General features: G+C 44.6%; 56 protein-coding genes (1 of these 56 running past the window's edge). 34 read left to right on the top strand and 22 right to left on the bottom strand.

The window, feature by feature from the left end:
• Positions 1-77 precede the first annotated feature (77 nt).
• On the bottom strand, positions 78-401 hold the full coding sequence (locus QQL66_RS09410) for a hypothetical protein (RefSeq protein WP_284380971.1): 324 nt from the start codon (positions 399-401) through the stop codon (positions 78-80).
• Positions 398-1,414: a ComEC/Rec2 family competence protein gene (locus QQL66_RS09405; protein ID WP_284380969.1), complete on the bottom strand. Its 1,017-nt coding sequence runs from the start codon at positions 1,412-1,414 to the stop codon at positions 398-400. Before QQL66_RS09405 ends, QQL66_RS09410 begins: the two co-directional genes overlap by 4 nt.
• A 651-nt stretch (positions 1,415-2,065) precedes the next feature.
• Here QQL66_RS09405 and QQL66_RS09400 point away from each other — a divergent pair.
• A complete protein-coding gene (locus QQL66_RS09400) occupies positions 2,066-2,611 on the top strand; it encodes a DinB family protein (protein WP_284380967.1) in 546 nt (181 codons plus the stop codon).
• Between the two features lie 25 nt (positions 2,612-2,636).
• Here QQL66_RS09400 and QQL66_RS09395 read toward each other — a convergent pair whose 3' ends face one another.
• From QQL66_RS09395 to QQL66_RS09375, 5 genes are all read right to left on the bottom strand, one after another.
• Positions 2,637-3,164 carry a GNAT family N-acetyltransferase gene (locus QQL66_RS09395; RefSeq protein WP_284380965.1) on the bottom strand — a complete coding sequence of 176 codons (528 nt, stop codon included), beginning with the start codon at positions 3,162-3,164 and terminating at the stop codon, positions 2,637-2,639.
• On the bottom strand, positions 3,145-3,441 hold the full coding sequence (locus tag QQL66_RS09390; protein ID WP_284380963.1) for a type II toxin-antitoxin system TacA family antitoxin: 297 nt from the start codon (positions 3,439-3,441) through the stop codon (positions 3,145-3,147). Before QQL66_RS09390 ends, QQL66_RS09395 begins: the two co-directional genes overlap by 20 nt.
• Before the next feature lie 290 nt (positions 3,442-3,731).
• Positions 3,732-4,913, bottom strand: a complete 1,182-nt coding sequence (locus QQL66_RS09385; protein WP_284380962.1) for an AAA family ATPase — start codon at positions 4,911-4,913, stop codon at positions 3,732-3,734.
• Positions 4,910-6,883 carry a RecQ family ATP-dependent DNA helicase gene (locus QQL66_RS09380; RefSeq protein WP_348524840.1) on the bottom strand — a complete coding sequence of 658 codons (1,974 nt, stop codon included), beginning with the start codon at positions 6,881-6,883 and terminating at the stop codon, positions 4,910-4,912. Before QQL66_RS09380 ends, QQL66_RS09385 begins: the two co-directional genes overlap by 4 nt.
• Positions 6,884-7,312: 429 nt before the next feature.
• On the bottom strand, positions 7,313-10,063 hold the full coding sequence (locus QQL66_RS09375) for a peroxidase family protein (RefSeq protein ID WP_284380961.1): 2,751 nt from the start codon (positions 10,061-10,063) through the stop codon (positions 7,313-7,315).
• 547 nt (positions 10,064-10,610) lie between these two features.
• On the opposite strand from QQL66_RS09375, the gene QQL66_RS09370 reads away from it, so the two are divergent.
• The 13 genes from QQL66_RS09370 to QQL66_RS09310 all read left to right on the top strand — a co-directional run bounded on the left by QQL66_RS09370 (position 10,611) and on the right by QQL66_RS09310 (position 19,798).
• Positions 10,611-13,178 carry a winged helix-turn-helix domain-containing protein gene (locus QQL66_RS09370; RefSeq protein WP_284380959.1) on the top strand — a complete coding sequence of 856 codons (2,568 nt, stop codon included), beginning with the start codon at positions 10,611-10,613 and terminating at the stop codon, positions 13,176-13,178.
• Between the two features lie 177 nt (positions 13,179-13,355).
• Positions 13,356-13,682: a hypothetical protein gene (locus QQL66_RS09365; RefSeq protein ID WP_284380958.1), complete on the top strand. Its 327-nt coding sequence runs from the start codon at positions 13,356-13,358 to the stop codon at positions 13,680-13,682.
• Positions 13,683-13,726: 44 nt separating this feature from the next.
• The gene (locus QQL66_RS09360; RefSeq protein ID WP_284380956.1) at positions 13,727-14,101 is read left to right on the top strand and encodes a hypothetical protein; all 375 of its coding nucleotides are present in this window, start codon (positions 13,727-13,729) and stop codon (positions 14,099-14,101) included.
• Positions 14,102-14,154: 53 nt separating this feature from the next.
• On the top strand, positions 14,155-14,595 hold the full coding sequence (locus QQL66_RS09355) for a RebB family R body protein (RefSeq protein WP_284380954.1): 441 nt from the start codon (positions 14,155-14,157) through the stop codon (positions 14,593-14,595).
• A 65-nt stretch (positions 14,596-14,660) separates the two neighbouring features.
• Positions 14,661-15,191: a hypothetical protein gene (locus tag QQL66_RS09350; protein WP_284380952.1), complete on the top strand. Its 531-nt coding sequence runs from the start codon at positions 14,661-14,663 to the stop codon at positions 15,189-15,191.
• Positions 15,192-15,229: 38 nt separating this feature from the next.
• Positions 15,230-15,490 carry a hypothetical protein gene (locus QQL66_RS09345; protein WP_284380951.1) on the top strand — a complete coding sequence of 87 codons (261 nt, stop codon included), beginning with the start codon at positions 15,230-15,232 and terminating at the stop codon, positions 15,488-15,490.
• A 23-nt stretch (positions 15,491-15,513) separates the two neighbouring features.
• Positions 15,514-15,885 (top strand): DUF5329 family protein, encoded by a 372-nt coding sequence (locus tag QQL66_RS09340; protein ID WP_284380950.1) that lies wholly within the window; start codon positions 15,514-15,516, stop codon positions 15,883-15,885.
• A gap of 75 nt (positions 15,886-15,960) precedes the next feature.
• Positions 15,961-16,665, top strand: coding sequence for a tetratricopeptide repeat protein (locus tag QQL66_RS09335; RefSeq protein WP_284380949.1), 705 nt, complete (start codon positions 15,961-15,963; stop codon positions 16,663-16,665).
• 379 nt (positions 16,666-17,044) lie between these two features.
• On the top strand, positions 17,045-17,470 hold the full coding sequence (locus QQL66_RS09330) for an AgmX/PglI C-terminal domain-containing protein (protein WP_284380947.1): 426 nt from the start codon (positions 17,045-17,047) through the stop codon (positions 17,468-17,470).
• Positions 17,471-17,560: 90 nt separating this feature from the next.
• Complete coding sequence (locus QQL66_RS09325) at positions 17,561-18,115, top strand: hypothetical protein (protein WP_284380945.1); 555 nt, start codon at positions 17,561-17,563, stop codon at positions 18,113-18,115.
• 218 nt (positions 18,116-18,333) lie between these two features.
• Positions 18,334-18,897, top strand: coding sequence for a dihydrofolate reductase family protein (locus QQL66_RS09320; RefSeq protein WP_284380943.1), 564 nt, complete (start codon positions 18,334-18,336; stop codon positions 18,895-18,897).
• A 139-nt stretch (positions 18,898-19,036) separates the two neighbouring features.
• Entirely contained in the window at positions 19,037-19,441 is a 405-nt protein-coding gene (locus QQL66_RS09315; RefSeq protein ID WP_284380942.1) for a hypothetical protein, read from the top strand.
• An 18-nt stretch (positions 19,442-19,459) separates the two neighbouring features.
• Complete coding sequence (locus tag QQL66_RS09310; protein WP_284380941.1) at positions 19,460-19,798, top strand: hypothetical protein; 339 nt, start codon at positions 19,460-19,462, stop codon at positions 19,796-19,798.
• A gap of 107 nt (positions 19,799-19,905) precedes the next feature.
• Here QQL66_RS09310 and QQL66_RS09305 read toward each other — a convergent pair whose 3' ends face one another.
• The 3 genes from QQL66_RS09305 to QQL66_RS09295 form a co-directional block, all read right to left on the bottom strand.
• Positions 19,906-20,322 carry a hypothetical protein gene (locus tag QQL66_RS09305; RefSeq protein WP_284380939.1) on the bottom strand — a complete coding sequence of 139 codons (417 nt, stop codon included), beginning with the start codon at positions 20,320-20,322 and terminating at the stop codon, positions 19,906-19,908.
• Positions 20,315-20,884: a hypothetical protein gene (locus QQL66_RS09300; RefSeq protein WP_284380938.1), complete on the bottom strand. Its 570-nt coding sequence runs from the start codon at positions 20,882-20,884 to the stop codon at positions 20,315-20,317. The genes QQL66_RS09305 and QQL66_RS09300 overlap by 8 nt, the downstream gene beginning before the upstream one ends.
• 74 nt (positions 20,885-20,958) lie before the next feature.
• Positions 20,959-22,200, bottom strand: coding sequence for an MFS transporter (locus tag QQL66_RS09295; RefSeq protein ID WP_284380936.1), 1,242 nt, complete (start codon positions 22,198-22,200; stop codon positions 20,959-20,961).
• Positions 22,201-22,428: 228 nt separating this feature from the next.
• On the opposite strand from QQL66_RS09295, the gene QQL66_RS09290 reads away from it, so the two are divergent.
• The 7 genes from QQL66_RS09290 (at position 22,429) to QQL66_RS09260 (ending at position 27,583) form a co-directional block, all read left to right on the top strand.
• Positions 22,429-23,391, top strand: coding sequence for a LysR family transcriptional regulator (locus QQL66_RS09290; protein ID WP_284380934.1), 963 nt, complete (start codon positions 22,429-22,431; stop codon positions 23,389-23,391).
• Between the two features lie 134 nt (positions 23,392-23,525).
• Complete coding sequence (locus QQL66_RS09285) at positions 23,526-24,275, top strand: tetratricopeptide repeat protein (protein WP_284380932.1); 750 nt, start codon at positions 23,526-23,528, stop codon at positions 24,273-24,275.
• A gap of 201 nt (positions 24,276-24,476) precedes the next feature.
• Positions 24,477-24,854 (top strand): nuclear transport factor 2 family protein, encoded by a 378-nt coding sequence (locus tag QQL66_RS09280; protein WP_284380931.1) that lies wholly within the window; start codon positions 24,477-24,479, stop codon positions 24,852-24,854.
• Positions 24,855-24,951: 97 nt separating this feature from the next.
• Complete coding sequence (map, locus tag QQL66_RS09275; protein ID WP_284380930.1) at positions 24,952-25,698, top strand: type I methionyl aminopeptidase; 747 nt, start codon at positions 24,952-24,954, stop codon at positions 25,696-25,698.
• Positions 25,699-25,800: 102 nt separating this feature from the next.
• Positions 25,801-26,250, top strand: coding sequence for a lysozyme inhibitor LprI family protein (locus QQL66_RS09270; protein WP_284380929.1), 450 nt, complete (start codon positions 25,801-25,803; stop codon positions 26,248-26,250).
• A gap of 132 nt (positions 26,251-26,382) precedes the next feature.
• Positions 26,383-27,195 carry a DODA-type extradiol aromatic ring-opening family dioxygenase gene (locus QQL66_RS09265; protein ID WP_284380928.1) on the top strand — a complete coding sequence of 271 codons (813 nt, stop codon included), beginning with the start codon at positions 26,383-26,385 and terminating at the stop codon, positions 27,193-27,195.
• Between the two features lie 61 nt (positions 27,196-27,256).
• On the top strand, positions 27,257-27,583 hold the full coding sequence (locus QQL66_RS09260) for a DUF1801 domain-containing protein (RefSeq protein ID WP_284380926.1): 327 nt from the start codon (positions 27,257-27,259) through the stop codon (positions 27,581-27,583).
• 125 nt (positions 27,584-27,708) lie between these two features.
• On the opposite strand, the gene QQL66_RS09255 is transcribed toward QQL66_RS09260, so the two are convergent.
• Together QQL66_RS09255 and QQL66_RS09250 are read right to left on the bottom strand one after the other, a co-directional pair.
• Entirely contained in the window at positions 27,709-28,884 is a 1,176-nt protein-coding gene (locus QQL66_RS09255; protein WP_284380923.1) for a fumarylacetoacetate hydrolase family protein, read from the bottom strand.
• Between the two features lie 3 nt (positions 28,885-28,887).
• Positions 28,888-29,733, bottom strand: coding sequence for a MipA/OmpV family protein (locus QQL66_RS09250; RefSeq protein WP_284380921.1), 846 nt, complete (start codon positions 29,731-29,733; stop codon positions 28,888-28,890).
• Positions 29,734-29,849: 116 nt separating this feature from the next.
• On the opposite strand from QQL66_RS09250, the gene QQL66_RS09245 reads away from it, so the two are divergent.
• The 3 genes from QQL66_RS09245 to QQL66_RS09235 all read left to right on the top strand — a co-directional run bounded on the left by QQL66_RS09245 (position 29,850) and on the right by QQL66_RS09235 (position 31,722).
• Complete coding sequence (locus tag QQL66_RS09245) at positions 29,850-30,485, top strand: TetR/AcrR family transcriptional regulator (protein ID WP_284380920.1); 636 nt, start codon at positions 29,850-29,852, stop codon at positions 30,483-30,485.
• A gap of 62 nt (positions 30,486-30,547) precedes the next feature.
• Positions 30,548-30,922, top strand: a complete 375-nt coding sequence (locus QQL66_RS09240) for a hypothetical protein (protein ID WP_284380918.1) — start codon at positions 30,548-30,550, stop codon at positions 30,920-30,922.
• 209 nt (positions 30,923-31,131) lie between these two features.
• A complete protein-coding gene (locus QQL66_RS09235) occupies positions 31,132-31,722 on the top strand; it encodes a hypothetical protein (protein ID WP_284380916.1) in 591 nt (196 codons plus the stop codon).
• Positions 31,723-31,791: 69 nt separating this feature from the next.
• Here QQL66_RS09235 and QQL66_RS09230 read toward each other — a convergent pair whose 3' ends face one another.
• A complete protein-coding gene (locus QQL66_RS09230) occupies positions 31,792-32,358 on the bottom strand; it encodes a TetR/AcrR family transcriptional regulator (RefSeq protein WP_284380914.1) in 567 nt (188 codons plus the stop codon).
• A 144-nt stretch (positions 32,359-32,502) separates the two neighbouring features.
• Here QQL66_RS09230 and QQL66_RS09225 point away from each other — a divergent pair, with 144 nt between their 5' ends.
• The 4 genes from QQL66_RS09225 to QQL66_RS09210 all read left to right on the top strand — a co-directional run bounded on the left by QQL66_RS09225 (position 32,503) and on the right by QQL66_RS09210 (position 34,504).
• Entirely contained in the window at positions 32,503-32,955 is a 453-nt protein-coding gene (locus tag QQL66_RS09225) for an HPP family protein (protein WP_284380913.1), read from the top strand.
• A gap of 114 nt (positions 32,956-33,069) precedes the next feature.
• Positions 33,070-33,630, top strand: coding sequence for a hypothetical protein (locus QQL66_RS09220; RefSeq protein WP_284380912.1), 561 nt, complete (start codon positions 33,070-33,072; stop codon positions 33,628-33,630).
• A 77-nt stretch (positions 33,631-33,707) separates the two neighbouring features.
• Positions 33,708-34,028: a hypothetical protein gene (locus QQL66_RS09215; protein ID WP_284380910.1), complete on the top strand. Its 321-nt coding sequence runs from the start codon at positions 33,708-33,710 to the stop codon at positions 34,026-34,028.
• 8 nt (positions 34,029-34,036) lie between these two features.
• The gene (locus tag QQL66_RS09210) at positions 34,037-34,504 is read left to right on the top strand and encodes a hypothetical protein (protein ID WP_489146132.1); all 468 of its coding nucleotides are present in this window, start codon (positions 34,037-34,039) and stop codon (positions 34,502-34,504) included.
• A gap of 16 nt (positions 34,505-34,520) precedes the next feature.
• Here the strand turns inward: QQL66_RS09210 and QQL66_RS09205 are convergent, their stop codons facing one another.
• From QQL66_RS09205 to QQL66_RS09195, 3 genes are all read right to left on the bottom strand, one after another.
• Positions 34,521-34,727 carry a hypothetical protein gene (locus QQL66_RS09205; RefSeq protein ID WP_284380907.1) on the bottom strand — a complete coding sequence of 69 codons (207 nt, stop codon included), beginning with the start codon at positions 34,725-34,727 and terminating at the stop codon, positions 34,521-34,523.
• Positions 34,724-35,239, bottom strand: a complete 516-nt coding sequence (locus QQL66_RS09200) for a type VI secretion system amidase effector protein Tae4 (RefSeq protein ID WP_284380905.1) — start codon at positions 35,237-35,239, stop codon at positions 34,724-34,726. The genes QQL66_RS09205 and QQL66_RS09200 overlap by 4 nt, the downstream gene beginning before the upstream one ends.
• A 190-nt stretch (positions 35,240-35,429) precedes the next feature.
• Positions 35,430-36,332, bottom strand: a complete 903-nt coding sequence (locus QQL66_RS09195; protein WP_284380903.1) for a LysR family transcriptional regulator — start codon at positions 36,330-36,332, stop codon at positions 35,430-35,432.
• A gap of 180 nt (positions 36,333-36,512) precedes the next feature.
• On the opposite strand from QQL66_RS09195, the gene QQL66_RS09190 reads away from it, so the two are divergent.
• Entirely contained in the window at positions 36,513-37,121 is a 609-nt protein-coding gene (locus QQL66_RS09190) for an FMN-dependent NADH-azoreductase (RefSeq protein WP_284380902.1), read from the top strand.
• Between the two features lie 146 nt (positions 37,122-37,267).
• Complete coding sequence (locus QQL66_RS09185; protein WP_284380900.1) at positions 37,268-38,098, top strand: pirin family protein; 831 nt, start codon at positions 37,268-37,270, stop codon at positions 38,096-38,098.
• A 121-nt stretch (positions 38,099-38,219) separates the two neighbouring features.
• On the opposite strand, the gene QQL66_RS09180 is transcribed toward QQL66_RS09185, so the two are convergent.
• The gene (locus tag QQL66_RS09180; protein ID WP_284380899.1) at positions 38,220-39,410 is read right to left on the bottom strand and encodes a GGDEF domain-containing protein; all 1,191 of its coding nucleotides are present in this window, start codon (positions 39,408-39,410) and stop codon (positions 38,220-38,222) included.
• Between the two features lie 165 nt (positions 39,411-39,575).
• On the bottom strand, positions 39,576-39,890 hold the full coding sequence (locus QQL66_RS09175) for a hypothetical protein (RefSeq protein ID WP_284380898.1): 315 nt from the start codon (positions 39,888-39,890) through the stop codon (positions 39,576-39,578).
• A 303-nt stretch (positions 39,891-40,193) separates the two neighbouring features.
• Here QQL66_RS09175 and QQL66_RS09170 point away from each other — a divergent pair, with 303 nt between their 5' ends.
• A complete protein-coding gene (locus tag QQL66_RS09170) occupies positions 40,194-40,946 on the top strand; it encodes a DnaJ domain-containing protein (protein WP_284380897.1) in 753 nt (250 codons plus the stop codon).
• Positions 40,947-41,480: 534 nt separating this feature from the next.
• Here QQL66_RS09170 and QQL66_RS09165 read toward each other — a convergent pair.
• Together QQL66_RS09165 and QQL66_RS09160 are read right to left on the bottom strand one after the other, a co-directional pair.
• Entirely contained in the window at positions 41,481-43,199 is a 1,719-nt protein-coding gene (locus tag QQL66_RS09165) for an isovaleryl-CoA dehydrogenase (protein ID WP_284380896.1), read from the bottom strand.
• Between the two features lie 73 nt (positions 43,200-43,272).
• Positions 43,273-43,887, bottom strand: a complete 615-nt coding sequence (locus QQL66_RS09160; protein WP_284380895.1) for a TetR/AcrR family transcriptional regulator — start codon at positions 43,885-43,887, stop codon at positions 43,273-43,275.
• 162 nt (positions 43,888-44,049) lie between these two features.
• On the opposite strand from QQL66_RS09160, the gene QQL66_RS09155 reads away from it, so the two are divergent.
• Complete coding sequence (locus QQL66_RS09155) at positions 44,050-45,018, top strand: YheT family hydrolase (protein ID WP_284380894.1); 969 nt, start codon at positions 44,050-44,052, stop codon at positions 45,016-45,018.
• A gap of 66 nt (positions 45,019-45,084) precedes the next feature.
• Positions 45,085-45,567, top strand: a complete 483-nt coding sequence (locus QQL66_RS09150; RefSeq protein ID WP_284380893.1) for a CBS domain-containing protein — start codon at positions 45,085-45,087, stop codon at positions 45,565-45,567.
• Here QQL66_RS09150 and QQL66_RS09145 read toward each other — a convergent pair.
• Together QQL66_RS09145 and QQL66_RS09140 are read right to left on the bottom strand one after the other, a co-directional pair.
• Positions 45,564-45,917, bottom strand: coding sequence for a hypothetical protein (locus tag QQL66_RS09145; protein WP_284380891.1), 354 nt, complete (start codon positions 45,915-45,917; stop codon positions 45,564-45,566). The genes QQL66_RS09150 and QQL66_RS09145 overlap by 4 nt on opposite strands.
• A gap of 58 nt (positions 45,918-45,975) precedes the next feature.
• Entirely contained in the window at positions 45,976-46,389 is a 414-nt protein-coding gene (locus tag QQL66_RS09140) for a hypothetical protein (protein WP_284380890.1), read from the bottom strand.
• Positions 46,390-46,471: 82 nt separating this feature from the next.
• Here QQL66_RS09140 and QQL66_RS09135 point away from each other — a divergent pair, with 82 nt between their 5' ends.
• On the top strand, positions 46,472-46,567 hold the beginning of the coding sequence (locus QQL66_RS09135; RefSeq protein ID WP_284380889.1) for a substrate-binding periplasmic protein. 696 nt of this gene lie beyond the right edge of the window; 96 of the gene's 792 nt are visible here — the first part of the coding sequence; the start codon lies at positions 46,472-46,474; its stop codon lies beyond the right edge, outside the window.

The raw sequence follows: 46,567 nt of genomic DNA, 5'->3' as shown, positions 1-46,567 counted from the left end.
CGATCATAGAAAAGAAATTAAACCTGAGGCCCAGAAAGTGTCTTGGGTTTAAGCAGCCGCAGAAGGTCTATGACGAATTAAAAGCTGCGGCTTAGGGCGAGTGTTGCACTTGCGAGTTGAATTCGCGCACCAACTTCAATAGCAACAATGTCATGAGTTTTATATATTTCGAGATCACCTAACTCTCTTATAAAGGTTAATTTTCCAATTTCCTCAGATTCATAGGTTAATGTAGAACTAAGGCCTTCGCTATACTTCTCACACTCTTCCCCAAAAGGAACATGAGCAGCGGTTAAAACATAAAATACGTTCTCAACTTTAACGAGTACAGCACTTCCCAGATAGGTTGATTCTTTGGAAACTTGAACAGTCGTATAAGGCAGAAATGTTAGGTGATTCATGTGATTCTAATCTCATTTTGTTCTATGTAATTTATCTTGTATAAGAGACGTTCTTCAGCACTTAACAAAGGACCATTTCTTGTTTCAATAGCTGAAATAGAGTGATTAAAGTAAAAGTTAATTTCTTCATTACTATTTCTATCAACCAAAGTAGCTAACTTGGCAATAGTTTCAACACTAGGGTGCTTACTTTTCGCTTTTCCACCGTTTGTGCTAATAATAAAGTTATTACAACTAATCATGCTTAATAGCTGTTTTGAGATGCTTTTTGAACTTCCATGATGTGATAACTTAATATAATCAAATGTTGCTTTTTGTTTAGAGCTAAAACCTTGCTTTAGTAGGTAATCTGAAATAACTTCAGGATGGGAATCGGCTAAAAAAAGTATTTTTTTATCTCTAAAATTTAGAATGAAAGCAATAGAGCTAGCATTAGCAATATCATCAGATTTTTTAGGGAATGAATCTGGCTGATTAGCCCACTCGGCAACAGATTTAGTAGCTGAATTTAGGGATATATTTGTCCCCTTAGTATTCTGAGGTACATCGGCAACTTCGGAGTTATATTTCTTGTAATAACTATCTAGCTCAGTTTTAGTAGGGGAGATAATATCTAGTGATAGATTTTTAGAGGCCCTAATCGTCTGCCCTTGCATTAGACCTCCAAATGGTAATTCTTTATCTTGTAGTAAATTAATTAGATCTTTTGCTTGTCGTATAGATATTACGCCATTAGTTCTAGGAACCTGTATAGATTCTGGAGAATTTACGTAAATCTTATTCAAAGTAAATTTCTCGGGATAATCATTAATTAATGGAAAAACGCCATTAATATGATCTTCATCAGAGTGCGTTAAAATGATGAAATCCACTGAGTTTATTCTCTTTTTTATATGGTGTTTGTAGGTGAGTTTGAACCCGCAATCCACCAGAAACCTTATGTTACTATCATGCTCTTCGATAAGAAAAGCATCACCATATTTTGCTTCAAAACTAGTTATGATTAATTCCATAATTTACTCTAACGAATTGTAATACAGTACAGCGCATTTCCCTTCTTATTAATTCTTGTTCCTCAGATAGCACTTTCTGAAAGATACGTTGAATCGCCACTACCTCACTAGATGTTTCTTTGTCTCATAACAATACTGAAGTTCATACTCTACAGGTGACAGCTCATTGTTGGAATCATGTTGCCGAATAACATAAAAGAAATCGAAAAAATCGAGACGTCCATCCTAAGAAAAGGGATCGATAATACTTTTTTAAGAATCAAAGAATCAAAGAATCAAAGAATCAAAGAATCAAAGAATCAAAGAATCAAAGAATCAAAGAATCAAAGAATCAAAGAATCAAAGAATCAAAGAATCAAAGAATCAAAGAATCAAAGAATCAAAGGGTCAGAGTCGTTTGAAACAAGTGTCATTAATGTTTCTGGATGTTCATACTCAGTAAATTCTCTCCTCACCAATTACAGTGTTGCGGTGGAATACCCCAGGATAAAGTAGCTTGTGCTCTCAAAAATCAGTGAAAATCAATGGGGTCAGAGTAAATTGAAATTGGCTTTTGAGTTGATTACAGGTCTTGTCTTTGTTGGTTGTACTTCCTCTGACCCCACTTGATTTAAGAGAGCTTAGAGCTTTTGTAAACCGTCTGGAGCACGCATGGAATACCAATCCCATTTCATATTGATGGCCGATTACAATCTGCGTATGAACGAGCAGTTTTATGAGGCCGCAGGCAAACTCTCGGAAGAGGAAGTCAGTGCTGATAAAGGCGCCTTCTTCGGTTCCATTCTCGGTACGCTCAATCATATGTTGGTGGGTGATCTCATCTGGCTATCACGATTCTCAACGCACTCGACACGCTATCAATCTCTAAGAGCATTGAAAGACTTACCTCAACCAGAGGGCTTGGATCACGTTTTATACCCAAACCTGGAATTGCTTACACCTGTGCGTAAACGGGTAGATGCTTCTATTAGGAATTGGTTGTTAAACGAAGTCGAAGCATCCGATTTCACCAAGACACTGACTTATCAAAACGTGAAAGGCGTGACGAGTGAGAGAAACTTTGGTGAGCTTGTCTCTCACTTCTTTAATCACCAAACCCATCATAGAGGTCAGGCTTCAACACTGTTGAATCAGTTGGGAGTGGATGTTGGTGTGACGGATTTTTTGATTGATATTCCGGATGTGAGGGTGGGGTAAAGTCAGTGGGCGAGTATTGATTAGTTCAAATTAGATGACTAACAACTTCGTAACATGTCCCGATAGGTAACCACATTTCTAGTCGGTCATCGTCTGTAGGATCGGCAGGTATAAAGCCGTATTGCTCATAAAATGGCACTATGTCTGGTGTCATAGGATCAACAAATAAGCCAATGGCCGAGATTTGTTCAGCAGCCAGCACGGTTCTACGAATAGCATCAATCAATAATTTTTCACCTAGACGTAAACCTTGATTGGAATGATCCACTGCTAACCTTGCCAGCTTTACCGCAGGTAATGGGTGAGGATAGTTGATGTAATCTTTATGAGCTGGCGGAGGGCTTACTGCATATCCCGTGAGCGTATAGTAAGCCGCTACACGGTTTGAGTTTTCAAGAGGATTATTGTCCCAGCAGGCAACGTAGGTTTTTGAAACATGCTTTGAAGTCTTCTGTCGAGCCTGTTGTCTTAGAAATTGATTCAGTTCTTCAACGCCACAATCGAACGATTTTCGTTCATGCTGTTTGGAAATTTCACTTATCTTCAGAAGCATTCACAGTGCCTTTATATTCCTTGGCTGCTTTCAATAATTTGGAATTGGCTTTAGGCGGATTTTCCAGCGCCTCAAACAAGGCATCAGCCCCTTGCATGGAAAGTTGTAAAGCCTCTGTTTTTGTAATGATGTCACGTGCTCTCTCCATTGCTGATTCAATGAGAAATTGAGAGATACTTGCTCCTGAATAATCGGCTGCACGCTGGATTATTTCCTGAACTTCTTCTGAAGCTCTAGCGACCAAGCGTGCTTCTTTTCGCTCTGTTGTTGTCGCCATAATAGCCACCTGCTTTTGTACGGTTTATATAGTGCCAGTATGGCATACAAAATATAGGTATGCTAATTGTGTGACAAAATGGCATACGTTTTAGGGCCTGTGCTCATTGTACCTAGCTAACTTAATTGATGTATTTCTCATAAGTGAACACAGCCGAACAAGGGTTCTATATAAACAGGTGGGTATTTGAGAGCATAGTTTCTGAGTATGAAAGTGTGAGCTTAGGCTCGTTAGATGTACTGTAATGGTAGAGGCTTTAGATGTTTTTATTAGTTGAGCCGGTTCCTCTCTCAATCCTGCCAATGCCAAGCCGGCGCATCCAACAATCCCTGATCCACAATAAAGGTTTCTCCTAGGTCTTTGTTTAAGGCTATGGAGTTACATTCACTGTTCGCTTCCAGGCTTGCGATTAAGCGCGGAGCATGCGACACCACCCACACTTGGGTTTGTTCTGCAGCACGAATGATTAAGCGCCCCAACGCCGGGAGTAAGTCAGGGTGCAGGCTGGTTTCCGGCTCGTTTAACACTAACAGTGAAGGTGGTCTGGGGGTGAGTAAGGCCGCGACCAACAGCAAGTAGCGAAGCGTTCCGTCAGACAGTTCTGCTTGGTTGAGTGGTCGTAATAATCCGTGCTGAATGAACTTCAGTGAGAAGCGATTCCCTGCATCCGATTCAAAGCCAATGGTGGCGCCGGGAAAGGCATCTTCTATGGATTCATACATGGCATCCCGATCGCCAATTTCATGGATGGTTCTAAGTGCAGCCACCAAGCTGTGGCCGTCCTGATCAAGAACGGTGGTTCGTGTGCCAATTTGCGGTGTTCTGATGATGGAGTCTGCGTCTGTTCTGAAGGAATCGTAGAATCGCCAATTTCGGATCGTTTGCCTTACTTCATAAATTTCAGGCGCTAACACCGGGTCAGTTATTTCACTCAAGATGCTCTCATAAGTATTGAGGCGAGTGTCATACACTTCCCATTTTCGGCCAGAACGCACTTTGACGATGGGCCCGTTTCGGTCGACCAGACAAGAGCTGGGGCGATAGGCGTTTCCTGCCCAGATGCATTCGCGTTTGATCTCGGGGTCGAACTGAAACATGGACGGATCTTGATACCCGGCAAACCCTTGAGGTGGTGGCATACCTAGAGAAATAGAGTAACCGAAATTCTCGCCGGAAAATCCTAATCGTAATCTAGGTTGCTTCTTACTGGCACTGCCTTGAATGGGCTGAGAACCATCCTTCATGGATTTGCTGAAGGTTTCAGGCCCCGCCCAAAAGGTGTAATCAAGCCCGCCTTCCTGTGCAATGGAAGAGATCAAATTCCCCCTAGCCGTTTCCGACAATAAGCGCAGTGCTTTGTAGAGGTTGGATTTACCGCAGCCATTGGGGCCGGTCACGACATTCAACCCGGATAACGGTGAAACGATGTCCTTAAGGGAGCGGTAGTTAGATACTGAAAAGGCGTTGATCATGTGACGTTTGAATCTCCATATTCCATTAGTTTATCAACCTTCTCCAAAACCTCTCGATATCTCAGGTGTTCACAACTGGCCCAGCCTGACATCTTTCTTAACTGAGTACGTGCAAATACGGGCACTGAAATTCCGGTTAGGAAACGGGTGATCAAAGCAGGGGAGATGTCTTTAGCAGCTAAGCCTTTTTTATCCATCAGATCGGTGGTCATGGCATGGATGTTTTGAATAAGAAACTGATCTTCGGGCCAAACTGCTGCTTGCGAGAATTGCAGCTTGGCAATCTGCCCTCGGCATACCGAGCAATGCCCACAGTGTTGCGGTGCGGCTTGATCGTCAAAGTAACGGGCGAGGTTCCAACTTAAGCAGGAATCCAATTCAAAAAAGCGAACCATCGCGGCGATGCGTTGGATTTCGCTGGTTTCTTTTTCAGCGAAATAGTGGGTGAGATCACTTGCTAGGTTGGTCTGATGAATGACTTCCATGTTCACTTCGTATACTTCGGTCATGCCTTTGGTTTCGAGCTGAATCAGACCTTGTTCATCGAGGTATTCCAAGGCTGCAATCACTCGGTTTCGGTCACTGCCATAGGCGTGGTAGAGGCTATCAAAATTCAGTGTACCCCAGATCTTTTTGAATTGGGTGTGTTCAAAGATTTGATTTAAAAACAGCTGACGGTCTTCGTTGAAACGACCAAGGATAGCGTCTTTGCTTTCGATGAGTTTGATTTTGAATTCAGCGAAGTAACTGTAAACCGGCTTGATGGCCTTCATCACTTCCAGCTGAACCAACAAGGTTTTCAGCGCCAGTTGGCGAATATTGCTGGCGTTGCTCAATGGGATGATCTGGGTTTCCCATTGACCGTTTTGGCTTTCCGTTCGAATGTTATCAATCACCGCTTGAATGCCATTCAGCTCGGGGGTGTCTCCGTAAACGAAGTTTTCGACCGTGTTGATGCCGTCTAGATTGGCGAGCACAAAGCAGTTGGCGTGTTGACCATCCCGCCCCGCACGGCCAATTTCCTGGCTGTAATTTTCGATGGATTTGGGCAGATCGTAATGAATCACATAACGAATGTCGGACTTATCAATGCCCATGCCAAAGGCGATGGTGGCAACCACCACATCGTATTGGCCGGCCATGAATTGATGTTGAATCTGCTTTCGTTGTTCGCTATCAAACCCGGCGTGATAAGCGACAGCGTTTAAACCTGCACGCTGCAGAAACTCGGCAACGGTTTCGGCGGTGTTTTGTAGCGTGACATAGACAATACCGGTGCCTTGTTGCTGCTGGATGATGTTCAACAAGGTTTGGTTTCGTTGTTGATCTGTAATAGGCAAAACAGTGAGATCAAGGTTTGGTCGGTAGAAACCCGTTTGAACCACATGCTCCGGTGCAATGGCGAACTTATTGCTCATGTCCCGTTTCACTTTTTTGGTGGCCGTGGCGGTTAACAGCAGCACCAGCGGGATGTTTAACTCGGCTTTGTATTGCGGAAGTTTCAGGTAATCAGGGCGGAAGTTATGACCCCATTCGGAGATACAATGGGCTTCATCCACCACCAACATCGAAATAGCCACAGAGCCGATGAACTGGCGAAAACGTTCGTTTTTAAAACGCTCGACACTGATCATCAGAATTTTGATTTTGCCTGATCGCACATCGGCCATGACCTGCTGGTTTTCCTCGGCGCTTAAGCTGGAATCAATGCTCGCCGCCGCAATGCCTTTGTTTTGTAAAAACGCCAGTTGGTCTTTCATTAACGCCAGTAGCGGGCTGACCACCAGAGTTAAATGCGGAAGCTGAGTGGCGGTAAATTGATAACAAAGTGACTTACCAGAACCCGTAGGAAAAATCGCCAGGGAACTGAACCCGGATAATAACTGCTGGATGGTTTGCTCTTGCCCCGGACGGAAGTGATCAAAGGAAAAAGTCGATTGTAAGGCTGGGACAAGGTTCATAGGTTGCATGTGATCTCTTTTATGAGGTGCTCTTTTATTAGACAAGGTGACTCTGAGGATGTGTGTAGATCTGATGCAGCATAACAAGCTGTTGCTGGCGAACCAAATTCCAATTTATTGGTCGGTGCGGTTTATTTCGTTTGCTACTCTTCTTGGCTGATTGTTGTACCTGCTGTTCATGAATTGGTTTGGTTATTTCTTTGGCTAACCCAAAAAAATGAGGTGTCGGTTGAGCGCTTAGAGTAAGAAGCTGCCAATAAGACCTTGTTGGCTATACCTTCCGGGGAAGAAACAACAAGTAAGTAATCTTTAAAGATCTTTGCTACTTCCAAATAAGTGAAAAAGGCTCTGAGCGAATACAACTCTCAGAGCCTTTTTGTGTGGTTTACGCTTGTACTTCTAGTTAATCGTGTACTTCAAACTAAGCGCGTTTTAATGCTATTGATCTTCCACGCGCTGATGCCTGAAGAAGACGCCACCATCACCGAAAGCAGAGCTGTTGAATTTCGAGGTGGTTTTAATGGTGCCGACTTTCACAGCGCTGTTTCTGCGTTCAGTCGCGTACTTATTATGGAAGTACGGGATGATCGAAGTTTTGATGGCTTGAGAGGTCGCGTAGACATCATAAATCGGTGTGCCTTCTGGCAGGCTTTGCAGATCGTCACGGAAATCATGCGATGCGTCGTTAAATAGGCCTTGAACTTCCGGGCGAGGTGCAAAGTAAATTTGCGTCGGTGATGTGACCGATGATTCCTGGGTGCCATCCGCTTGTACTTTCGCCATCTTGCTTACTGCCAGCGTAGTCGGTTTGGTTGAAACCAAAGAGAACAGTGCAGTTGTGCCCAGTGTTTCATTGACTTCTTTATCCACGTAGTTGGATAGCTCGTTAGCAAAGAAGTTGTGGTTGTCGCCTTGCCCTGACAGGGTATAAAGAGCCGACACGTTGCGTGAGTTTTTACCATCAACGAACACTTTCCAGGCCAACCCAGGAGCAAAGCCTCTGTCGTTAGGATCACCTGTTACCGATAAACGTAACAGACCACAGTCTGCACCTTTGAAGACGCCGGTGTACGGGTGGTTGGTGGTTGCCTCAAATTCAACGGTGGCCATAGCGCCATGAGCATGGATCGGTTTTTCATAACCTAACGGGGCGACATCGTCTTTGCGATTCACTTTTTCCCAAAGAATAGAATCGATCAGACCACCAATGTCTACCGGCGTCAGGTCAGGGCGCTCGCCTTGATCGTATTCTGTTCTCAGTGCGCCATTGGTCCAAAGCAATGATTCTTTGTCACAGGCCGCCCAGCTCTTATAGTCTTCCGGGATTTTAAGATCCCAAGGCTTAAAAGCATTATCAACGCCAGTCAGACTTAATGACAGGTTAGGGAAATGACGCTTCAATACATCGACCATGGTGTTGCCCTCAACCCAATCGATACCTTCCTGGGTGTAGACTTCCGGAGTATAACTTTCGGTGTAGAAGCGGTCGGTCATCAGACGACGAGACGCATTAAGGATGAAGATCTGGAAGGCGGTTTCACCAAAGGCAAAGCCGTCCGGGCGGATGGTTTCGGCAAGCTGGCCAACGAGCGCATCGATTTGTTCGATGTCGTTATTATAGATGCGTTTCAGCTCGGCGAGAGTCGTTGGATCGGTGGTTAGATCTTCGAACTGGGTAATCGGCGTTAAGCCAATCTGACGACGAAATTCGTTATAACGCGGTACGCCACGTTCACGATCACGAACAATATCCATCGTTGCCAGATCAATATCGCCGATCAGTGGCATGGACAGGTTACGCAAGAATTCAGGGTAGTTGTTCAGCGTTAATGCGCCCGGGTGGGTGATACCGAATGAGTACCAGAGTCTGTCGCCGCCTTCGTCTTCAAGAATGTCTTCTGCATCTCCGTCGCGCGTATCTTGCAAAGGAATGCGGTTGGATACGATATTGGAGCCAATGTCGTAAACATCGACTTCATCCCGTAGGAGTGGGTGCATTCGGTAGACGGCAACGAATTCTTCGGTCAGGGTATAAGGCACGCCGTAGTTATTCGGTTTGGATTGACCAACCAACCCGCCTAAGGCGTGATCTACTGCACCTGGCGTGCTTAGCGCTTCCGCTTTTTCAGGGTCGAACAGCGCAATGGTGTTGATGATCCAGGAATTTGGTCCTTTCAGGTCATCCGTGACTTTTTGAATTAAGTCACGAGTTTCAGCATTTCTTGTGATGCCCCACCAGTTGGATTCCATCGACAACTCCAGAACCGGGTTTTGAAGCAGTGCAGGTGTCCACTCGACGGTGTGAATTTTTGCCATCAATGCAGAGTTAACCAAGCGAGCTTTGTCATAGAGCCATTGGTCCGTTGCATTCGGGTAGGATTGCTTAAACGTGTCGGCAATGGCGTTATGCTCCAGCGTGAAAAGTTGGTGCATCATGCTTAACCCTAACCACCAGTTGTCATTGAAACCGGTGATGGGGACTCCGCTCCAGAAATCCGTTGGCAAAGAGCCATCGCTTTCCACTTTTAACTTACCGTCCACAAAGGATCGAACCTTGTCACTGGTTTCTTTGTTACTGCCGTAGAGTTGTGAGCCATCCCACCAGTGCGTGTTGACGTTTCTGTAGGTAGGAGGAAGATAGGCGTCGTCTTCGGCTGATCGATTAGAATCAGGCGTTGTTCTTTCAATTGAAAGTACGCCATTACCGAGCGGATCATTATCAGGCAGGTTGACTAAAATCGGGTCGTCACTGGTGTTAGGGCCGTGACTTACCCAGTCATGAACCATGAATTGAATCCAGGCGGCCGCAATGAAGTTGATGCTGGTGGCTGGCTTGAAATCGTCCCGAGCCATCAGTGAATTACTCACTTCACGAGGGTTTGGGGTCAGCAGGGTATCCGCTTCGGTTTCTCCCCAGGCTGCTTCAAGTTCCACATTTCGTCCAAAGCGTCGGTGAACAGAACCTTCTGCCGGGTTTTCTAAAATATTACATGTCCCATCTTCTGTTCGAGCCGTTTGGCTTCTCTCGTCACAGACGATTTGATCGTTTATCTGATCTAAGTCTTCTGTGGCAAACATGTTGTTTTTAAGCAGTTCAGTGCGTTCCAGACTTAACGTGAGTGCAGCAGCAGCGACACCCAGTGTTCCGAACTTGACCAACGATGGCCAGGTCACCCATACCGAGTTCATGATGTTCGATCTCCATTAATTTTATTTTTATTGAGTCTTATTTACTGCGGGTTTTTTGTTTTTCTTTTCGTACTTCGAGCTTCTAGAGCGTGTTTCTACAGCACGTATGGCTGTGCAGCGCACTTTGGTCTGGTGTTTATTAAAAGATACAGGTGTTCTTTTTCACCTCTGGGGTCAAAGAGGCTGCGAGAAGATCTTACTGTCGACGTTTGTTTTATTTACACCCGTCCTAAAGAAGGGGGATGAACTTGGAGGGTGGTCGGGTATTGTTAAAAAGGTGCCGAAAACAGTGGGGTTTTATGTCTGGAAGTCAGGAAATATTCTTAGATTTGGAACTGTTTTTTGTTCATCTTGAGAGGTGTTTCATATTTGCTGAATTGTTTAAATAGTAGACAGTGAATTTCTGGCCCAAAATTTTGAGTAACAAGTGTGTGCTGGAAATGACGTACATGAATGTCGCTTTAAAAAAATAAGAATAATAATGATGAGCAACTACATAGTCCGACAAAATCTTATTGATTTATTGTACAGGGGATGTGAGTACTCTTTGATCCTGTCCATTGCGCCTGCCGGATCGGGGAAGAGTATTCTGTTAGAGCAGTTTTCCGACCTCTTAGCCAAAGTGTCTCCGTCTACTCAGGTGCTTATGTTTGATATTTCAGAGCGCCATGATGACAAAGGCGGTAGCTGTTTATTTGCTCAATTGTTTGAAGCGATTAAGCGCATTGCCCCGCTGTGGGATGAACCCTACTTCAATCTCTTCAAAGACGATCGGGAGGTTGAAACAGAGCTACTGATCGACGTCTTTCGTCAGGCGTTGACTCAGTTAGATTTTCCGTTGGTCATTGTCCTTGATGACTTTCATAACTTGAGTTCTGGTCAGGTGCAGCACACGTTGGAGAAGCTAATTTATGCGCTCCCGTCTCACGTCACTGTGGTTATTTCATCACGATATTATCCTGCGTTGTCGTTAACCCGAATGAAGACGGATGGCATTGCTCTGGTGATTGACAGTAATGACTTCAAGTTATCCGAGGATGATCTCGAACGATTGAATAAGGCCATTGGTGCTCCGCAGTTGGATGCATCCCAGGTGGTGGCGGTGTTGCAACAAACCGAAGGTTGGTTTGTGGGGACTAAGTTAGCGTTGCTGGCTCTGGATAAATCCAACGGTACGCCAATGACGGTGTTTAACGGAAGTCGATCAGAGCTACTGGATTACTTAGGCCATGAAGTGATTCACCGATTAAGCCCGGGTTTGAAGACGTTTGTTTTGTTGACCTCGGTGTGTCAGTCGTTCAATCGGGAGTTATGCGAAAACGCGTTTGGTTTGGATTATGGCAGTGCCAAGCTGGAAGAAGTGCGGATGCAGGATTTGTTTCTTGGGGCTGACCCTAATCGACAAGGTTGGTATCGCTATCACCCGTTGCTCAGAGAGTTCTTGTTGAAAATTTTGGAGCAGGAAAACGGTATCGAATACATTCAGCAACTGCATCTTAAAGCCTCTGAGTTTTACCTGAGTATTGGCGATAAGACTGAAGCCATCTATCACGCTCGGTTGTCGGCTGATCAGAACTACTATTTACAGATTCTTACCCAAGTCTGTTCCGACTGGTTTAAAGAAGGCGACTTGGAACCCATCGTTCGCTCGTTAAATGATGTATCCGATGAACTCTTGAATACCCATACCTCGCTGTTGTTGTATAAATTATACGCTCTGAGCTTTACGCGCTGTTTTAATCAAGCGGCTTATTATCTTGAGATCTTAAAGGACATCACACGCAGAAATTCCAATGCGGAGTTAACGTCCTATACCCGGTTTTTTGAGCGCATTCTTGCGGTCTTTCAAAACGATTCTGAAGTTGAAAAATACACCCTTCGCAAAACCAAACGGCAACCCAATACCCCCGTGATGGTTGATGCGTTTAATAAGTTGTTGGATGCGTATTTATTGATGTGTCACGGGCAGTTGAATGAAGCCTTCAGAGTGGCCAATGACGTTCTGCCGAGTTTACAGCGGATGTCTCACAAGTTTTTTGAGAGCTTTGCGACTCCCATTATTATTCTTTGTGATCGCAATTTAGGTCGGGGCATCGAAGCAGTACAAGAGACGTCTAAAGCATTTAATCCGATCAGACATGGTAAAAAGACGCCTCGTTGGATCAACTTGGCGACGGCCATGATGGTGGTGGACTATGAACAAAACCAACTGGATGAGGCGTGGAAGTTAGGCACGGAGCTTGTTCCCTTAGTGAATCATTCATGTGCCACTGAAGCCGTTGCCATGGCCTATCTCTACAGCTCCAGGCTGATGCATATTGAAGGTGACGGTACAAAAGCAGGACGACTCTTAGAACAGCTGGAACGCATCTTATCTCTGGGCGATTACCAACGATTTTGCAGTCAAGTTATCCAGGAAAAAATTCGTCAGGCATTGGTGGATACCAAAAAGAATGAATGTGATTTGATCTTTGAACGATACGGATTATCCGAATTCATGGTGAAGGGGGAGGTGCAATCGTTACGTCACTATGAAGAGAGGCGTGAACGTTTAGTACTGGCTGCCGTGTATTGGTTGATTGCGAAGACTCGTTATAAACAAGCCATCGAATTACTGGAAGAGCTTGCGGATGCGCTTGATTTACTCGGTATTAAGTCCAGAGCGCTGGTCGCACGAAGTAATTGTATCTCGATTGTATTTCGCCAAGGCCATGTGGAATCGGCACTCCACTCACTCACTAAACTCATAGAGCGTTATGGTTTGGTGTGTTTTTCTCGCAGTGTGTTTGATGAAGCGCCAGGGTTAGCCGATGTTTTTAAGGCAGGGATTGATCTGGATAAGATAAAACTGCCGAGCTTGTTTCGTGACACTTTTGAGTCCTTATTGGGGACGCAACGACTGTCTTCCCACGACGTTTCTTTAAAGCATCTTTTAACGGGAAAAGAGTTTGAGATATTTGAGTTGCTGCGATCCGGTATCACCAACGAGTCGATCAGTCAGCAATCAGGCATCGCGCTTTCCACCACAAAATGGCATTTAAAAAACATATACACCAAGCTCGGCGTGAGCAATCGCACGGAAGCGGTCAGCTTTGTGCTTCGTCAGGTGGATTGATCCACAGGCGATTAAAATGAACGGCTCACTTCTCTTTCGTGATTTTTTTAGGTGTATCAAAACATAGGCAGACTTGGTAATCTCGCTCGGGTTTATTTAGTTGCGATGACCACTTTGTAATTCTTCTGGTGAGGTTTGCTAAGGGTGATCAACGGATGCGATCAAAAACGGAATCTTATGACTCATAAAAACCTTCATGAACTGTGTGACATTGCCACCGAAGCTCATACACGTTTTCAGAAAGAAATCGCCGACATTGACCCTATTGTGGGCGTTAGCCAGAACATGCGCGACAGTGGTATTCCAGTGGATGTGATGACCATTGATTGTTTGAAAAATGGTAAGCGAATCATCCTGATACTGCATGATGACAAGCCGGATTCCATTAGTTACCAGTTCGCTTGGCGGGACAAAGACCCTGAGGGCAGTTTCACAGAAATCCCGTTCAGTGGTGTTACGGCGGAGGTGATGCTTGAGTGGATGATGCGCTATTTGGCTGTGTGATTTAGCCGTGTGATCAAATGAGCTTTTACTATTCATGAGTTCTTATGAAGGTTTCAATTATGGATCGTTGGTGTGTTGTCGCTAATATAAAAAAGGAGATACCGTGCGGAGACAGTGGAACTGAAACTAAGGTAGGTTTACGAAAGTTTAAAGGTGGGGCAAAGGTTTATATCGTTGGTGCTTTCTATGGCACTGCAGAGTCTATAATTGTCATAGGTCAGCACCGAAGAACAGGAAAATTTGTTAGCTGTATTATTCCTGTAAGTACTGTTGAAAACCTCAGGGTTAAAAAAGTATATAAGCCACAAATAATTGATTTTTTACAGGGGGACAATCCCTGCGGTGCTCATATGACTAGCACTGAAGAAATAGCTCGTGAGTTAGCTGAATTAATACCTAAGTGGTCGCAACAAGCCTAGAGTAATTGTAGACTCAGGAAGATCCAATCACGGATCAAACCAAGGAGTGGACTATGAACATCGAAATGCCTCAAAGAAACGAATCCGAACAAAACGCACGTCCTGATCAAATTGAAAAGCTGAAAGACATGGGCATCTCCGATGCGAAAGTGCTTTCCAAATTGGGCGAGCATCAGGCGAACAATATTTTATCTTTCATGGAGGGCGCCAAGCATGCCATGGCGTGTTTTGATGCTTCTTCGGCCACAACTGCATCGGCTGCCTCTGTAAGCCCTCAAACAGTCAACTCTAAAGTGGTTGACTCTGTCACCCAAGCAAATACAAAGGTGTTAGGGGAAGCTCCGGCGATGGCAATGGGCAGCCTTTATCAAACCATTGGCAATGCTGTTGCGATGGCTGCTGCCAATGCAGTGTATGCACAGCAACAAGCGAATGTGAGTTATCAAGCGGCGACTACGCTTGGGATTACTACGCTTTATTCGAAAAATACATAAGTTTTCTCAGTGAGTATGAATCTTCATGGTTCAGTTTTTAGAGTTAGATCAAAGGAGAGATCGTAGTGCTCGTTGAAGAATTAAATATACATGCAAACAACAAAGAGCTAATTTCAGTTGAACGAGATTGTCATGATGAAGAGCTGACCGGATATATTTTGAAAGCGGATGACAACCTTGTATTAATGACACTTGTTGATTGTGATGGAATATTTGAAGGATTTTCTGTATTTAAAACAGATCAAATTACAGAAGTTTTTTGGGGAAACAGAGAGCATCAAGCTCTCTCTATTCTTTCAAACAGCGTACCGTCACTTCCCCCGCCAAGCTTTGAATCTTTTGAGTTGGAAGACATTATTATCGAAGCGTCCCAAAAGTTTTCGAGTGTTTGCCTTCATTCGAGTCATGATGAGGATAACTTTGATATAGCTGAGATCGAAGCTCATGATGAAGAGTGGTTAAAGATATATACATTTGGTGTTAAAAGGACTTTATCAAGGATGAAGAAGCTGGTGAAGGTAGATTCTATTAGTAGAGTTGTTATTGATTCTCCGTATCAAAACGGAATTGTTGTACTTCATTCTAAAGGGCTCTAACAAGCTAACTTTAAACTGTTTTTTCATGGAGGAACAATATGAGTTTAGAGGTTGAGGATATGTTTCAAGGAAAAACCGTTTCATTTAGTTCTGTTTCTGAAACCTTGGCCATGAAAGATATTTCGTTTCAAACAATTCAAGATCGACTCTTTGTCGTTGGACGTATTCCTTTAGGCGCAACATCAAAAGATTCGGCATTAAATAATACATGTGCAATTGCATGGAATTCTGTTCAAGACTTTCTTGTGTTTGATTCTGAGCAGGACTATTTCATGTGGATAGAAGCATCTGAATCATAAGCCCTCACTTTTCCAGGTCACATATGAAACACGTAAAATTATTGTCTGTTGTTACTCTTTTACTTCCGTTGTATGGCTACGCGTCGGATCTTAATCCTGAGACAGAAAAACAAATCAATCATCTGCTGTCGTTTGTTTCCGCTTCATCTTGTAAGTTCATGCGAAACAGCACCTGGCATGAGGCCACTGACGCGGCTGATCACATTAAGAAAAAATATGACTATGTATTAGGCAAAGGATTGGTTGATACGCCAGAGGACTTTATTAAATACTCTGCGACAAAAAGCAGTTTGTCTGGAAGAAAATATAAAGTGAAATGCGGAGCAGAACCGGAAATCGAAAGCTCTGAGTGGCTGCTAACGGAATTGGCGCTGTTTAGATCGACTGAGAAATAATCACACAAATATAGAGTTATTGAACACAGGGATAGTGTACTTATGACATTGTTAGGAACTCATAAGAGAACGATCATGTTCTCGTTAATCATTCTGTTATCTGGTTGTGCTACGCAAGGCACTCAGCAATCGTCACCACTTTCAACGATGGATAAAGACAGCCCTGAATATTATGTTGCTTCGGGGTATTCCTTCCTTTCAAACAGAAGCACGAAGAAAGCCATCAAGGAATTTGATAAGGCCATCGACCTTTGTCAAAAACAGCATAAAGATAGGGAAGAAGTGATCTACGCTTCGAGAAGCCCAGTCGAAACGCTCTATTACATGATGAAAGCAGCAGCCGAGCAAAAGAGTGCGGTGGCGGTTGCACAGACGTGTGCCGATGCTCTGTATTTTAAAGGCTATGCCGTACTGGATTTTGGTGAGCTGGAGCTTGCACAGAATCTTCTTGATCAGGCGCTATCAATGTCTCCTGCGAATGCTATGTATTTGTCCGAAGTCGGACATATTCACCATATTAAGAAGAGTTGGAAGGAAGCCTTAGACGTATTTATCAAAGCTGAAGATGCCGCAGAAACCTACTCACCCGACCAAGTTAAACAAAAAGAGTTAACGCGTGCAAAACGCGGTATAGGGTTCAGCTTGATTGAACTGGGGCGTTTGGATGAGGCTGAAGTGAAGTTTAATGAATGCCTTGAAATCAATCCAAATGATAAGACCGCAAAGCACGAATTAGAGTACATAAAACGGTTGCGTACGAATGTGCAAGGTGACTCTTAATCAAGCAGATTACCTAAATTCAAAAAATAATAAGTAGCAGCAAAGCTACACCGTGAGGCCGGGGCTCTCATCCGTTGAACGTTTGTGAGTTTACTTGTTGTTCTAATGAAAGGTTGGTCTGAGAAAATGACGAAAAATAGAAAACTGATCTGCGGCGCTATGTCGGAGAATTAATTTTTATGCAACCTAAAATAAAAATGTGGATTCTTGATTTATTTTAAATTTGAAGACTTCTTCAGAGCCACAATAAGCATGAGGCTATTGATCGGTCTGTTTTCATGATGAGCGAACGAGTCAGAAGTAGTGTATAACAATACAACGTCGCAAGGGGCGGCCGGGCTGGGATGTTAGAAATAATGGTTCAAATAGAGTCGAATGTATGCACCTAGGTAAAATAGCTATTCACTTAATGTTCGTAGCCTCCGTCGGCTTAAGTAGTTGTGCCAAGATTCCTGCCAATTCAAATGTTCAGGGCGGGCAAAAAAGATTAAATGCCGAAGCCCAAAACCACCATGTAAAATCGATTGAAGACAGAATAAGAAAAGCCCTAAATAAAAATAAATCACAGATTTTTGCTCTTTATGCTCGTGAATTGCGATCTACCCCAGATCTTCGTGGTTCTATCGTTATTTCAATGACTATTGAACCAAGTGGGGTAGCAAAAACTTGTAAGGTGGTTAATTCCGATCTTGCCAATACAAGATTAGAAAAGCAGATTAGTGAGAAACTTTGTTCGCTTGATTTTGAAAAAGCTGAAACAGATGAAAACGTTGAATTTCTCTTACCAATTAGCTTCGGAAAGTAAGTTGGTTCCTGACAAAGTATTGAACCTGATATCAACAAAAGAGTCTGTAGCAAATGGCTGAAAGTTATAACAAGAGATTATGTTTAACACATGGATAACTTAACTAGAAAACAGCTTAAAATATCTGCTATCTGGTGCGTGATATTGTATGTTTTAGGCGCTGTAGCATTTGTGTATAAACTTTACTTTGCATCTATTTCATACTCCCATCAAGACTACTTAATTTTTCTATTATTGCTTCTTCCTGTTTGCTTTTTTATAGCTTTGCTTCAATTTGTTGTTGTTAGGTTTAGGTTACTCAAATTCAGGCTTATCAAATACCTATCTCTCGCTCTTGGCGTATTGTTTGCCTGCTTTTATGGCTTTTTACAGTGGCATATCGGCGTTATTGAAAGCTCAGTTGATATTGCGAGAGAGAAACAATTTGAAGAAAAAATTCTGGTTGAATTAAAGAAGTTGCCTTTTGTCGAAATTAGTCATTTTAAAGCGAGTCAACATGAAAAATTAGGGCTGACTTATGGTGGTATCAGTATTGTTAGCACTATTTTTAAATTTGAACAATGCAGTATAAATATTCGAAACAGTGTATATATTGACCAGTGGAGTTGTTTATCAGCAGGGCTTTACGACCTTGAGTTTAGGTAAGTTTCACATCTGTATGATCTGTGGACTCAAGGCACACAAACCTGAAGACCCCACCAAGGTCAGAATTCAATAATTTTCATTAGCATCATTGCCGATTCTTTCATTACTGTTCTGAACTCGTAAAACCTCCTGCATATTCTTTGTAGCCCCTTAGCTATCTCACAAATTGGAAGCTAGCGTGCTTTCGTTGGACGTCATTCTATCTATAGGTAATCTCGATGAAGTGTTCTGTATTTATAGCAACAAGTGTAGATGGGTATATTGCAACCATTGATGGTGGTGTTGAATGGCTTGATGAATCCGGTAACAGCGATGTGGATATGGGCGAGCAGTCAGACATGGGGTTCAACAGTTTTATTGGCAGTGTGGATTGTATGATCATAGGGCGTCATTGCATGGAGAAGCTTGCCAGTTTTAATCTCACGCCTGAGCAATGGCCATACGGAAATATTCGAATCATTGCCCTCAGTAATAGCGTTAAGCAAGTTCCAAATAGCCTAAAAGGCAGAGTGGAGCTTTATTCTGGTGATATTTCTGCTCTTATCTCAGAGCTGGAAAACGACGGCTTCAAACACGCTTACATTGATGGTGGATCTACCATTACCTCTTTTTTACAAGAGAAGCTCATTAATGAAATCACAATCACTCAAGTTCCTATTCTACTTGGCGATGGTAAGCCCCTGTTTGGTGTAATGAGCCAACAAACAAAGCTTAAGAATGCTCAAGCCACTGCATTTGCAAATGATTTTGTTCAAGTAAAGTACGAGGTTGATTACCTGTAGCAAGTTCAATATGGGGCTGAAAGCAATCAAAGAAAACGGTACGTATGATCGTATTTGGAAGAAGTGCTTCGGCGAAGAAGACTTGTTGAAACCTGATAAGAAGTGAGTTTCCCAACATAGGGTGACCCCGACCATTACCATGAAAGACATTGATAAAACCACCGTCTTAGATTTCATCGCAGACCTTACTGCGCCCATTGGGCCGGAGGTCTTTGCAGGGTTTGGCAGTAAAACCCAAAAGGAACTAGCCAAAGATCCATTGTGTTTTGATGCGCTAATCAAAGACTGGCTAAGCAATATGGATTTGGATGCCCTAGCTCCTCTTTTGATTGAAATCGCGTGCGGTGACTCATTACCAGAGCGATGTGCCAACCTTAGAATGCGGTTTCAGAAAGATTGGGTGTTGGTCTTAACCTCGATTATTTTTGAGGCCTACAGTTCGGATGAATCAGCATTCGAAGTCATTCTTCATAAGCTGGATGATTCTTTAGAGGGGGAAGATATTGCGGCAGAGCTAAGGCTTTGGCGGGATGAGGAATGTTAAGACTTATTAGGAAAAATAATGAGTAAAGAAAGAGCGCATGGAATAAAAGATTATCCTACTCTGCTGGGAGAGATCAGGAAAAGACCTCAGGTGTTCCTTGGTGGAGCTGAAAGAAGCGTTGTCTTATTAAGTGCCTTCATCGGAGGCATCAAGTACGGGGAGTATTTTCACTCTGTACCAGATCATAAAAAATTAGGCGGTTTTTCTTGGGATAGCTTTGAAAATTGGGTCGAAGAAATGTTTAATCCCAGGCGGTTAACTTTGGATTCAATGTCACTGGCCGCGCATTTGACGTCGAATGATCAGGAAGGGTTCGACCTTTGGTTTTTATGGCTTGATGCGTTTAGAGGATTATAGGTAGGGTTCGGAATTATTAAGCTATCGAAGTATTCTTAGGTTACTAAGGCGCCGAATCCTGGCGCCCATCCTCTACTCAATAATCTCTAACACCACAGTCCAAAAACTTACTCTTTCCCCTGTAGTTTATAACTCGCATAGAGCAAGCCAATTCCCACGATGGCTGGCAGCGTGACACCGGCAAAATCTACAAGCAGAGCTTCAGGCCCGGAGATGCCAACCACCACTTCCCAAGCGTGAAATATGGCATGGAACACCAGCCATGAAATCGGCATTAACCAAAGCAGCAATCGGTATTTTTTGTAAAGCGCACTGTTGTAGAGGGCGCCATAAAACAGTGCCGCGCCGATCAGCATGTAGATCATGCCTATGTCTCGCAAGAAGTGTTGGTTGAACGGGCCTCGTTCAGGCACGCCAGGGACAAGCCAATACCATTGTTCTGGGGCGATCAACATGAACAGGCCATTGGTAAAGGCCGCCAGCCCCAAAAGGCTGGCAATCGCGATGATGACTTTACTAATCATGCTCGGCACCTATCGCTAATGCGGCGGATCGTGTCGGGGCCAGAGAATCCTCATTAACTGTGACTCGGCTACAGGCTTTACCGTAGCCCAATGCGTATTTGAGGGCCGGGTAGACGCGATAAGAGCTGATGCAGTAGGCGATGGTGATCAGCCCTTCTTGGCCCCATAACGCCACAATTTGTTCACGTAGATCATCGGCTTCCGGGTTGTGCGCCAGTACGAATTCGGTGAAGCGCACGACCAATGCGATCTCTTCGGGCAGTTTGTCCAGATTTCTATCAATGATGGCGCGAACCATCGCTGGATCGACGTTTTCCTCTAACGCCATATTAACAACCAGTTGGGTGCACGGCCCGCAATCGTCCCAAATGATGGCACGAAGTCTGGCGGCATACAGAGGTTCGGGGGGGAGATTTCCCGAGTGAGAAGACATGGTCTGAAAGCCCATCAGCTTTAGAAAGGCACCCAGGCTGGTTTTCAGGATGTCCTGCATGTAACGCACGTCGTAGTCGTAACGGGTTTTCATCGACAAAAGCAGTTTGTTGAAGATGTATCGGATCATGGTTGTATTCCTTTTGTTGCGGTTAATTCAGAATTAATTCGAAGTGTTAGTAGGCTCATTACGTCTTAATAAGGTCATGATGAGTATTGAGCCGGTAGCCTCATGCTGTGTTCTTTTTCTTGAGCTTGTACGGGCTTGAATAGGAGGAAGAAACTCAACACGAAGATAGCGGCGCAGACATAGAGCATCAGGGAAAAACTTTCTTCGCTGAGCAGGCCAGAGGCGATCAGCGGGCCGCTTGCTAAGCCGATTGATGACACAACGGCAGCAACGGTAGAGAGCTTGCCACTTGGGTCTTGTTCCGCAGTGACCGCCAATAAATAGGATTGAATGGCAGGCCAGGAGAAAAACAGCAGAGACATTGCGATGACGTAAAGCAGCGGAGTTAGGTGCGTTACGCTGAGCATGATGGCGGATACTACCGACATGGCTACGCCAGCAATGATCCAATACAAGCGCCCATAACGATTGCCGCTGATGATAGGTAGCATGGCACCTGGTAGCCCCAATAGCCCGGTCGTCGCGATGTACATACTGACATCGTCATTGCTCATGTCTGCCCCAAGACCAATCAACCCCACGTAGGCCCAAATTGCACTGGCTGCAATTTGATAAGTAATGATACCGAGCATCAGTAGCAAGGCGTTTTTTGGTGATCCGGTTAAAGAGACAGAGCGGCTTTTTTCCTGTGTATATGACTCAGGGTTAGTAATCCCAAGTGTTGGTAGAAAGGGAAGGAGCACGATACTAAGGATCACGAAACCTGCCATCACATAAAACACCGCGTAGGCGTTCAGTTGCGCTTCAAGATCAGGCAGTAAATACATGACGATGGAACCGATGCTGAATTGTATTAAGAGCAGGGTGCCAAAGGCGCGATCCGGGTTGTTCAATCTGGCAAGAACGGCAAAGCCAATACCAAGGCTCAGGCCACCGAATATCCCGGCTGAAAAGCGCCAGCTCAGTATCGAAATGAAATCACTAATACCTGAAGTAATTGCTGAAAATTCACCCACCCATACCGTTGAGAGATCAAACGCTGCCAATAACACTAAGCACCAGAGCATAGTGGGTTGCCATTGGATACGTCGCACCAGAAAGATGGCGATTATGCTGCCAATCAAACCGCCATAGCCGTTGAATGCAACGATTTGCCCAGCTTCTGCCTCATTGAAGCCAATGTCGCCTGCCAGTGCGTTAACGAGCCCTGGCATAAAGTTAATATAGGAAAGTCCGGCCATTGTGATAAATGCCAGGAACAGATAGGTCAGAGGGTGGCTAGCGGGTAGCTTGTTTGAAATTAAGTGCTTCAACATACGTCCTCATTTACGTTAAATTTGTGTGCGTCCTTACGTGTGTTTAAACGCATACAAAGTGCTCATTGATGAGGATTTTATGAGTTGGTTAATTGCGGAAAAATAGGTCAATATTCAAATAAGTCATGAATACTATTCATGAATCTTTCTTGGTATAGTCTATCGCCAAATACGCTATTTTTAGTGTGCCGGTTATGGATACTCTCACTTCATGGATAACCCTTGCATATGGACAAACTTAGATCATTAGAAATCTTCTTAGCCACGTGCGATGGTGGCAGTTTTGCGGCAGCAGCAAGGCTTTGTAACAGTGACCCTTCCACCGTCAGTAAGGCCATAGGCCGGTTGGAAGCTCAGCTAGGATTGACATTATTTCAGCGCTCGACCCGACAGTTGCGAATTACTGCGGCGGGTCAACGTTATGCAGATACCGTGCGAAAGATGGTTCAAGATCTCTCCACCTGTGAGGACGAATTGAAACATCTGAACGACTCACCTTGCGGCACCTTGAGAATCAACTCGGCCGTCTGTTATGGGCACCTTTATCTTCGCCCGTTATTGAAAGCCTTTTGCGAGCAATACCCGGACATCAAGCTGGAATTGGATATCAACGATTTCCATGTGGACATCATCGAAAACGACATTGATATCGCCTTACGCACCGGCTACGTCAAAGACAGCCGGCTGGTGGCGCGATGCTTGAGCCCGATGGATTTTCTTACCTGTGTGTCGCCGGACTATTTGGAAAAATATGGCACGCCAACCTGCCCTGAAGACTTCCATCAACACAGTTGGATTGGTTTTCGTATCAAAGAAACCCAACAGCTTCAGCCGATCTTTTTACCCGATGAAATGGGTGAATATATGCCTTATGAGTTGCAGCGAAGCCACATCACTGATGACGGCGAAGCCATGGCCTATATGTGTGCCGACGGTCTGGGCTTTGCACAACTGCCGCATTTTCTTGCCAAAAAAGGTTTAGAAAGTGGCGAGCTGGTTTCTCTGTACCCTTACTTCCGGCCTCCGCAACCGGACAGTGGTGTGTTTGCGATTTATCCGAAACGTGAATATTTGCCTGCCAAAGTGAGAGTGTTTGTTGATTTTCTGACTCGATCCTTGGCCGATACGGGCGAAGGTTCCACCTACACTTGGGCGGAAAAGTGGAAGCCGATGATTGGTTTTGGTAGGTAGGGCTTTATGGCGGAAAGTTTTCAATGCTTGCTATGAAAATGCTCAAAAGGCACAGTCAGATGTAAAAATGTATACAGGAATCATCAACTGGACACTGCTCAAGTCTTACAACTCAGAACATTAAGGAGAGATAATTGAGAATCCTAACAATTATGGCTGTAGCTATGGTTTTTTTGACCGCTTGTGCGAGCGTTGATCAGAACATTAATTATGGTTTAAACCACTACAAAATGGGATTGTACAATCATGCTATTCCTAAGCTCTTAAGCAGTACGCCGGAGTTAGAAAACTCAAACCCAACAGATCAAAGGGTTACAGAAGCATATTTAGCTCTCGGGGTTATGGCCGAGGCTGATAAGCAGTTCGAGAAAGCTGAAGAGTTTATGAAAAAAGCGCTAGAAACGGCGAAGAATGTGAATGAAAACAAGAGCACACACATAAGAAATGCTAACAATACTCTTGGTCATTTTTATATTAACCAACAACATTACACTCAGGCGAAAACTTATCTTGAACGCGCACTTGAGATTAGTCGCCAAAAGAATAATGACCCTGTAATGCTAGCGATAGATCTTGATAATTTAGCACTTGTCCATTTTGAGCTAGGTGATCAGGTACAATCGACGACATACTCAGACGAAGCATTACGGTTGATAGAAAAAGATATAAACCATCAATACTATATACGCACGAAAGGCATTGTTTTATATCACCAAGGACTAAGATTAGAAAAGTTAGGTGAGAACAAGAAAGCACTGGGTCGTTACAATAGTTCAATAGAAGCCTTTGAATTATTGGCCAACAAACACTCCTACGAATCATGGCGAATTGATGTTGTCACCAAGTCAAAAGACGCTTTATTAGCCAAAATGGCTGATGAGTAATGAAGTCTTGTTTTGGCTCAGACTCTACTAACTCCTTTAATGAGCATGCATAACTTTGTCTCAGAGTCTCTTACTCAAGCACTGAATCCGTCAGTTCGAATTTATACATTTGGTTAATTTTTAATTATGTAAGTATCAATTACGGCTTTATGCTGTGTTGGTCAATACTTTAATTTTTAATTAAAAATATCAGGGAAGATAATGAACAACGAACAACAAATTCAACAAGTTATCACCACCTACTTTGAGTGCATGTACGAATCAAGTGCACAGAAAGCACACGATGCATTTCATCCTAACGCGATGATAACAGGTTACATTGGTGGCGGGTTGCAAGAGTCGACCGTTGGGCAATTCGCAGAGTTGGTTGCTTCTCATCAGCCGTCGCCAAAGGAAAAAGGCGAGGATGCCATTCTTGATGTGTTATCCATCGAAATTGCGGGTGATACGGCGGTGGCGAGAGTAAGAGATGCTTATCTCGGTTTAATGTTTTTAGATACGTTGTCACTGATTAAAGTCGAAGGGCAGTGGCAGATCTACAATAAGCTTTTCCATGTGGAAGGCGAAGTTAACAATTAATTGATCTTGAATATCAGAGCTTGAGTTACTGCGGAAAAACGTCCTTTGGGTTGAGTCAAAAAGGACGTTAGCTATTGAAATTACCCGGAATTCGAATATGACCCTCGAAACAGAAGAAGATTTAGCAAAGCTTAAAGCGATTGGCAGAATCGTTGCGTTGACTCTGCAGAAAATGATGAAAGCCACCGAGCCAGGGATGACCACGTGGGAGCTGGATCAGATTGGTAAGAAGCTTCTTGAAAGTTATGGCGCGAACTCGGCTCCTAAAGTGACGTACGATTTCCCTGGTTATACCTGCATAAGTATTAATGAAGAAGCAGCCCACGGTATTCCTGGCAGTCGTGTGATTAAGCCGGGGGATATTGTCAACATTGATGTGTCGGCTGAAAAAGACGGCTTTTTTGGCGATACAGGTGGAACCTTTGTAGTGCCGCCGAGCAATGAACTTAAAGACCGACTTATTGCTTCGACGCAACGTGCGTTAAGCAATGCCTGTGTTAGCGCAAAAGCCGGAAATCCTCTCAATCTGATTGGTAAGTCAATTCAAAACGTAGCAGAACAGACAGGCTTTCGGATCATTAAAAACCTGTGCAGTCATGGCGTTGGGCGAAGCTTACACGAAGAGCCCACTGAAATTTATGGCTATTACGAGCCTCGTGATAAGAGACGACTGCATGAAGGTTTGGTGATTACCATTGAGCCTTTTTTATCTACAAAAAGCAGCTTCGTTAAAGAAGGTTATGATGGTTGGACCTTGCTTGGTCAGGAAGGCAACTTGTCGGCGCAGTTTGAACACACGATGGTCATTACCAAAGGCAAACCGATATTGCTGACTGTGGCTTAGTTTGATGTGTTCTGTTGATTAATCCTGATTTTAGATTAACGAAATTTGAGCGGGTGTTTGACGAAATTTAATTTCAAACCCGCTCACAAGAAAGTACATGGTATGCACATAATTCTGTCATTAATATTTTCTCTTTCTTTGTTGTTTTTGTCTTTTGGTTCTGTTGCTGAAGATGCTGATCCGTGTTCGGAGATGCCTCCCGAATGTCGATTTAATCTACTTTATGATGCTGTAGATAACGAGCTTAATCAGACGTATAAAGCCATTGTCAGCAAGATAAATTCAGGCGGTTTTGATGACTTCATGGTGGATGCGGATTACATCAAAGAAGGGTTAATCAAGAGTCAGCGAGCCTGGTTGAAATTCAGAGATACGAACTGCAATGCGTATTACCGCGTTTGGAGTGGTGGCACGTCCAGAAACGCCGATGAGCTTCTCTGCCTAAGCAAAATGACAGAAGAACGTACCCAGTTCTTGGATCGCTTATATCTCCAAGGGGAGTTGATGGAACTGCCTGCTATTCCATCGGATCTGAAAGAACGATTTCAATAGTTTTTATTCAGGTTTCATATTTTCTAACGCCTATCGGGTAGCAGCTGTACCGCATCGAACCAAACAGCCAAATATTCGACTGATGACCTAAGGTATATAACAGGTTTATTCATTCTCAATTGGTATCGGCTTATGACAAACAGCGGTAGGGCGAACAGCTATAAAGCACTATTTCTTTCTCACGGTGGTGGTCCTATGCCTTTATTGGGTGATGTGGGGCATCTGGAAATGGTCGAGTGTCTGCAAGGCATTGTCTCCAAGATCCCTAAACCCGAGGCTATTGTGGTGGTTAGCGCGCATTGGGAGGCCGAGCTGCCAACCATTACGTCAGGGGCCAATCCTTCGCTTATTTATGATTATTATGGGTTTCCGGATGAATCCTATGAGATTCAATATCCATGTCCAGGCAACCCGGAATTAGCAAAAAAGATTCATAGTTTGTTAGCCAATGCAGGTATTGCTTCCCGGCTCGATAGTGAACGCGGGTTTGATCATGGTCTGTTTGTACCGATGAAAATTATGTACCCAGAGGCTGATATCCCGTGTGTGCAACTGTCGTTAGTTAACTCACTGGACCCTGAGGAACATATTGAGATTGGCAAAGCGCTTCAGTCTTTGAGTGACGATAATGTGTTGGTCATCGGTTCCGGGTTTTCTTTCCATAACCTGAAAGCGTTTTTCCAGCCGGAGAGTGCCGAAATTCGACGGTTGAATCATGAGTTTGAGGAATGGTTGTTAGATATTTGTGGGGATCAGGAATGTGAGGAAGATGAGCGGGCTGAAGCGCTCATTCGCTGGGCTGATGCACCAGGAGCGCGTTTTTGTCATCCACGAGAAGAGCATCTGATACCCTTGCATGTGTGTTATGGTTTGGCTCAAGCGCCGTGTACCGAGCGCTTTGAACTCAAAATTCTCAATAAGAAGTCGAGCATGTATCTGTGGTGATGTGTTCATTCTTTGAAAGAAACTAAGCCAGTACTCTCAATGGATTAAAAGGATTTAAAACATGAGTGACCAAACCCTGCTTTTGATGTCGCTTGCGGAACAGTTGGAAGACTTTATCCAGACCACTGTGCCCAGCGCTGAAAAAGTATCTAAGTATGGCGGTGTGCTGTTCACCTTAAAGCCGGAACAAAAAGAAGGGCAGTTCTGTGGCGTTTTTATTTATAAAGAACATGTACAGATTTCTTTTAGCCTGGGTGCTGAACTGGATGATCCTACTGGTATGTTAGAGGGCACCGGTAAGCGCCGTCGTCATGTAAATTTTAAAGACGCTACCGATGTGAACTATGACGCTCTGGAAGGTTTGATCAATCAGGCGTCTTTACGTTAAACAATCCTGTTTTCGGCTGGCTTTCACCTTCTAATAAGTACCTGCTCATGAGTACTTGCTCATAAGTACTTGCCCATGATCAGTGGCCGGTCATTCGTTATAAATAATTTGTTGACGATGAAACGCTATTCTACCGTTAAGTTAATCGTGCCTAACCAATCGGCTTTCAGTGTCAATTGATCGCCTTCTTGTAAAAAATGACCCTCTTTAAACAAGTCTTCGATGTAGGCGTTCACGACGTATTTTTTGATGCTGACGTCAGACGTTAAGAAAGCCCCTGTGATTACATATTTCAGCCCGTGTTGGATCTTATACCACAGGCTGGGTGCTTTCATAATCACGCCTTCCGGCGTACCTGTGAGGATACTGGCGCTTGGTTCAAGCTGACCGTTGGGCAACCAATCAGGTTCGTTTTCCGAATAGGTATCTCGGCCAGTCTTTTGGGCTAGGAAGATATCCTCAATGATTCTTTCTGTGGACCAAATCATGTGGCGGGTGTTGCTCTGTTGACGTAGTTGTCCGTTGAGCCAGAGAGACAATTCCAAGTCTGCCAGGAACTGACGGTTGTTTTTCGGGATCACCATATAAGGGCCAGTAGGAAAGTAGGTCGGAGAGCTTTTGGCATTGCTGAATCCTTTACCGCTTTGAAGGTTATTTAAGTCCAGTTCATTGAGTAGCCTTGCTCTGTCGGTGAAGTCACCGCAAAGAAAATAGCCAAAGGAGGCTTCTTTCATTTTTGGTTGTGTAATGCTGTTTAGTGGTTGTGTAGTGGTGTTTAATGCTTGTGAAATGCTGTTCAGTGGTCGTGCACAGATTTCCACTTCGTAATCGAGCAGCCGGTTAGGTGCATATGAAACGGCCTCTTCTCTGGTGGCTTTTACGGCCTTTAAGAAGGTGAACGGTTTGTCTTGTTGATTTACTTCCGCAGCGTGTTCTGCATAGTTCAGCCCGACCGCATAGTGCAGTGAGTGGGTTCCTGCCGGGCTCAGTAGTTGCTGGTATGGGTAATCTTTGATGTTTTCTTTTGATGCGGTCGTTAGATGTTGAACGATTTTGTCATAGCCAAGCGCATTGTAGAGCTCAATCGGAGAGAGAGATCGGGTCGAAAGAGCTCGGTTGAACAAGCTTCCAAGGTTGATGCCTTTTATGTTCTCACCGTTATCTTCTAATACGGCGATGGTTTGAGTCACGCCTTGGTGACGGATCTCTGCCAGTGTCAGCCCTTGCTCAAGGGGAAGGATAGTATTGGCTGACACGCTGAGCGCAGGCAGCCAAGCCATTAACAAATACAGTGCTTTCATGAATCAGTCTCCTAAGCGATAAAATACACCAAGCCCGACAAAATATTGAGTGCTATCACCCGCTTTGACGATGGGGCTGTCTTCTGCGTCAGCTAATAGCTGAGAGACGCCCAAGCGCACAAACCCGCCCCAGTTAGGACTGGTAAAAATTCCGATGTTGGTATTGAAGGATATGTCCCGAAATGAGTGTGATGCTTGATAGTCTTCGAAGCCGGATTGAGCCGCGTCCGTTGGGTTTACACCAAAATAGGTGTTCATGTAATCCTCGTTGGCGTAGGTGGTTTCCAATTCGAATTCGACTTTGAAAGGCAGTATTAAGGGCAATTCATAGGACGCGGAAAGTGTTCCGTAAGCGCCTTGGTGTGCATTGCTGAGATCATGGAAGAGCGCCATGCGAAACTCTAAGGCGTCGTCGTTCAGCAGAAGATCGGGCACTTCTCTCGACAAATAGATTCCCGCATTGAGGGCGCTATCGATTTCTTCCATTCGGGCAACGGCTGTATTCTCGACTTCGGAATCACGCCCGAAATCCAGCTCCGTGGTTAGCCCCGCTTTCCAATGGTTGTGTTGAAAGAGTTCAGCCCGAGCGGTTAACCCTTCAATCTCAATCGGTGTCTCGAAAAGGCGGGCCTTTGAAATCAACATGGGAACGGCCTCGTACTCATCACTGCCTTGGTATTCTGTCGTTAAGGCCGGACCGAGAATAATGAACTGAGGGTCATTCTGGGCCTGAGCTTGGTTAGCCAGAGTCAAAATCAGCACGGGCGTTATGGCGTGTAAGCGGCCATACCATGTTGATCGGAGCCTGATGAACCGAGAGTCAGCCATCAAGGTGTTCGAGAAGGTCATAACGATCTTTCCTTTTAACATATTCAGTACGGGTGGTTGTGTTATCAGTCGAACGATGGATATAGTGTATTTTTCAACAGCCACTACGAATACTCGCATTAAGATGGGCCTTTCTAATGTCGGAAGAAACGAGTTTTCCCCTTAAAAAACAACCAGTTCAGAAACGCTCACAGTTCATGGTGTCGGCCATTAAAGAAGCGGCTGCTCGTGTTTTGAAGGATCAGGGCGTAGATGGATTCAATACCAATACCGTGGCAGAGATAGCGGGTGTCAGTATCGGTTCGCTCTATCAGTACTTCGGATCAAAAGAGGTACTGATTGCCGAAGTGAAACGAGCGCACTTTAAGGAACTCAGGTCCTTATTTGCTCAAGTACAACAAAACCTGAAAACGGATCGGTTACAGGAAATGGTGGATGCCTTTATCGATGCCAGTGTTCAAGGCCATCTGATTGACCCTGAATTGCATCGCGTATTAAGTCAGGATTTAAACCATTTTCAGGTGAAGGAAAACGACAGCAGTGAGGAGTCCATCCTCTGTAAAGTGGAAAGTGCACTAAGTCATTATCAAACTCAGTTGAGACCGGGGTTAGATGTCTCAGTCGCGGCACAAATGGTTTATACCCTGGTAGAAAATACCGTGCATGACTTGGTGTTGAACACCAACGATCAGACGAAGATGGCGCTGATGATTACAGAATTAAAGCACATCGTTTTGGTGTATCTGCAAGGTGAAACCTCGGTTTCGCGTTAGGCTGTGAATACTAATTCCTTTCGGTATGTTCTTAACCGGACTTATCGAAAAAGGAAAATAATATGGAATATGTCTTAATTGTTGCGGCTGTCTATAACCTGATTGGTGCCTTTACTATGTGGTTTCAGCCGGTGCCTGAAAGTACGTCGGATGCGTCTATGCCTTTTGATTACATGCAGTATCGGATCTTCACCGGCGGCACCGCATTTGTATTTGCCCTGATTTATTTGTACGTCTTTTATGTTCCTGCGTCCGCCGTCCCTTTACTGGTGTTTGGTATTGCCCTCAAGCTGTGGTCGTTCATTGCTTCTCTGATCAGTTTCAAAAAATACAGTTTCCCTAAAGAAGAGTTTTTGAAAGTCGGTGTGGGAAATTTAGTCTTCGCTATTTTGTTCGTGCTTTATCTGGTGACGAGTACGGATATCATTAGTCAGTAATAAAGGAACTAAGTAATTAAGGAACGTCTGAGCAAGCCCCGCTTTAATATCTAAAGCGGGCAATCTATCTGCTCATGGAGTTGGAAGCGTTGATTGATATTTAGTGGTTGTTACATACTTTTTGTTTTGTTTGGTTTTCACATACAATGCCTTGATTCACTGGGTGCTGGTTTTCAACGATAGCTAGCCAAACAAACAAGGATGAACCAATGAAGCGTGTTGCTTTGCTCTCTTTTCTTTCACTCTTTCTTTCTGGATGTATTGCTTATTATCAGGGTCCAAACCATCGTGATATCGAGAACACGGCTTTTGTTCATAGTTCCATAACCTTTGGGGAACTGGAGACTAAGAACTTGGCGAATAAATATGAACTGTCCTTTTGGCTTGAATATCGTTATTTGGATGGAAAACCTCAGGAATACCCAAGCACTCGGACGTTTGAGCTGACTAAATATTATTCCCCGACAGCTGATAGTCCGGATTATCAAGCGGATACACCTGTATCTGACTATCAAACAGTGTCGGATTTTCGTTTCAAAGGCATATTAGATTACGACTATAAGACCTGTACTTTGCGGTTAAGTAATAAGAAAAAATTTAACTTTGCCAGCAATAAGAAACCCCCTAAGGCAGTAACTTTGACAGGCAAGTATGATCGAAAAGAGAGATCAACCATCTACATGGCTTATACCGTTCAGGAAAGTGACATACCTGAATTGATTGGGCAGGTGTTTTACACAAAAACATCCTTCCTTGTGTGTCTTCATAACTCACCCGAATACAAGGCGTCAGTGCGTTAGCGCTGGTACTTTCCCGAGCTGATTATTCAGTGTGGCGCTATTCTGTATCAGCCAAGTATCAGTCGTGTTTCAGGAATCAGCGCCTTCAAGGTTTCCAAGCGTATTTAAGAGCTTAATACACTTACGTGGGGTGGAAGGATCATGCTCCACGTACGCGGTATTGATGGCACCTTCTTTCAAGAGGCAGATGGCATCCAGTAACGGCGTATTGGAAAAGGGCATATGCGTTTTGATTAACTCTCTTACGCGTTGCTTATGTGCTTGGCAATACAGGGAAATGTCGCTGTTCGGATCACTGAATTCGGCCGATGTATTAACGAAGAAACACCCTCTAAAATCCCCCAGTTCTGGTGCTGCGCCTGAGAACCATTCTTCTAGAGCATTGAATACTTTTTCAACCGTCTGTTGGTTGGTTTCTGCGCCAGCAAGTCTGTTGTCCAACCACTGAACAAAGATCTCATCTCGTTGTTTTAGCGCTGCTAATAGCAAGGCTTCTTTGCTTTCAAAGTGTGTGTAGAGCGTTTTCTTGGCAACTCCGGCCACTTTCAGAATTTCATTGATACCAATGGAATGGATCCCTTTCTCATAGAACAGCTTCAGTGCGGTATCGACCAGATGTTGGCGCTTGTCACTCATTATTTCTCTCCTGTTTGAATGCATATTGACATGGGTAGACCGACTTGTCTACTATGTGAGGTAGACAGGTCGGTCTACTTTGCTGAAAAAGGGATGTACCTATTCAAACACTCAATGAAAACGAATCATCTATAAGGACGAGCTATGAACAACTTTCTGTTGGCAATATTTGCTGGTATTGGCGCTGCGCTGGCCATCGGTGTACTTGCCTATTCCGACGCGGAAGTGTCTTCTGTGGTATTAATCATGGCGCCATTCGGCGCAACAACGGTGCTTGTTTTTGGTGTGCCGGACAGTCCATTGGCTCAGCCAAAGAATGTGATTTTCGGGCACTTAATTACCGCTTTTATCGGCGTGTTCTTTACTCAGTTGGTTGGCGTGACGCCTCTGACATTAGCTATTGCCACCGGGCTTGCCGTGAGCGCAATGCTACTCACGAAAACAACGCATCCACCGGCAGGGGCGAATCCGTTATTAATCATGCTGACGGGGCAAAGCTGGCTGTTTTTACTGACGCCGGTTTTAGTTGGCGCAGTGGTAATCGTGCTGGTGGGTAAAATGATGAAACGGCTGCAAGGTACTTTAGTGTCATCTTAATTTCTTGATCTTCATGGTGTCTGTTTAGCGCTGTCGAATGATTAGGAGTGGTTAAGGTATGGTTTATTTGGTAGCTTAGCGATCTCATAACTAATCAGACAAGATTTTGGTGCTATGAAGAAATTGGTGATGCTTTTACCTTTCGTCTTGGTTATTTCTGGATGCTTCTATGCTTACCATCCGCCTAATTATCGCGCACCAGAAACTCCTGGGCGGAAGGTAGCTGAAACCAGTTTTGGTGGCATGGAAACCTATGGTGAAGCCACTAAGTACGATCTGATGTTTATGTTTCATTATGATTTTAAGCAGGGGAAGCGTCCTAAGTACCCTACGGGGCGGGATTTCAGACTGACCAAGCAATACTCCAAGTTTGCCGACAGCCCCGAATTCAAACAGGACCCATCTCAGTTTATCTACGGCTATCGGAAAGTGTCAGGTTATGAATATAACGGTACATGGGAATTGGATCGGGACGCTTGCATCCTGATTCTTTCGAATCAGAAAACAGGTCTTTCAATCACAATGACTGGTACAGTGGATCGGCTCGTGGAACACGCTTACATCAAAGGGCAGTATGTCACCCATATGGCGTATACCGTGATGGATTCAACCTTGCCTGAATTAACAGGACAGCGGTTTGTCGGTGACGATAGGGAATTCGTCTGTAAAAAATAAGCGAAACTGATTTATAGTCGACTGGCTTAACGTACGCTGTTTTGACAATATCACTCAGTTTTGATTAAGGATGATCAATGACTTTAGCATGGACGATTTTGGGATCTTTGATTACCTTTGTCGTGTTTATCCTAACGATTCCTGCAATGGGCTTAGCGGGTGCAGGGTTGGGGATGAACAGGCAGTTAAATGATAAAAACACAGTCTATCTGTTGCCTCGTTATCTCTGGGGGGCAACATTCTGGTTTACGGTTTCTGCACCCTTATGGACAATTGTTTTGGCTTGGGTGTTTTTCTTTTTTGATTTTTCGTCTGCATGGTACTGGTGGTTTCTAGTGCCTTATCCAACTTATGTCATAGGATGGACAATACAAAGCATGGAGTTAGAAAGGAAATGACGGTGACCATGATTAGCTTTGAACTTCAATCCAAACTGGATGAATCTGCCGATACCTTATCAAAGGCATTATTGACGATGGGTGGAGTCAATAATGAGCTGGGACCTTATATCCGAATGTCGGCTCCGGCGCGGTGGTCCTCCATGTCGTTAGCTGACTGGCCTACCAATGAAGTCTTGTTTACCAGTTGGATTACTTTGTTTGGGGTACTTCCGATTGATCTGCACCGGTTTAAGTTTGAGGAAACCAACGAGCAGGGGTTTAAAGAAACGTCCAGCTCTCTGATGAATCGGGCCTGGCATCATTCTCGTTTGATTACTGAGCTTGATGAGGGCTGTTTGGTCACTGACACAGTGCAATATCAAAGCAAATTAGGTCCGGTAGGGCGTCTCTTTTTACCTGTCTATAAAGCCATTTTTAAACATCGACATCGTCGGCTAATTTCACGATACGGTCAGCTCTGTGCTGTGAAATAAGAGGGGAGCGGGCAAGTTATTCTTTGTTGGAGCAGCGATATCCAATGATTAAGCCCACGATTAGAAATACTCCGGTTACTCCGAAGAACACTTTGACGTTTCTCGTGGCTTCATCTTCGCCTTGATAGAGTGGTCCCCACAGCTGTCCGGCAAGATAAAAGAGCAATAGACTAAGAAGGCAGCCTGCAACCCCTCCCAGAGTTGCAAACATTACTTTGCTCATTTCAGCGCTTTCCAAAAGATGATTTTTTGTGAAGCTTCAAAATCAGACCAGACACCTTCAATGGAAAGCCCCATGTTGATTCGAATCCAGGAAGTCCAATCTGTTAACCTTGAACCGTTCCATAAATCAATGTGATCACCGGTTGGCTGGTCGGGGGCGTCGGAATTTCGTAACCAATAATCTTTAAAGAAAATGATGCCCTGTTGATCTTCAATATGATCCTTAAAGTCGGCAACCGGAATGCTCACTCCTTCTGCAAAGGAGGAGGGGCGATGCTTCTGTAAAGCATTAGCTAATTGCTCTGCACGTAAAATATGGCCTTCGGATTTTGGGTGATGCCAGCAGTGCTCGGCACCTGGTAAGGTTGTGGTATCAAAGCCGCAGAGGGCCAGGGCATTACCTACTCTAATGGCGCATTGGTTGGAAAAGGCGGGTTTGCCATCGACCATACATGGCGTATCTACATCACTGATGGTGGCGTGTGCTTCCCATAAATCGTCGAACTTGATCATCTGTCATTCCCTTTTCAGATAGTGTGTTTTGACCCGGGTTGTTTAAGCGGATTGCCTTAGTCCAACCCCAATTGTCTGCTGAAAGCAAAGTGCCTTTGAGCGTTTCCTTTGCTCGCACAGATTGTCATGTCAGTGTTCAGTTCCTGTCTCAATGTTGATCAAGTGTAGATCAAATCACACGATGTTTGGTTCAGGCGTCTTTATTTTGGCAGTTCGGGGCATTACAGATCTCAGTCAGCAGTTCGGCCAGCTTTAATGTACCTGGGCCTGCCTGATCCGGATCTTTAAACACCAAATAGCTTTGCACATAACGCTCGCCGCCATCTTTCAACGGTAAAGGTTTGAGAATACCTTGTTCTAACTGATTGCGAATTCGGGTGACAGGCAGCCAGGCAAACCCTAAGCCCTGACTTACCTGGTCGATGGCGATGCTCATTTGGTTTACCGACCAGCGTTGCTCTGCACCCAACCAACCGGAATCTACTCGCTTACGGCCGGAGTCCATGGTCACCAGTTGACGTTCGCGTTTTAGATCTTGCAAGGACACCGGCTGACCGGATTGATGCAACGGATGATCCGGGTGAGCTACCGGTTGGAATTTTACATTTAGCAATGGCTCCCCTAGAAAGCCTTGAGGCACCGTACCTGTGATCGCCAGATCGGCGGTGCCATCAATCAGCGCTTCATTGGTGCCGGAAAGAACAGTCTCTCGGAATTCAATACGAGTATCTGGCGTGATTGACGCCAGTTTATTGAGGGCTTCAGTGACAATGCAGGTCGGGAAAATGGCGTCCATAACGATATTAATTTGAGCTTCCCAGCCTTGAGACAGACTGGAGGCTACGCGCTCTAACTCATCGGCTTCCCGTAATAAGGTCTTGGAACGTCTGAGTAACACTTCGCCGGCATCGGTTAAAACAGCCTTTCTGCCTTTAATTGTCAGTACTTTTGTACCCAGCTGTTCTTGTAACTTCTGGATGCCATACGTAATGGTCGACTGACTTTTGAAAAGTTTTTCGGCGGCTTGGGCGTAACCACCGTGTTCAATGACTGCATGAAACATTTTCCACTGATCAAGTGTTACCTTGGGCATATCGTCTGACTCTTCTCTTCGATAAAGCGTGAATTGGCTTGCTAACTATCAATCTAATCGATCATTTGTATTAAATCAATCGTCTTTTTTATCAGTTTAGACGATATAAAATGATTTCATCACTTAGGAACACAACGAAACACTGTTAGACAGTAAAGCAGATTTGATGAGGTTAGATATATGGCTAAGGCACTAGTAATCAAGAGTTCAGTTTTTTCCGGTCAGGGCGAATCTTCTAAATTGGTGGATCACACCATCGAGACGTTGAAGAATGAAATTCCTGGGGTTGAGATCATCGAGCGCGATTTGGGATTAGAACCTATCGATCACTTGAGTGGTGCAACCACCGCTGCATTTTTCGCAGAGAATCCAGCTGAGTTATCGGAAGATCAACAAGCGGCATTGGCATTGTCGAATGCACTGATTGAAGAGTTGAAGTCGGTTGATTATTTGGTACTGGGTGTGCCTATGTATAACTTCGGTATTCCTTCCACATTAAAAGCCTGGATCGATCATGTAGCTCGTGCCGGAGTCACTTTCCGTTATACCGAAAATGGCCCGGAAGGTTTGGTCTCAAACGTTAAGAAAACGATCATTACCGCTGCGCGTGGTGGCATGTATAAAGGCACGCCAAAGGATACTCAAACAAACTATCTAAAAGATGTGTTGGCGTTCTTGGGCATCAATAATGTGGAGTTTGTGTACGCAGAAGCGCTGAATATGGGTGAGAAAGAAGCGGCAGTACAGCAAGCGCAGAAAGACATCAACGCTATCGTTGAGGCGCTGTAACTTATCCATAACTTCCTTTTGCTGGTGGCTTTTGCTGGTGGCTTTTGCTGATGGCTTTTTTTGATGGCTTTTGTTGATGGCTTTTGTTGATGGAATCAAGCAATGAGTCGCGGTGAAAGGAAGTGAACAAAACATCGGGAGGAAGTATGTCAAAGCTACAAGTATTTCAGGCTAGGTCTGCCTCCGATGGGGCGGGCGTAAAAATTAATCGGGTGTCACACATGACGAATCCGACCATTATGGACCCGTTTTTGATGCTGGATGAAATCTATTCAGATCAGGCAGAGGATTACATCGAAGGGTTTCCTCCACATCCTCATCGGGGATTCGAGACCGTCACCGTAATGCTCAAAGGGCAAATGCGTCACCAGGATCACCTAGGGAATAATGGCCTGATTGGTTCCGGTGGTGGGCAGTGGATGACCACAGGGCGTGGTGTGATTCACTCTGAGATGCCGGAGCAAGACGATGGTTTGCTGCATGGATTTCAGTTGTGGTTGAACTTGCCAGCGAAAGATAAGTTACAACCTGCAAGATATAAAGACATGCAAGCCGGTGACTGGTTTGAAACTGAGCTGGATGGTTTGACGATCAGAGGCTTGGGTGGAACATTGGTCATTAATGGTCACACTTTTCAGGCCCCCATTGATTCCGGGAAGACACAAGCATCGGTGTTTACCCTTGCAGGTCGATCTGGCGATGAGCTAGAGGTCAGTCATCCAAATAACCAAAAGTTTTTTGTCTACGTCTATCAGGGGGCTATTCAGGTTCAAGATACAACCTACCAACGAGGCAGTTTGTTGATTCTGGATGACACAAAGCAGGTGAACCTGGCCATGACGGAAGACAGTGGACTGTTGGTGTTGTCCGGGCAACCTCTGAACGAGCCTGTTGCTCAATATGGGCCATTTGTTATGAATACCATGGACGAGGTGGAACAAGCACTTCGGGATTATCGTAACGATAATTTTGTTTAGGCTGTACAGTATTTATCTGATTGGATTGACTTGTGATCTGATGGACCGAGCTCATGCGCCTGCATGAGCTCGATATGTTAATTATTCTCAATAAAGCTTGCTGTCGTTGTTGAGAGTGTTTTTAAGGATCAACCGACTCGACTCGATTTCTTCCGTTAAGCTTGGCTTGATAGAGAGCCTGATCGGCGATTTTCTGTAAATGCTCTTGTTCTCGTCGTTCGAGATCGGATGGAATGGTACTGGCAACCCCTATACTGATTGACAACATACCACCGGCAGGGTGAGCTATTGTTTGGTTATACACTTGGCGGCGAAGTTTTTCTCCCAGCATCATTGCGTGATCGAGCGTCGTGTTCGGACAGATCAGGATAAACTCCTCTCCACCGTAGCGAGCTAACAAATCGGTGCTGGAACGTACGGATTCCTTCAGCGTGGTGGCAACCTCCACCAAGATTTCATCCCCTTTATGGTGTCCAGCCAGGTCATTGAATTCTTTGAAACGATCGATGTCGATCATCAGTACGCTGAGATTGGATGAATCGTTGAAGGCCTGTTGCCAAAGTTCCGGATAGCGCTCATCCAAAAAGCGTCGGTTATACAGACTGGTTAATTGATCCATGTGGGAAATGTGTTCGAAGCGTTGCTTTTCCTGATAGAGGCTTTGATTCTCGGCATTGAGTAGCAAGCTTTGTAGATAGGACCGGCGCAGGCCGTAATTGACCTGGTAGTTACTCACAAGACCGAAGAAGGCGACACCAAAAAAGATAAATAGATTGTTCATAAAGATATCGGGTGGTGACGCTTGAGGAATGCCGATAATTAAGCCGTAACTGAGAATCATCAATGTGGTGCTGATCAACGCATACATGAAGGGTAATCGAGCCAGAGTGCAGCCAAGCATAATGACCAGCAGCGTGCCGCTTTGATAATAGTGCTGTCCTTGTTTAGCGGCCCAATAGCCTAGAAAAACGATGGATGCATTGATCAAACATAAGACGATGGTTGCCATAATGTATTGCCAACGGGTATGTGGCCCCCATTTCAATAAACAAAGAAACAGGGCGCCCGGAATGGCAATCGTAGAACGAAGCAGAATACTTTTATCGAGCAATTGAGGAATGATTAACGAGTCGGCCAGAATAAACCCAAGATAGAAAGCCAAGCCAACTATGAGCGGAAATAACGCCGCCCGGAAATAATGATCAAAGAAAAAGCGTTGATATTGCTTTTCTAATGATGCGTCTGGAAATGCCAGCCGTTTGAATCCATGATCCAGCGTGGCTTTGATTTGATCGGTAGTACAGTCGTTCACTTGGGAACATCTTCCGTCTAAAGCTGGTTTAGCTATTTGTTCTTGTCATTATAGGTGGGTGTACTTTTCGTCGAGTCGTTATTCACGTAAGCACTGAACTCAATAGTACACAGAGGGTCAAATAGTGCGTTGCTCTTTTCAGTATTGCAACTGAAATTGTTTACTTTATGAGCTGAGTCTCATGCTTTGTGTTCTTTGCAACCAGTGAATCATCGCTTTCGTGTCAGGCAGAATTTCGACGCCTTTACAAAGGTCGGTAAGGAAATCAAATACCATTCGGGTTCGCTCGGAGCCGGACACAATACCTACCTGTAAATGCTGTTGTATTCGAATCAGTTCTTTCATCGCGCAAAAGCCGATTGAGTATTTGCTATGAGGAAAGAACAAAATTGGTTTTCTCTGACCGGTCTCAGCAATGTGTGCTTTGATTTCTGATATACATTGAGACGTAAGCTCATAGCCAGGGTGAGGTACAATCACGACAAAATCTTGATGTACAGTTATGGTATGGTGTGCGGTCTGTATTAGCATGTACTGTAAATGTATTTCCAAAAATGTGATCAGGTTCGATATTTTACTGGATTATGACGATTGCATTTTGTCATTTTGTATCTCAATCGAAACATTTTGTTCGGCTGAGTTTGTCGATTCTTTGTGGTTGATTCACTTCAAATGAATTGTAGTGGTTTGATTCGTATTAGTTTGAAGTGTCTTAGTTTGGTCTGTTTTAGTTTGAAGTGTCTTAGTTTGGTCTGTTTTAGTTTGATTCGTGTAGGTTGGTAGATGTCTAGATTTCTCTTACTTGTCGCAATTGTCTTTATCGGTTGGTACGCATTTCGTTGGTGGAATCAACAGGAATCCAAGCCAAAGGGGAAGGTGCTATGGACTTATGGGCTGTGGGGATTGGCTGGCCTGCTTATCTTGTTGTTCCTTACAGGGCGGGCTCATTGGATTACTGCGGCTATTGGTGCGTTACTGCCGTTAATGAAGTCAGCACTTCCTTACCTGCAACGGCTTATTCCTTACGCGTTTCAATGGCAGCAGCGCAAACAGCAGCAACGTCATTTACACGGTGAGTGGGTAGAACTGAATGTCAGCCCAATGTCAGGCAAAGTGAATGGCACGGTATTGAAAGGCGGGTTTAAAGGCCGGCATTTGAGTGACTTATCAGAGTCAGAGCTTAAACAACTCTTAAGAGATTGTTTGGCTAATGAGATGAAGTCTGCACAGTTATTGGCTGCCTTTCTACAGCAGGTGTATGGCGATCAATGGCAAAGCAGCTTTGCGGATGTATTGCATGAACATAATGCGGGGCAGTCTGAGAAGGCTGACTTTAACGGTAATCACCATTCAGGCCGGATGTCTGAACAAGAAGCCTATGAGATTCTTGGCGTGGATAAAAACGCCAGCAAAGAAGACATTCTCAAAGCATACAAATCTTTAATGCAGAAAGTACATCCTGATCGCGGTGGCAGTGATTATTTGACGCGTTTGGTGTCGGATGCCAAGGAATGCTTGTTAAAACGCTTTAAGTAATTGACTGGGCTGACTTGAACAGAGTAATGGCTTATTTCGGGCAAAAAAAAAGGTCCGGAAAACCCGAACCTAAATAACAAAAGCTAGCACTTAAGGAAGCATTAACCTTGCGTGAATTCTGTAAGAAGACCTACAAAGCTAATCTAATTCTCAGTATATGAAGGATGTTCGAATTGGTCTGTAGAAGTTTTTGGGAAGGATTGTTCAATAATTGAACCGATCAAAAAGCGGTGTTCACGACTGCGAAAAATGATCCAACGGGAGAATGTTTTAGCAAAGACTTTCCAAAACATGCAGGCATAAAAAAGCCGTCCAAAAAAGACGGCCAAAACAAAAATGAAAGATCCAAAACGCTCTCAAACGCTCACATACTGTGAAAGGATGTGAACATTGTCACACTTGTATGAAATTTAATCTGTTGTGTTTTTGTTATAAATTCCGATGTCTGAGATTACATTTGGTTACAGAGTGATTTTTATGGTCAAAAAAACGTCAAGAAATCACTCTTTTTGTCACTAATTATGATGATTTTCCTTAAAGTGATGCTCTACTAATGTAATCCTTAAGATTGAATTTGTTGATGTTTTGAGTCGGTATCGTGCCAAACAAATTACCTGCGTCAGGGTTGAGACGTGCGGCACAGAATAAGTCTGAAACCATCTCGTTACCTGCATTTATCAATACGCTTGCTTGTAATAAAGTGGCTAATTTTTCAACAATGATTCGGCCCTGAGATTCGAAACTCGACAGATCTTTCAGCATATTGTTTGCTTGATTGAAGGCTAAATCGAAGTCTGAATTTTTACCGTGCGCAGAGTTTAATTCATGCAGTAAGGCATCGAGTGTTTTAGGAGATTTTTGTATTGCCCGAAGCACGTCGAGACATTGCACGTTGCCACTGCCTTCCCAGATTGCATTGATCGGGGCTTCACGATAGAGCCGTGGCATGATGCAGTCCTCCATCACAGCGGCACCCCCGATACATTCCATCGCCTCATAGGCATGAGCCGGCGTGCGTTTACAGATCCAGTATTTACCAACGGCTGTTCCTATTCGCAGCAATAACGCTTCGTGCTCATCTGTTGCCATATTGTCTAGGGCTCTGGCCATACGGAAGGACAGTGACATAGCGGCTTCACTTTCCAAGGCCAGGTCCGCCAGCACATTTTGCATCAGTGGTTGATCGATCAGTGTGTTGCCGAACACACTGCGGTGCTGTGCATGATGAATGATCTGACTGACGGCCTGACGCATTCCGGCTGATGAGCCTATCATGCAGTCGAATCGGGTTAATGCCACCATTTCAAGAATATTTGCCACGCCTCGACCTTCGTCGCCAATTAACCAGGCAACGGCACCACGGAATTCCACTTCACTGGACGCATTGGAGACATTTCCCATTTTATCTTTCAGCTGCTGTACGTGCAGTGGGTTGCGGGTGCCATCGGGTTGCCAGCGTGGAACCAGGAAGCATGACAAGCCGCCTTCTGCTTGCGCGAGGACGAGGAAGCCATCACACATAGGCGCAGACAGGAACCATTTGTGCCCGACCAGTTGGTAGAGTTCTCCCGGGCCTGGTTGTGCAACGGGCGTTGCTCGGGTGGTATTGGCCCGGACATCCGAACCGCCTTGCTTTTCGGTCATGCCCATACCGATGGTTAAACCGGACTTCTCGAAATAGGGTTTGTTGCTTGGGTCATAGTGCGTTGAGTGAATTTTAGGCAACCACTCTTTTGCAACGTTAGGCTGTTTCAAGAAGGTGGGAGTACACGCAAAGGTCATGGTAATCGGGCAACCGTGACCGGCTTCTACCTGACTTTGCATATAGGTCTTGGCTGCACGGGCAACATGGGCACCAGACTGGGGATGTGTCCACGGGCTGGAATGCAAACCGTGCTCAATCGACTGTTGCATCAGGTGATGATACGACGGGTGAAAGTCTACTTGATCCACTCGACGGCCAAAGCGGTCATGGGTTTTGAAGCTCGGCTTGTGTTTGTTTGCCAGGAAGCCCCATTCGATGACGTCTGAGGAACCTGTGAGTTTACCAAATTGGCTGAGTTCTTCGTTTGCCCAGCTGCCTCCGTTGCGCGCGACCGCTTCTTGCAGTGCTGTATCCTGAGTATAAATATTTTGATTTTCTAGTGGATGCAGTTGGTTAAACACTTCATGTGTTTCAGATAACACCTGGCTGTTATTGTTCTGGTTTTTATTGCTCTGGTTATTATTGTTATTGCTGCTGTGGTGAGTCATCTCTTTTGCCTATAACTTAGATTGACGTTTAAATTCTGTCTTTGAGTCGTTTCTTTTGTTGCTGCCTTTAAGGTCAGGCCCTTTGTGATATCGCCTTCATACAAAAGTCCACAATGTCCGAGGTCAACTTTTGACTCTCAATCGGATTGCAGTTGTTTGGGGATAGGGGACCAACCAGTGCCTCGGTAATAGCACCAACAATCGCTGTAGCTGCAATCATCGGGGATTGTTCTCGAAAGTCGCCAGCTTCAATTCCTTCGCTAATCAAATCGGAAAATTGTTCTGCGTAGGCTCGTCGAAATTGCAAACGGGTTTCATCCAGCATGCTGTCTACCGGCTCGGCTATCAGCGCGTAAGCCAATCGGCGACCTTTAATCGCACGGTAAGCAAACTCGGATAAGGTCGTTTTCATTCGTTGATAGGGCGACTTGCCAGGGGTTTTGCAGGTTTCGGTGACTTTTGCCAGCTCGATCTTGGTCGCTTTTAAGAAGATCTCTTCGCAGAGTTCGCCTTTTGATGCGAAGTATCGATAGACAGTGCCAGTAGCAACTTGAGCTCGTTGAGCAACTCTGTTGATTGTGAGCTGAGTGAAACCTGCCTCTAGCACAAGATCTAATCCTGCATTAAGAAGTCGTTCCCGACTTTCGGCTTTTTTAGCCTGAGTGTTGGCAGTAGCACGATAAACCATAGTGTGAATCTCGATTCATATTTTGAAGAAGTGAACCACTATTCATTTTTTAGGTCAAGTTTTCCGGTGTTTGATTTTGTTCTAGTCTGAGAATGTGTTTTGACCTTTATAGGTGTTTTCGGCCTAATAGCGCTATTGGAATTGAGGCTTGGAGAAGCTGTTATGTTGATTGAGCGTTCGAGTTACCGTGCGCCTTGGTGGTTAAGGAATGGACATCTGAATACCATTTATCCATCGTTATTCCGTAAACTGCATTTGCCATTCAGTGCCAGAGAAACCATTGATACGGATGATCAGGATTTGCTTTGCCTGGATTGGTATCGTATCAATCAAGGGGCCTCGAATCGTAAGTTAGTGATTGTCTCGCATGGCTTGGAAGGTCACAGCGAACGTCCTTACGTGTTAGGGATGTGCCGTAAAATGAACGCAATGGGCTACGATGCTCTGGCGTGGAACTTCCGTTCTTGCGGTCCCTTTATGAATCGACAAAAACGTTTTTATCACAGTGGTGCTACCGAAGATTTAGCTCAGGTGATTGAGCACGCTCAAAAAGACTACGATCACATTGCTTTAGTCGGTTTTAGCATGGGGGGTAATCTCAGTCTGTTGCATTGTGGCCGAGAGCACCGGAGCTTAGATCCGAAAGTTCGCGTTGTGGTTGGTGTCTCTGTCCCGTGTGATCTGGAAGGGTGTGCTTATGAGTTGGCCAAGCGTGAGAATCAAATCTACATGAAGCGCTTCTTGAAAGACCTTCGCAGTAAGATGCATCTGAAGCATAGCCAATTTCCTGATATTCCTACGGAACCATTAGCACGCATCAAAAACTTCCAGGAATTTGATGATCTGTATACCGCGCCTTTGCATGGCTTCGATGATGCGCAGGATTATTGGAATAAATCCAGTTGCCTGGGGTATCTTGATCAAATTCAAATACCGGCATTGGTGGTGAATGCCAAGGATGATCCGTTTTTATCTGAATCCGCATACCCATACTCAAGACTGGAATCGTTGGATCATGTCTATCTGGAAACGCCTGAACATGGCGGGCATGTCGGATTTGTTTCGTTCCAACCCGATGGAAGTTATTGGATTGAGCAACGTGTGGCCGAGTTTTTAGCGACACATTTTTAAGTACTTGGTTACAAAAGAAACTTCTATACTCTTAGAAAGGATGCAGCAACAAGCAGGAGAAAAAGGATGAAAGTATCAGATTTAATGACTCCTAACGTCGAGACGGTGAAGATGGATACGCTTCTCTCCGACATATGGAAGATTTTCAAACAACACAGGTTTCATCATCTACCTGTGGTGGATGAGCATAATAAGTTGATCGGGATGATTTCTGATCGTGATGTGCTCTACCATATTTCACCTCGTGTAGAGTCTGGTAATGCCACGGTGGCGGAAATTGAAGTTCTGAGAAAACCTGCACATCAGTTTATGAGTCGAGGGCCGTTGACTGTGTATCCGAATACCAGTGCTGCCCGTGCCTTACGTACCATCATCGAACAATCGGTCTCTTGTTTGCCTGTGGTGGACGACGAGAAAAACTTGTTGGGCATTCTGACGTGGCGGGATGTGATTAAGTTTGTGTTACGTCGAGTGGAGGGCGGTGACGCTTCGGCAAACGAACATGATCCGTCTGAAGGAAGCGTCGAGCCGGTTCAGGCAGGTGATTAACAGGTTTCTTTGAGGTGAAAGACCTTATCCATCAGGTTAGAAAAGTTTTCCAGCATCTTAGCGCGTTGTTCTAAGCTGGTGGCATAAGCTTCCTGATTCAGGTAGTTACCTGCTTTCTCCTGGCTGTATTCCCGCAGCATATGCAGACTGGGTTTGAGTAATTTCCATGCCTGGTCTGCAGTGGTTTTACATTGCTGTGGATTTTCTTCTGCAGCAGTGATCAATTTTTCAATCTTCAATTTGTTGCTAATCAGCATAAGTAAGGGCGAGTGCTTGCCTCCCGCTCGACTCTCTAGTGAAAAAAGGCAGGTGATGATAATGCTGAAACAAATAACTGCTTTAATGTTCATTGGTATGCGTCTCGATTGACGGGTTAGGTCGAAAGAGTATGTATGTTGTTTGGTCGGATTATTCTTTGCTGTCAAAGAAATAACGAGCGCCTAACATGAATTCGGTGTTATCGAAGTCGACATTTAAACGGAAATAGCCATCAAGACGATGATTCGATACTTTGAAGTGCTTATCGAACTCAACACCTAACAAACCTTGAACATCGCTTTCAGCCCCACCTAAACCGAAATAAGGGGCGACGCCTACACCATACTTCTCAATAAGTGGATCCGTTTTGACACTGACTCCCACCACTTCAGGTCCAAAAAAGACTTGGGGATGTAGCCCGAATTCGGTTTCGTGATAGACCTCTATGTAAGGATTTTGTTCTACCCAATAACCCGCACCGATGGAATCAATCTGAAACTCTGCATGACTCTGAGAAGCAAATGTTAAAAAACTTGCTGAGAGGACAGCCAGAATGGGACGCATATTCTATCCTTAAGTAGTTATTATTTTTTTTGATTATTCTAAGTTCAGACCATCATATAAAGATGTTAACTGGGAAGCAAAAATGAATTTCAAATTCTTGGTTATGATCCGGGTTTGCCTTGTGATCTCCTGCTTTGGTTGGATGGCTTCCGCGGCACATGGTACGGAAACAATTACC

The organism is Litoribrevibacter albus, from assembly GCF_030159995.1.
Taxonomy (GTDB): Bacteria; Pseudomonadota; Gammaproteobacteria; order Pseudomonadales; family Litoribrevibacteraceae; genus Litoribrevibacter; species Litoribrevibacter albus.
Note: the sequence above shows the minus strand (reverse complement) of the source record. Positions and strands in the feature narration are given on the sequence as shown.

What these genes read in the sequence shown, in the direction of transcription:
- QQL66_RS09410 (WP_284380971.1), bottom strand. Translation starts at nt 401, where the DNA reads ATGAATCACCTAACATTTCTGCCTTATACGACTGTTCAAGTTTCCAAA.
- QQL66_RS09405 (WP_284380969.1), bottom strand. Translation starts at nt 1,414, where the DNA reads ATGGAATTAATCATAACTAGTTTTGAAGCAAAATATGGTGATGCTTTT.
- QQL66_RS09400 (WP_284380967.1), top strand. Translation starts at nt 2,066, where the DNA reads ATGGAATACCAATCCCATTTCATATTGATGGCCGATTACAATCTGCGT.
- QQL66_RS09395 (WP_284380965.1), bottom strand. Translation starts at nt 3,164, where the DNA reads ATGCTTCTGAAGATAAGTGAAATTTCCAAACAGCATGAACGAAAATCG.
- QQL66_RS09390 (WP_284380963.1), bottom strand. Translation starts at nt 3,441, where the DNA reads ATGGCGACAACAACAGAGCGAAAAGAAGCACGCTTGGTCGCTAGAGCT.
- QQL66_RS09385 (WP_284380962.1), bottom strand. Translation starts at nt 4,913, where the DNA reads ATGATCAACGCCTTTTCAGTATCTAACTACCGCTCCCTTAAGGACATC.
- QQL66_RS09380 (WP_348524840.1), bottom strand. Translation starts at nt 6,883, where the DNA reads ATGCAACCTATGAACCTTGTCCCAGCCTTACAATCGACTTTTTCCTTT.
- QQL66_RS09375 (WP_284380961.1), bottom strand. Translation starts at nt 10,063, where the DNA reads ATGAACTCGGTATGGGTGACCTGGCCATCGTTGGTCAAGTTCGGAACA.
- QQL66_RS09365 (WP_284380958.1), top strand. Translation starts at nt 13,356, where the DNA reads ATGACTCATAAAAACCTTCATGAACTGTGTGACATTGCCACCGAAGCT.
- QQL66_RS09360 (WP_284380956.1), top strand. Translation starts at nt 13,727, where the DNA reads ATGAAGGTTTCAATTATGGATCGTTGGTGTGTTGTCGCTAATATAAAA.
- QQL66_RS09355 (WP_284380954.1), top strand. Translation starts at nt 14,155, where the DNA reads ATGAACATCGAAATGCCTCAAAGAAACGAATCCGAACAAAACGCACGT.
- QQL66_RS09345 (WP_284380951.1), top strand. Translation starts at nt 15,230, where the DNA reads ATGAGTTTAGAGGTTGAGGATATGTTTCAAGGAAAAACCGTTTCATTT.
- QQL66_RS09340 (WP_284380950.1), top strand. Translation starts at nt 15,514, where the DNA reads ATGAAACACGTAAAATTATTGTCTGTTGTTACTCTTTTACTTCCGTTG.
- QQL66_RS09335 (WP_284380949.1), top strand. Translation starts at nt 15,961, where the DNA reads ATGTTCTCGTTAATCATTCTGTTATCTGGTTGTGCTACGCAAGGCACT.
- QQL66_RS09330 (WP_284380947.1), top strand. Translation starts at nt 17,045, where the DNA reads ATGCACCTAGGTAAAATAGCTATTCACTTAATGTTCGTAGCCTCCGTC.
- QQL66_RS09325 (WP_284380945.1), top strand. Translation starts at nt 17,561, where the DNA reads ATGGATAACTTAACTAGAAAACAGCTTAAAATATCTGCTATCTGGTGC.
- QQL66_RS09320 (WP_284380943.1), top strand. Translation starts at nt 18,334, where the DNA reads ATGAAGTGTTCTGTATTTATAGCAACAAGTGTAGATGGGTATATTGCA.
- QQL66_RS09315 (WP_284380942.1), top strand. Translation starts at nt 19,037, where the DNA reads ATGAAAGACATTGATAAAACCACCGTCTTAGATTTCATCGCAGACCTT.
- QQL66_RS09310 (WP_284380941.1), top strand. Translation starts at nt 19,460, where the DNA reads ATGAGTAAAGAAAGAGCGCATGGAATAAAAGATTATCCTACTCTGCTG.
- QQL66_RS09305 (WP_284380939.1), bottom strand. Translation starts at nt 20,322, where the DNA reads ATGATTAGTAAAGTCATCATCGCGATTGCCAGCCTTTTGGGGCTGGCG.
- QQL66_RS09300 (WP_284380938.1), bottom strand. Translation starts at nt 20,884, where the DNA reads ATGATCCGATACATCTTCAACAAACTGCTTTTGTCGATGAAAACCCGT.
- QQL66_RS09295 (WP_284380936.1), bottom strand. Translation starts at nt 22,200, where the DNA reads ATGTTGAAGCACTTAATTTCAAACAAGCTACCCGCTAGCCACCCTCTG.
- QQL66_RS09290 (WP_284380934.1), top strand. Translation starts at nt 22,429, where the DNA reads ATGGACAAACTTAGATCATTAGAAATCTTCTTAGCCACGTGCGATGGT.
- QQL66_RS09280 (WP_284380931.1), top strand. Translation starts at nt 24,477, where the DNA reads ATGAACAACGAACAACAAATTCAACAAGTTATCACCACCTACTTTGAG.
- map (WP_284380930.1), top strand. Translation starts at nt 24,952, where the DNA reads ATGACCCTCGAAACAGAAGAAGATTTAGCAAAGCTTAAAGCGATTGGC.
- QQL66_RS09270 (WP_284380929.1), top strand. Translation starts at nt 25,801, where the DNA reads ATGCACATAATTCTGTCATTAATATTTTCTCTTTCTTTGTTGTTTTTG.
- QQL66_RS09265 (WP_284380928.1), top strand. Translation starts at nt 26,383, where the DNA reads ATGACAAACAGCGGTAGGGCGAACAGCTATAAAGCACTATTTCTTTCT.
- QQL66_RS09260 (WP_284380926.1), top strand. Translation starts at nt 27,257, where the DNA reads ATGAGTGACCAAACCCTGCTTTTGATGTCGCTTGCGGAACAGTTGGAA.
- QQL66_RS09255 (WP_284380923.1), bottom strand. Translation starts at nt 28,884, where the DNA reads ATGAAAGCACTGTATTTGTTAATGGCTTGGCTGCCTGCGCTCAGCGTG.
- QQL66_RS09250 (WP_284380921.1), bottom strand. Translation starts at nt 29,733, where the DNA reads ATGACCTTCTCGAACACCTTGATGGCTGACTCTCGGTTCATCAGGCTC.
- QQL66_RS09245 (WP_284380920.1), top strand. Translation starts at nt 29,850, where the DNA reads ATGTCGGAAGAAACGAGTTTTCCCCTTAAAAAACAACCAGTTCAGAAA.
- QQL66_RS09240 (WP_284380918.1), top strand. Translation starts at nt 30,548, where the DNA reads ATGGAATATGTCTTAATTGTTGCGGCTGTCTATAACCTGATTGGTGCC.
- QQL66_RS09235 (WP_284380916.1), top strand. Translation starts at nt 31,132, where the DNA reads ATGAAGCGTGTTGCTTTGCTCTCTTTTCTTTCACTCTTTCTTTCTGGA.
- QQL66_RS09230 (WP_284380914.1), bottom strand. Translation starts at nt 32,358, where the DNA reads ATGAGTGACAAGCGCCAACATCTGGTCGATACCGCACTGAAGCTGTTC.
- QQL66_RS09225 (WP_284380913.1), top strand. Translation starts at nt 32,503, where the DNA reads ATGAACAACTTTCTGTTGGCAATATTTGCTGGTATTGGCGCTGCGCTG.
- QQL66_RS09220 (WP_284380912.1), top strand. Translation starts at nt 33,070, where the DNA reads ATGAAGAAATTGGTGATGCTTTTACCTTTCGTCTTGGTTATTTCTGGA.
- QQL66_RS09215 (WP_284380910.1), top strand. Translation starts at nt 33,708, where the DNA reads ATGACTTTAGCATGGACGATTTTGGGATCTTTGATTACCTTTGTCGTG.
- QQL66_RS09210 (WP_489146132.1), top strand. Translation starts at nt 34,037, where the DNA reads ATGATTAGCTTTGAACTTCAATCCAAACTGGATGAATCTGCCGATACC.
- QQL66_RS09205 (WP_284380907.1), bottom strand. Translation starts at nt 34,727, where the DNA reads ATGAGCAAAGTAATGTTTGCAACTCTGGGAGGGGTTGCAGGCTGCCTT.
- QQL66_RS09200 (WP_284380905.1), bottom strand. Translation starts at nt 35,239, where the DNA reads ATGATCAAGTTCGACGATTTATGGGAAGCACACGCCACCATCAGTGAT.
- QQL66_RS09195 (WP_284380903.1), bottom strand. Translation starts at nt 36,332, where the DNA reads ATGCCCAAGGTAACACTTGATCAGTGGAAAATGTTTCATGCAGTCATT.
- QQL66_RS09190 (WP_284380902.1), top strand. Translation starts at nt 36,513, where the DNA reads ATGGCTAAGGCACTAGTAATCAAGAGTTCAGTTTTTTCCGGTCAGGGC.
- QQL66_RS09185 (WP_284380900.1), top strand. Translation starts at nt 37,268, where the DNA reads ATGTCAAAGCTACAAGTATTTCAGGCTAGGTCTGCCTCCGATGGGGCG.
- QQL66_RS09170 (WP_284380897.1), top strand. Translation starts at nt 40,194, where the DNA reads ATGTCTAGATTTCTCTTACTTGTCGCAATTGTCTTTATCGGTTGGTAC.
- QQL66_RS09165 (WP_284380896.1), bottom strand. Translation starts at nt 43,199, where the DNA reads ATGACTCACCACAGCAGCAATAACAATAATAACCAGAGCAATAAAAAC.
- QQL66_RS09160 (WP_284380895.1), bottom strand. Translation starts at nt 43,887, where the DNA reads ATGGTTTATCGTGCTACTGCCAACACTCAGGCTAAAAAAGCCGAAAGT.
- QQL66_RS09155 (WP_284380894.1), top strand. Translation starts at nt 44,050, where the DNA reads ATGTTGATTGAGCGTTCGAGTTACCGTGCGCCTTGGTGGTTAAGGAAT.
- QQL66_RS09150 (WP_284380893.1), top strand. Translation starts at nt 45,085, where the DNA reads ATGAAAGTATCAGATTTAATGACTCCTAACGTCGAGACGGTGAAGATG.
- QQL66_RS09145 (WP_284380891.1), bottom strand. Translation starts at nt 45,917, where the DNA reads ATGAACATTAAAGCAGTTATTTGTTTCAGCATTATCATCACCTGCCTT.
- QQL66_RS09140 (WP_284380890.1), bottom strand. Translation starts at nt 46,389, where the DNA reads ATGCGTCCCATTCTGGCTGTCCTCTCAGCAAGTTTTTTAACATTTGCT.